Here is a 54,865-nt window from a genome sequence, read left to right as displayed (position 1 = left end):
GGAAGCTGCTGGTCGCGCTCACAGGATTAGGTCACGTAGTTCGTCCGGCAGGCCGCCGGGTTGTTTGATTGCCATGAGATCAGCCTCGGAAATCGCGTTCCAGGCATCCTCATCCCACAGTTGAAATTTGTTCAGTTGGCCAACCAGCATTGCCCGCTTGTCCAGCCCGGCGTGCTCACGCAGGCGCGGCGGAACGAGAAAACGACCTGCGCTATCAAGCTCCAGGTCCACGGCATTGCCGATCAGCAGACGTTGCAGGCGACGAGTTTCCTCGCGCAGGGAAGGCAACTCTCGCAGCTTGGCTTCGATGAGCTCCCATTCAGGCAGGGGATAGACAGTCAAACAGGCGTCGACAGCGTCGATGGTCACGATGAGCTGCCCAGCGCAACGCGTCATGAGCTCATCACGATACCGGCTTGGCATCGCGAGTCGCCCCTTTGCGTCGAGACTGATGGCGTTGGCTCCGCGAAACACGGCTGCGCTCCCCCTTTGATTGGCTTTCCTTGCCAGTAAGTCCCACTTCTACCCACTTCGCTCCACTTCCGCACACTATAGAAATGCGCCAGCCCCACCGTCAAGGCAGGAAAAAGGGGAAAATTCCTTACAGGACGGCAATTTAGCGAGGGATTGGCGGGGTTTTGGAAGGTTTCGCAGGGACAAAGGCAGAGCAAAATCCAGTACTTACAGCGAACTGAACTTCAAACTTAAAGTGAATTGTTAAGAGTAAGATCTTTTCGGTATTTCGACGGCAGGGAAGAGAACGCTGCGCAGCTAAAGCGGAGGGAAAGAAGTAGAGAGTCGATCTGTAAGCCGGGTTCTGTCGAGGACAGTCATTCATCTACGGCTGCCATCACTGACAGCCTTTAGCAACCTACCCGAATCCGACGCGGGCCGCGCCATGGATTCCTATTTGGTCTTGCTCCGAGTGGGGTTTGCCTAGCCACGAACTGTTACCAGTCGTGCGGTGCGCTCTTACCGCACCTTTTCACCCTTACCGGCGCTTACGCGCTTAGGCGGTTATTTTCTGTGGCACTTTCCGTAGGCTTGCGCCTCCCAGGCGTTACCTGGCACTCCGCCCTATGGAGCCCGGACTTTCCTCCCTCTCATAATCGACGAACGAAATGAGACAGCGACTGTCCGATCGACTCTCTGCCGCCAAGGTTAACGGCAGGCGGCCGGAAGAACAAGCTCAGGAATCGCCCTGCCGCTCCAGAGCCGCCTGGTAGAGCAGATTCTTGCGTACGCCAGTGATCTCCGCCGCCAGGGCAGCGGCACGTTTGAGGGGCAACTCCCCCAGCAGCAGGTCGAGCACCCGCAGCGCCTCCGCGCTCAGGGCGCCCTCGCCTTCCGGGGCCTGCCAGCCACCCACCAGCACGACGCATTCGCCTCGCTGCTGATTGGAGTCCGCGGCGACCCAGCCGCACAACTCGCCCAACGGCGCGCCCTTCAAGGTCTCGAAGGTCTTGGTCAATTCTCGGGCCAGCACCGCAAGGCGATCGCCGCCGAACACCTCGCGCATATCCTCCAGGGATTCCAGCAGACGGTGCGGCGCTTCGTAGAAGATCAAGGTGCGCGGCTCTTCCTTTATCTGCTCCAGACGGCCACGGCGAGCATTGGCCTTGGCCGGCAGGAAACCCTCGAATATGAAGCGATCCGACGGCAGGCCGGCGGCCGACAGCGCCGCGACCAGCGCACAGGCGCCGGGAACCGGAACCACGGAAACCCCGGCCGCGCGCGCCTGGCGCACGAGATGGAAACCCGGATCGGAAATCAGCGGTGTGCCGGCGTCGGAAATCAGCGCCACATCGTCGCCCGCCTGCAAGCGCGCCAGGAAGCGCCCGCCCTGGTCGCGCTCGTTGTGCTCGTGACAGGCCGCCAGCGGCGTCTCGATGCCGAAGTGCTGCAGCAGGCGGATCGAGTGCCGGGTGTCTTCGGCGGCGATCAGCGCCACCTCGCGCAGCACCCGCAGGGCCCTGGCGCTGATGTCGTCCAGGTTGCCGATGGGCGTCGCCACCACGTAGAGGGTGCCGGGAGCGCTGCCGGAGGCGGAAGAAAGGGTCACTGGGCACCTCGGAAAGGACTGAAAGCGCGCATTGTATCCCTATTCACAGGACCGACATCGCGCCCCACCCGGGCCTTGGGTACAATCGCGTCTTTCTTTCAACGAGTATCGGGACCGATAAATGATCGCTTGCCTGCGTCCGCTCTCCGCCCTCTGCCTCGCCGGCCTGCTGGTTGCCTGCGCCAGCTCGCCCTCGTCCAGCCTCGGCGAACTGCCCCGCACCCCTGAGGCCAGCATCGAGCAGTTGCTGCAGCAGGCCAGCGAAGCCGAGCCGGAGGAAGCGGTCCTGCTGCGCCTGTCCGCCGCCGACCTCGCCTACCAGCAGCAGGACATTGGCCGCTCGGCACGCATCCTGGAGCAGATCCCGCTGGAAGGCCTGAAGCCCGCCCAGCAGATATTCGCCAGCACCCTGGCCGCCGAGCTGGCCATGGCCCGCAACCAGCCCAAGAGCGCCCTCAAGGCCCTGAGCCATCCGAGCCTGGAGCGCCTGGCCGAACTGCCGGTGGAGCAGCAGGTACGCACCCAGCTGGTCCGCGCTCGCGCCCTGGAGGCCGACGGCCAGAACCTCGCCGCTGCCCGCGAGCGCGTGTTCATCGCCCCGCTGCTGAGCGGAAACGCGGCCAACGCCAACCACGAAGCCATCTGGGGCCTGGTCTCCAGCCTGCCGCTGGAGCAACTGCAAGGCGGTGGCGACAACGACCTGGCCGGCTGGCTCGAGCTGGCCCGCCTGACCAAGACCTCCTCCACCCTGGAACAACAGCAGGCCGCCATCGACGACTGGCGCGCCCGGAATCCCGACCACCCCGCGGCCAAGCAGCTGCCGGAGCCCCTGACCAAGCTGAAGGAGATCGCCGGCCAGCCGCTGACCAAGATCGCCCTGCTGCTGCCCCAGGAAGGCCAGCTCGCTTCGGTGTCCCGCGCCCTGCGCGACGGCTTCCTGGCCGCCCACTACCAGGCCAAGCAATCCGGCCAGCCACAACCGGCCATTGCCCTCTACGACAGCTCGAAACTGACCTCCATCGACGAGTTCTACCGCCAGGCCCAGGCCGACGGCGTGCAACTGGTGGTCGGCCCGCTGGAGAAGCCGCTGGTGAAGCAGCTCAGCACCCGCGAGCAGCTGCCCATCACCACCCTGGCCCTGAATTACAGCGACGCCGGCCAGGAAGCCCCGGCGCAGCTCTTCCAGTTCGGCCTCGCCGCCGAGGACGAAGCCCGCGAGGTCGCTCGGCGCGCCTGGGCCGACGGCATGCGCAGCGCCGTTGCCCTGGTCCCTCGCGGCGAATGGGGTGACCGCGTGCTGAGCGCCTTCCAGCAGAGCTGGCAGGCCGCTGGCGGCCGCCTGATCGCCGCCGAACACGTCGACCAGCCGGTAGCCCTGGCCCAGCAGATCGCCGACCTGTTCCAGCTGCGCCAGAGCGAAGCCCGCGCCAAGCGCCTGCAAGGCACCCTGGGCGTGCCGGTGGCCGCACAGCCAGCACGCCGCCAGGACGTCGACTTCATCTTCCTTGCGGCAACGCCGCAGCAGGCCCAGCAGATCAAGCCGACCCTGGCCTTCCAGTACGCGGGCGACGTGCCGGTCTACTCCACTTCGCACCTCTATGCCGCAGGCAACGACCAGACCCAGTACCAGGACCTGAACGGCATCCGCTTCTGCGAGACCCCCTGGCTGCTGAATGGCGACGATCCGCTGCGCCAGCAGGTGGGCAGCCAATGGCCGCAGGCCGGCGGCAGCCTGGGCCGGCTCTACGCCATGGGCGCCGACGCCTACCGCCTGGCACCGCGCCTGGCGCAGCTGAAGGCCCTACCGGACACCCAGGTGGACGGTCTGTCCGGCCGCCTCAGCCTCAATCCCGCCCGCCGCATCGAGCGCCAGCTGCCCTGGGCCGAGTTCCGCGATGGCCAGGTACAGCGACTGAAAGACAGCGACTCTTGAGTGACGCCCGCAGCCGCGGGCAGGCGGCGGAAGCCCTTGCCCGCGCTCATCTCGAAGCAAATGGACTGCGCCTGCTGTCGCAGAACTGGCTGTGCCGGCGCGGCGAGCTCGATCTGGTCATGCTCGACGGCGATACAGTAGTATTCGCCGAAGTCCGCTATCGGCGTCATGCCGGTTGGGGCGGCGCCCTCGAGAGCGTCGATGCCCGCAAGCGCGAAAAACTGGCTTACGCCGCCCAGCAGTTCCTCCAGCAGGAATCCCGCTGGGCAAGATACCCTTGTCGATTTGATGTGATTGCCGTCGAAGCAATGGACGGCGATTCGCCCCCGCGACTGACCTGGCTGAAGAACGCCTTCGACACCTGATCGGTCGCCCCACTGAAGGTCTTACCCGATGGACATGCAACCCCGTATCCGCCAACTCTTCCAGGCCAGCATCGACACCAAGCTGCAGGCCATGGAACTGCTGGCCCCGCACATCGAGCACGGCAGCATGGTGATGGTCCACGCGCTGCTCAATGAGGGCAAGATCCTGTCCTGCGGCAACGGCGGCTCGGCCGGCGACGCCCAGCACTTCTCCTCGGAGCTGCTCAACCGCTTCGAGCGCGAGCGCCCGAGCCTGCCCGCCGTGGCGCTGACCACCGACAGCTCGACCATCACCTCCATTGCCAACGACTACAGCTACAACGAAGTCTTTTCCAAGCAGATCCGCGCGCTCGGCCAGCCGGGCGACGTGCTCCTGGCGATTTCCACCAGCGGCAACTCGGCCAACGTGATCCAGGCCATCCAGGCCGCCCACGACCGCGAAATGGTGGTGGTGGCCCTGACCGGCCGCGACGGCGGCGGCATGGCCTCGCTGCTGCTGCCCGAGGACGTGGAGATCCGTGTTCCGTCCAAGGTCACGGCGCGCATCCAGGAAGTGCACCTGCTGACCATCCATTGCCTCTGCGACCTGATCGACCGCCAACTGTTTGGGAGTGAAGAATGATCCGTTCCCCTCTGATCCTCGCCGGCCTGGCCCTCTGCCTCGCACTGTCCGGGTGCGGTGGCCGCACCGTCGGCAAGACCATCGACGACCAGTCCCTGCCATCCAAGGTGCGCGCCAAGGTCGAAGGCGCCAGCCCTGACCTGAAAACCAACTCGCACGTCGTGGTCGCCAGCTATAACGGCGTGGTCCTGCTCGCCGGCCAGACGCCGCGCACCGACCTCAAGGAACTCGCCGGCAAGGCCGCCCAGTCCGCCCAGGGCGTACGCCGCGTACACAACGAATTGCAGGTTCTGCCGCCCTCCTCCACCCTGGCGCGACTGAACGACAGCACCATCACCACCAAGATCACCACCCAGCTGCTGGCCGACGAAAAGGTTCCCAGCTCGCAGATCAAGGTGGTAACCGAGAACGGCATCGTCTACCTGCTGGGCCTGATCACCCGCCAGGAGGCCGCCCTGGCCACCAGCATCGTCCAGAACGTCTCGGGCGTGCAGAGGATCGTGCGGCTCTTCGAGTACACCAACTGACCGATCCGACAGGCACAAAAAAGGCGATCCACTGGATCGCCTTTTTTGTTACTTGACCACCTTCAGGCTGGGCCTGCCGCTGGGACGCGAGGGGTCGCCTCCCGAACTCGGCGGCTCGCCACCGGACGGGCCGTCGCCCTCGGGGCCAGGCTCGTCGTCCGACAATGGCGGCTCAAGATCGAAGACCATGCCCTGGCCATTCTCCCGGGCATAGATGGCCATGACCGCCGCCGACGGGATGTAGAGGCTGTGAGCCACACCACCGAAGCGTCCTTCGAAGCTCACGGCCTCGTTGTCCATGTGCAGGTGGCGCACGGCGCTGGGCGATACATTGAGCACGATCTGGCCGTCATTGGCATAGCCCGTCGGCACCTGCACACCCGCATGCTCGGCATTGACCAACAGGTGGGGCGTGCAGTCGTTGTCGACTATCCACTCGTAGAGAGCACGAACCAGGTAGGGGCGACTGGAGTTCATCTTGGTCTCCTCAGCGCATGTCGCGTTCGACGTCGGACAGGCTGGCTCGGAAGGAATCCCGAACGAAGGCCCGCTCCATATAGTCCAGAAGGGGCTTGGCCGGCCGCGGCAGCTCGATGCCCAACAGGGGAAGGCGCCAGAGTATCGGCAACAGGCAGCAGTCCACCAGACTGAAATCTTCGCTCAGAAAGTAGGGCTTGTCCGCAAACAACGGCGATACGCCGGTCAGGCTCTCGCGCAGCTCCTTGCGCGCCAGGGCCTTGTCGGCGTCCTTGCTGCGAGGATCGAGGATACGATCCACCAGCGAACACCAGTCGCGCTGCACGCGGTGAATGAGCAGGCGGCTGTTGGCGCGAGCCACCGGATAGACCGGCAGTAATGGCGGATGGGGGTAGCGCTCTTCGAGATACTCCATCACCACGGTCGACTCATAGAGCGCCAGATCACGGTCCACCAGGGTCGGCACGCTGCCGTAGGGATTGACCTCGGCCAGCTTGGGCGGGCAGCGTCCGGGCTCGACATTGATGATTTCGGCAGCGACACCTTTCTCGGCGAGCACGATGCGTACGCGATGGGAATAGTGGTCGGCAGGGTCGGAATAACAGGCCAGCCTGTTGGTGACGGCCATTGCGCCCTCCTCACTCGGGATTATTCAGGGGCAAAAAGACGCGCGCGCCCACTAAGGGCGCGCGCTTCGTACTACGGTGCAGCAGTGTATCAGTGCACGTCCTTCCAGTACTCACGCTTGAGCAGGTAGGCGAACACGAAGAAGAACGCCAGGTACAGCAGGACGTAGGTACCGACGCGCTGGCTTTCCAGCTTGACCGGGTTGGCGGAGTAAGCGAGGAAGGTCACCAGGTTCTGGACCTTCTCGTCGAACTCGGCTTCGGTCAGCTTGCCGGTCTTCGGCACCACGGTGAGCTGGTCGCACGCTTCATGAGTCAGCGGAGCGCCGGTCAGCGGATCGAACTGCTTCTTGCCGTCTTCCACCACCTGAACCTGCTTGCAACCTACGACCTGACGGCCTTGCAGGCTGACCAGGACGTTCGGCATGCCGACGTTCGGGAAGACCTTGTTGTTCACGCCCCACGGACGTGCAGGATCTTCGTAGAACGAGCGCAGGTAGCTGTACAGCCAGTCGGTGCCGCGCACGCGGGCCACCAAGGTCAGGTCGGGCGGAGCCGCACCGAACCAGACCTTGGCGTCCTGGGGCTGCATGCCGATCTTCATGTGGTCGCCGATCTTGGCGCCAGTGAGGACCAGGTTTTCCAGCATCAGTTCTTCGGGAATGCCCAGATCCTTGGCCACGCGCTCGTAGCGCTGGAACTTGGCACTGTGGCAGCCCATGCAGTAGTTCGCGAAGGTACGCGCGCCGTCCTGCATGGCAGCCTTGTCGGTCAGATCGATGTCGACCTTGTCCAGATGCACTTCACCACCGCTCGCGAAGGAAAGAGCCGGCAGCGCAGCAAATACAAATGCAGCAAATAGCTTTTTCATTAGCCCGTCACCCTTTCCGGAACCGGTTTGGTTTTTTCCATCCTGGTGTAGAACGGCATCAGGATGAAGTACGCGAAGTACAGGGTGGTGCACACCTGCGACAGCAACGTACGGCCCGGGGTCGGCGCCAGAACACCCAGCACGCCGAGGATGACGAAGGACACGCAGAACACCAGCAGCCAGATCTTGCTCAGCCAGCCCTTGTAGCGCATCGATTTCACCGGGCTGCGGTCCAGCCACGGCAGCACGAACAGTACAGCGATGGCAGCGCCCATGGCGATTACGCCGAGCAGCTTGTCCGGTACCGCACGGAGAATCGCGTAGAAGGGGGTGAAGTACCACACCGGCGCGATGTGCTCAGGGGTCTTGAACGGGTTGGCCTGTTCGAAGTTCGGCTTCTCGAGGAAGTAACCGCCCATTTCCGGGAAGAAGAACACCACGAAGCAGAACACGAAGAGGAATACCACTACGCCGACGATGTCTTTCACGGAGTAGTAGGGATGGAACGCGATGCCGTCCAGCGGAATGCCGTTCTCGTCCTTCTTCTTCTTGATGTCCACGCCGTCCGGGTTGTTCGAACCCACCTCGTGCAGCGCCAGGATGTGCAGCACGACCAGGCCGAGCAGGACGATCGGCAGGGCGATCACGTGCAGGGCGAAGAAGCGGTTCAGGGTGATGCCGGAGATCAGGTAGTCACCACGGATCCACTGGGTGAGGTCATCGCCCACCACCGGGATGGCACCGAACAGCGAGATGATCACCTGGGCACCCCAGTAGGACATCTGGCCCCAGGGCAGCAGGTAGCCCATGAAGGCCTCGGCCATCAGGGCGAGGTAGATCAGCATGCCGAAGATCCACACCAGCTCGCGCGGCTTCTGGTAGGAACCGTAGAGCAGGCCGCGGAACATGTGCAGGTAGACGACGATGAAGAACGCCGAAGCACCGGTGGAGTGCAGGTAGCGGATGATCCAGCCGTACTCCACGTCGCGCATGATGTATTCAACGGACGCGAAGGCTTCCTCGGCGGAGGGAGTGAAACTCATGGTCAGCCAGATACCGGTGAGGATCTGGTTGACCAATACCAGCAGTGCCAGCGAACCGAAGAAGTAGAAGAAGTTGAAGTTCTTCGGGGCGTAGTACTTGCTCAGATGGTCTTCCCACATCTTGGTCGCGGGGAAGCGCGCATCGACCCATTCCATGAACTTGCTCATCAGGCCTTCTCCTGGTCCACACCGACGATGATGACGTCATCCGTCTCGTACGAATACGGCGGCACCGGCAGGTTGATCGGCGCGGGTTGCGCCTTGTAGACACGGCCGGCGAGGTCGTAGCGGGAACCATGGCAGGGGCAGAAGTAGCCACCGACCCACTCGGCACCCAGGTCAGCCGGGGCGACTTCCGGGCGGAAGGACGGCGAGCAGCCCAGGTGGGTGCAGATACCGACCAGGACGAGGATTTCCGGCTTGATCGAACGGCTGACCGGATCCACGTAGGTCGGCTGCACGGAAACCTTGGACTCCGGGTCGGCCATGCGGTCGTGGATCTTCGGGAGATTCGCAAGGATCTCCTCGGTACGACGCACGATGAACACCGGCTGACCGCGCCATTCGGCGATGATCTGCTGGCCGGCCTCGACCTTGCTTATATTCACCTTGACCGGTGCACCCGCGGCCTTGGCCTTGGCACTGGGCAGCCATGACCCCACGAACGGGACCGCAGCCCCCACCGCTCCCGCCGCACCGACCACGGACGTGGCCGCTACGAGGAAGCGACGCCGGCCTGCATTCACGCCGTCATTGCTCATTCAGTCGTCTCCCATCAGCTTTTGTGGCCTGTTGTTCAGGCCTCTACTAAGTAAAAAATCGAGCCGCGCAAAAAATTCGCCAAATGGTAAAGAAAACCCCCTTTGCTGACAAGGTAATAGCCGGATACAAATTGGCCGAAAGCCTTGAATGACGGGGGATCCGGGCGTGCGACAAGCTGTCGCAGGGCATAACTTTCAGCGCATAAAAAAACGCCCAGCTCCGAAGAAACTGGGCGTTTTTTGCAAGCGTCGAATTAACGCTTGGAGTACTGCGGACGCTTACGCGCTTTACGCAGACCGACTTTCTTACGCTCAACTTCGCGGGCGTCGCGAGTGACGTAGCCGGCCTTGCGCAGCGGGCTGCGCAGGGTCTCGTCGTACTCGATCAGGGCGCGGGTGATACCGTGACGGATAGCACCAGCTTGACCGCTCACACCACCGCCAACGACGGTGACGTAGATGTCGAACTTCTCGACGGTCTGGGTCAGCTCCAGCGGCTGACGCACGACCATGCGAGCGGTTTCGCGACCGAAGAAGGTATCCAGGGTGCGATTGTTGATGGAAATCTTGCCAGTGCCCGGACGCAGGAAGACGCGAGCGGTAGCAGTCTTACGACGGCCAGTGCCGTAGTTTTGAGTCGCCGACATAATGAACTATCCCGTTAAATCTTCAGTTCTTGGGGCTGCTGAGCGGTGTGCGGGTGAACAGCACCCTTGTACACCTTCAGCTTGCGATACATGTCGCGGCCCAGCGGGTTCTTCGGCAGCATGCCTTTGACCGCGGTCTCGATCACGCGCTCGGGGGCCTTGGCAATCAGCTTCTCGAAGTTGATTTCCTTGATGCCACCCGGGAAACCGGAGTGCGAGTAGTACATCTTGTCGGTGGTCTTGGCACCAGTAACACGTACCTGCTCGGCATTGATCACGACGATGTAGTCGCCGGTGTCAACGTGAGGGGTGTATTCCGGCTTGTGCTTGCCACGCAGACGGCTGGCAATTTCGGTGGCCAGACGACCCAGGGTCTGACCTGCAGCGTCGACGACGTACCAGTCGCGCTTAACAGTTTCCGGTTTTGCAGTAAAAGTCTTCATTCGCTATAGCCTCAGGGGCCGCCCTGAAAATAAGACGGCGGATCTTACTGAATAGTGCTCGCCCTGGCAAGACCAAGGCAGCCGGAAACAGACGCTATCGGGGGCTCGGGTCAGCGCGTCCGCTACGGCAAAGGTTCTTTCGGCAGGCTAGGCATCCCCGCCTTCCTCCTCCGCGAGCTAGGCATCCCCGCGAAGAAAGCCGCGGAATTATGCCGATTGCAGGAAAAATTTCAACCTGATTTCATGCATCCTTTCACTTGAACCAAGGAGGCAGCGATGGAATACCGCCAATTGGGCCGCACCGACCTCAAGGTCAGCCGCCTTTGCCTGGGCACCATGACCTGGGGCGAGCAGAACACCGAGGCCCAGGCGTTCGCCCAGATCGAGCGCGCCAAGGCCTACGGGATCAACTTCATGGACGCGGCGGAGATGTATCCCGTACCGCCGAGGGCGGAGACCTACGGCGCCACCGAGAGCATCATCGGCAACTGGTTCGCCAAGCGCGGCGATCGCGCCGACTGGATCCTCGCGAGCAAGGTGGCCGGGCCCGGCAACGGCATCAGCCATATCCGCGGCGGCGCCCTCAAGCACAATCGCCAGCACATCACCGCCGCCCTGGACGCCAGCCTCGAACGCCTGCAGACGGACTGGATCGACCTCTACCAGTTGCACTGGCCCGAGCGCAGCACCAACTTCTTCGGCCAACTCGGCTACCAGCACCAGGAGCAGGACTTCACCCCGCTGCGGGAAACCCTCGAAGTCCTCGGCGAGCAGGTCAAGGCTGGGAAGATCCGCCATATTGGACTGTCCAACGAAACCCCCTGGGGCACCATGAAGTTCCTCCAGCTCGCCGAGCAGCTCGGCCTGCCCCGCGCCGTATCGATCCAGAATCCCTATAACCTGCTCAACCGCACCTTCGAAGTGGGCCTGGCCGAAGTGGCGATCCGCGAGCAATGCGGTCTGCTGGCCTATTCGCCCATGGCCTTCGGCATGCTCTCCGGCAAGTACGAGAACGGCGCGCGCCCGGCCAACGCGCGGATCACCCTGTTCAGCCGCTTCACGCGCTATACCAACCCGCAGTCCCAGGCGGCCTGCTCGCGCTACGTGCAACTGGCACGGGAGCACGGCCTGGACCCGGCACAGATGGCCCTGGCCTTCGTCACGGCGCAACCCTTCGTGACCAGCAACATCATCGGCGCCACCTCCCTGGAGCAGCTGGAGGCGAACCTGCGCAGCACCGAGCTGAAGCTTTCCGAAGAGGTGCTGGAAGGCATAGCCGCCATTCACAAGGACCAGCCGAACCCGGCACCCTGAGAACGAAGAAGCCCGGCCAATGCCGGGCTTCTTCCATTCATCGCGGGCTCAGACCAAGGAGCGGGCGATGATCTCCTTCATGATCTCGTTGGTGCCGGCATAGATCCGCTGCACCCGCGCATCCGCCCAGGCGCGAGCCACCGCGTACTCCCACATGAAGCCGTAGCCGCCGTGCAGCTGCACGCACTCGTCGAGCACCTTGCATTGCAGATCGGTGCCCCAGTACTTGAGCATCGCCGCAGTGGGCACATCCAGCTTGCCTTGCAGATGCAGCTCCAGGCAGCGGTCGACGAAGACGCGGCCGACCTGGATCTCGGTGGCCATCTCCGCCAGCTTGAAGCGGGTGTTCTGGAACTCGGAGATGGACTTGCCGAACGCCTTGCGCTCGCGGGTGTAGTCCAGGGTCCAGTTCAACGCCGCCTCGGCCGAGGCCAGGGCGCCGACGCCCACCGTCAGGCGCTCCTGGGGCAGTTCCTGCATCAGGTAGGCGAAGCCCTTGCCCGCCTGGCCCAGCAGGTTTTCCCTTGGAACGCGCACGTCCTGGAAGAACAGCTCGGCGGTGTCCTGGGCCTTCATCCCCACCTTCTCCAGGCGCTTGCCCTTGGCGAATCCGGGCGTGTCCGCCTCCACCAGGAACAGGCTGGTGCCCTTGGCGCCGGCCTTGGGATCGGTCTTGGCCACCACTATCACCAGGTCGGCCAGGAAACCGTTGGTGATGAAGGTCTTGGAGCCGTTGATGACGTACTCGTCGCCATCCAGCACTGCGGTGGTCTTCACCCCCTGCAGGTCCGAGCCGGCCCCGGGCTCGGTCATGGCGATGGCGGTCACCAGTTCACCACTGACCAGCCTGGGCAGGTACCTCTGCTTCTGGGCCTCGGAGCCGTAATGGAGGATGTAGGGCGCGACGATGTCGGAGTGCAGCGAGAAACCGATTCCGGTCAGACCGAGGCGGCCGATCTCTTCGATCACCACGGCGCTGTAGAGGAAGTCCGCGCCCATGCCGCCGTACTCCTCGGGAATGTGCGAACAGAGCATGCCGGCCTCGCCGGCCTTGTTCCACAGCGTGCGGTCGATATGGCCGTCCTTCTCCCACTGCTGGTGATACGGCACCGCCTCCTGCTCGAGGAACTTGCGCACACTGTCGCGAAACAGTTCGTGGTCGGAGCTGAACAGGGTTCTCGGGATCATGGCATCACCTTGAATGACACTTGGGTCGTGTGGGTTCGGAGGCAACCGACTCTAGGCCAGTCCCCTCTTCGGCCATACTGGACACTTAGGACAAAAAATAAGACGATCCAGCCGTTGAATGACCGCTTTCCCCTAATAAGAACAAACTCATGAGCAATGTGCAGTCCTCCAACCTTCGACAGGTGAGCATCCTTGCCATCGAAGGTGTCTTTGCCTCCACCTTGATGCAAGCCAAGGATTTCTTCCACATGGCCAGCCTGCGCTTCGGCAAGTTGCAGGGCAAAGGCCTCACGCCGGCCTTCCAGATCCGCCTGGTGAGCCCGGACGGCCTGCCGGTGGAAAGCTTCAGCGACGTGCGGATCCCCGTCGACGGCCCGCTGGATGACGCCCAGATCATCATACTCCCGACCTTCTGGGGCGACTTCGACACCCTGCGCGCCCGCTACCCACAGGTCTGCGACTGGCTGCGCGAACGCCACGCCGCCGGCAGCGTCATCTGCGGCGAGGCCAGCGGGGTGTTCTGGATGGCCCAGGCCGGCCTGCTGGACGGCAAGGAGGCGACCACCTACTGGCGCTTCTTCAGCGAGTTCGCCGAGCGCTTCCCCAGGGTGCTGCTGAACCAGGACAAGCACCTGTCGGATGCCGACAACCTCTATTGCGCCGGCGGCGTCACCTCGGCCTGCGACCTCTACATCTACCTGATCGAGCGCTTCTGCGGTGCCGGCATCGCCCAGGCGGTATCCCGCGACATCCTCTACGAGGTGCAACGCAGCTACACCCCGGGCCGCATCGGCTTCGGCGGACAGAAGCTGCACCACGACATGACCATCCTGCAGATCCAGCAATGGCTGGAAGAGCACTTCGCTGACAAGTTCCGCTTCGAGGATGTGGCGCGCGAGCACGGCATGAGCATCCGCAACTTCATGCGCCGTTTCCAGGCCGCCACCGGCGACAAGCCACTGCACTACCTGCAGCGGTTACGCATCGAAACGGCCAAGGGCCTGCTCTCCGCCACCCGCAAGAGCATCAAGACCATCAGTTACGAAGTGGGTTACGACGACGCCAGCTTCTTCGCCCGCCTGTTTCGTCAGCACACCCAGCTCTCCCCCAACCAGTACCGCCGCCAGTACCAGCAGAAGGGTGAGTGACGCGGCCATCCCAAGGATAGGTTGGCCCCCGCCCGCACCGCCCTATGATCGGCCCATGCCCGAACGGGACGCCCCGAGCCCACGCCAGCCCCGGCGTGGACGGACGACAACAAGAAAAGGTCCATCGCCATGCGCCGCTACCTGCTTGCCCTGCTGGCCGCCTGCAGCCTTACCGCTGTGGCGGACGACAACTGGAAACCCTTCCCCTACGACCAGGCCGCCTATGACTATTCCGGCGACAAGCTGCGCGAGGCCTGGCCACGCCTGACCCGCGGTTTCGGCCCCGACTACCCCTATCCGGACGCAGACTGGGTGGTGACCATGGCCACGAAATATCCCAAGGCCCTGGAACTGACCGTGACCAGCAACACCGGCTTCACCGGCAAGCCGGAAGAAGCCGAGGCCTACGCGACCAAGCTGCAGGATGTCTGGCGCCTGATGTTCCGCGGCGACTTCGCCGAGGCCAAGAAGCAGGGGCTGGCCCTGGGCGTCGGCGGGCAGGTCCCGGCGATGTTCGCCCAGGTGGTCTATGCCCTGTTCCTCGTGCCGGACCAGACAGAGAAGCACCGCTTGCTGGAAGAGGTGATCCGCTACACCGACGAGGCCGGTGACCTGGTAAAGGCCGACGTCGCCGCCCAGTTCGGCCGCGCCTACGCCAAGGCCCGCCTGGGCGAGGAGCTGCCGGTACCGGTGGTGCTGAAGCGCGGCTACACCAGCCAGATTCCCGAGGAACTGGACGCCCTGCTGGCCAAGCAGCCGCAACAACCCTTCGCCCTCGCCCTCTACGGCGGCTATGAGGCCGGCGTGATCCGCCGGGTCGGCAAGCTGGTGGGCAAGATGACCTACGGGGTCAGCCCGGACAAGATGGAGCAGTTCTTCGCCCGCTCCTTCAAGGCCACCAGCGACCTGCCCATCGGCCACTACGAGTATGCCAACGCGCTGGAATACGTGTACGGCGAGGACGAAGAGGCCAAGGTGCTGGAGCACCTAAGGAAGGCGGTATCGATCAAGCCGGTCAACGCCATGGAAGCCCTGGAAGTCGCCCACGCGCAAAAGCTGCTGAAACAGCAGGAGCAGAAGCTGGCGCAGAACTGAATGCGCCCGCCGGGAACAAAAAAGGCTGCCCTCGGGCAGCCTTTTTCTTGTGTGGCTCTCAGGGCTTGTGAGGCCTGGAGAGGAACTCGTGGGACTGCATTTCCAGCAACCGGCTCAGGGTGCGCTGGAACTCGAAGTTCAGCCGGCCGCCGCTGTAGAGGTCCTTCAGCTCCACCTCGGCGGAGATGATCAGCTTGACGTTGCGGTCGTAGAACTCGTCCACCAGGTTGATGAAGCGCCGCGCCATGTCGTCCTTGGCCACGTTCATCTGCTCGACGTTGGCGAGGATCACGGCGTGGAAGATCTTGCCCAGCTCGATGTAGTCGTTCTGGCTGCGCGGGCCGTCGCAGAGTTCGCGGAACTCGAACCAGGCGACGTCCTCGCAGACGCGCACGGCGCGGATCTCGCGGTTCTCGATCATGAGGACCTCGTTCTCCTGGGACATGGTGCAGTCCGGCAACAGGCTCTTGAAGCTCCTGCTCAGGCTGGCCTCGGCCTCGGCGTCCAACGGATGGTGGAACAGCTCCGCCTGCTCCAGGGCGCGCAGGCGGTAGTCGACGCCGCTGTCGACGTTGACGATCTCGGTGTGCTCCTTCAGCAGGGCAATGGCCGGCAGGAAGCGCGCGCGCTGCAGGCCGTCCTTGTAGAGGCCATCGGGAACGATGTTGGAGGTCGCCACCAGGCTGACGCCGTTCTTGAACAGCTCCTCCAGGAGCGTGGCCAGGATCATGGCGTCGGTGATGTCGGAGACGAAAAATTCGTCGAAACAGATCACCCGGGCTTCATCGGCGAACCGCTTGCCGATGATGGTCAGCGGGTTCTTCTCGCCCTTGAGGGTCTTCATCTCCTCGTGGACGCGCTTCATGAAGCGGTGGAAGTGGGTACGCATCTTCTGCTTGAAGGGCAGCGCGTCGTAGAAGGTATCCACCAGGTAGGTCTTGCCGCGGCCGACACCGCCCCAGAAGTACAGGCCCTTGACCGGGCCCTGACGCTTCTTGCCGAAGAGGCTGCCGAGCAGCCCGGGCTTGCCGCGGTCGTCGGCGATCAGGTCGTCGTACAGGCGCTGCAAATGGCGAACGGCAGTTTCCTGCGCGGCATCGTGGAAGAAGTCCGGCCGCTTCAGATCGGCCTGGTAGCGCTCTAGGGGGGTCATGATCGATAGCAAGGCAACGAAAAACGGGGCAGGTACTTTAGAGCCTGCCCCGTGGATTGGCAATTGGCCGGCAACGCCGGCCGCTGGAAAGACAGTTATTCCTGGGGCGCGAGGGCCGCGTACAGGCGCTGGATGGCCGCATCGCGAGCGGAAGCGTCGGCGAAGGCCGGGCTGGTCGCCACCTGTTCGTCATCCAGCCAGAGGCCGAAGGTCTCGCCCTCCACCCGCAGGTCCAGCTCGTCGCCGGATTGCAGGCGCTTGCTGACCTGCCCCGCCGTCTTGCCGTCGGCAAAGGCACTGGACAGCAGCAGCTGCTCGCCATCGGCGTCCAGCAGGCGGAAGCGGAAGCTGCCGTCGTCTTCGCGGAAGCTGACGAAGCGGGCGCTCTTGGCCGCCTTCTTCGCCTTGGCCTCGCCGGAGCCCTGGGCGCTGGTACGGAAGGAGCGCAGGCCCACGGCCTCGCGCAGCTCGTTGAGGAAGGGGGTGGCGATCCTGCGGGCCTTGGCGGCGCCGGCGAGGAGGATGTCCTCCAGGTCGGCCGGACGCTCGATCAGCGCGTGGTATTTCTCGCGGGCCTCGCCCAGCTCGTTGTCGAGCAGCTGGAACAGGCGCTGCTTGGCCTCGCCCCAGGCCAGGCCGGCCAGCAGTTCGGCGCGGAACTCGGCAAGCTGCGCCGGGGTGGCAAAAGCCTGGTAGAGGGTGAACAGGTGGGCGCTGTCCGGGTCCTTCGGCTCGCCGGGCGCTCGCGAGTCGGTGACGATCCGGGCGATGGCGTCCTTCAGCTGCTTGGCGCTGCCGAACAGCGGGATGGTGTTGTCGTAGCTCTTGGACATCTTGCGGCCGTCGAGGCCGGGCAAGGTGGCCACTTCTTCCTCGATCACCGCTTCCGGCAGGGTGAAGAACTCGCGGCCGGCGCCGAACAAATGGTTGAAGCGCTGGCCGATGTCGCGGGCCATTTCCACGTGCTGGATCTGGTCGCGACCGACCGGCACCTTGTGCGCGTTGAACATCAGGATGTCCGCGGCCATCAGCACCGGGTAGCTGTACAGGCCCATGGTGACACCGGCGTCCGGGTCTTCGCCGTTCTCCAGGTTTTTGTCCACCGACGCCTTGTAGGCGTGGGCACGGTTGAGCAGGCCCTTCGCGCTGACGCAGGTCAGCAGCCAGGTCAGCTCGGGGATTTCGGGGATGTCGGACTGGCGGTAGAAGGTCGCCTTGTCGGTATCCAGGCCGCAAGCGAGCCAGGTGGCGGCGATTTCCAGGCGCGAACGCTGGATTCGGGCCGGATCGTCGCACTTGATCAGCGCGTGGTAGTCGGCCAGGAAGTAGAAGGAGTCGACGTCGCTGGCGCGGCTGGCAACGATGGCCGGGCGAATGGCGCCCGCGTAGTTGCCGAGGTGCGGCGTGCCGGTGGTGGTGATGCCGGTGAGGATACGAGTGGTCATGGTGTTCGCTTGTCGGACTTCGTTCGGAATCAGAGACGCGGCAAGACCAGGTCCTTGAGATCGGTCAGCTTGCCGTGGAAGAAGTGCCCGCATTCTGCCACTTTCAGCAGCTCATGGGGGCGCGCGAGGCCGGCGGACCAGTCGTACACCGCCTGCGGGGGCACGACTTCGTCGGCGTCGGGCTGGATCACCGCCAGTTCGCCGCCCTCGGGCAACGGATTGTCCGCGGTCATGCGCGTCACTGCCGGCGCGACCATGAACAGCCGCGGAACCGGAACGCCCTGGCGCTCCAGGCGGCCGGCCAGGCTGGCGGCGACGAAACCGCCGAAGGAAAAGCCGAACAGGGTCAGCGGCAGCTCCGGGCGCTGGGCACGGAACCAGTGGGCCACGGCTTCGGCGTCGTCCACCTCGCCCATGCCCATGTCATGGCTGCCGGCGCTGGCGCCGACGCCGCGGTAGTTGAAGCGCAGGGTGCTGTAGCCGGCGTCGCGGGCGGTGCGTTGCAGGGTGGAGACCACCTTGTTGAGCATGGTGCCGCCTTGCACCGGATTGGGATGGCAGATCAGCGCCAGGCCCTTGGCCTCGGGCAGATCGAGATGCAGCGCCTCGATCTGGCCGCAGGGGCCATCGAGCAGAAGAGGGTTTTCGCGGATCAACAAGGGAAACTCCGTGACCCCGTGACGGGTCGACTCGTCTTGGATTAGCACAATAGGGCTTGCGTCGCGGTATACAGCGCGGATTCGAGCCGTTAACGTAAAGCAAAGCCGCTTATAGAGGAAGGACTCGTGGAACAGTCGCTCACCGTCTGGTTGTTACCAGCCTTCGCCCTGCTCGCCGGTATCGGCATCGGATTCCTGATCGCCCGCCTGGTGCCCAATGCCGCCCCGACACGGACGCAGCGCCAGCTGGATGACTTGCAGGAACGTTTCGATACTTACCAGAGCGAGGTGGTCACTCACTTCAACACCACCGCCAACCTGGTCAAGAAGCTCACCCAGAGCTACCAGGAAGTGCAGGAGCACCTCTCCGAAGGCGCCAGCCGCCTGGCCCTCGACGAACTGACCCGCCAGCGCCTGCTGGCCGCCCTGCACGCTGACGAAGCCGCCAGCCCCCGCGAGCGCCTGACTCCGCCGAAGAGCAACGAAGCGCCCAAGGACTACGCCCCCAAGGCTCCGGACGCGCCCGGCACCCTGGACGAGACCTTCGGCCTCAAAGGCAAGTACTGAAGCCTTCGCGGCCGGCCCGGGCAACCGGGCCGGCCGAATCCAGGCCAATAAAAAGCCCCGCGAATGCGGGGCTTTTTATTGCCTTGCCGTTTAGATCGCGCCGCGGTTGCGGAGCAGGTCAAGCACCTGCTTGACGCCCTCTTCCACCGGGATGGACTGGGTGTCGATCACCAGGTCGGCATCCAGCGGGATGTCGAAGGGGAAGGACTCGCCGGGAATGTTGTCCTGGCCGGCAGCGTAGAGACCTTGCGGGTCACGCTCGCGGCAGGCCTGCGGCGATGCCTGGACATAGACGGTGATCAGGCGCTCGGCGCCGATCAGCGCCCTGGCCTGCTCACGACCTTCGGCATCCGGCGCGACGAAGGCGGCCAGGGTGACCAGGCCGGCTTCGTTGAACTGGCGCGCGACGTGGGCGGCACGACGCCAGTTCTCGGTGCGACCGGCTCGGTCCTGCGGCAGGCCCTTGTTCAGGTCATGGCGCAGGTTCTGGCCATCCAGCACGTAAACGGCGCGGCCCATGTCGAACAGCTTGCGCTCCACGGCATAGGCCAGAGTGCTCTTGCCGGCGCCGGAAAGGCCGCTGAACAGCACGGTAGCCGGCTGCTGGCCGAAGCGCGCAGCACGCTCTTCAGGCGATACGTGGGCCTGACGGCCGTGGTGGCCATCGACGTTACGCCCGGCCTTCGGGTCGGCGATGATCATGCCGGCGCCGACGGTGCCATTGGTCAGGCGGTCGATGACGATGAAGGCGCCGGTGGTGCGGTTCTGCTCATAACCGTCGAGGGCGATGGGCGCATCCAGGCTGACCTTGACCTTGGCGATCTCGTTCAGCTCCAGGCTGCTGCCAGCGGTTTCCTCGAGGGTGTTCACATCCACCTTGTGGGTGATGCTCGGGATCGAACCCGGCACATAGCTGGTGGCGCGCTTGATATCGTACTTCTTGCCCGGGAGCATCGGCTCTTCGGACATCCACACCAACATGGCATCGAAGCTGTCGGTGATCTGCGGACTGTTGTCGGCATGCACCAGCATGTCGCCACGGGAGACGTCGATCTCGTCTTCCAGGGTCAGGGTAACGGCCTGGCCCGGGCCGGCCTGCTCCAGTTCGCCCTCGAAGGTGACGATGGACTTGACCCGGCTACCCTTGCCCGACGGCAGGGCCACCACGTCGTCGCCCTTGCGCACGATGCCGCTGGCCAGGGTGCCGGCGAAACCGCGGAAGTTGAGGTTCGGGCGGTTAACGTACTGCACCGGGAAGCGCATGTCGGAGACGTTGCGGTCGCCGGCGATTTCCACGGTCTCGAGGATCTCCATCAGCGACTGGCCGGAGTACCAGGGCGAACGCTCGCTCTTGTTGACCACGTTGTCGCCCTTCAGCGCCGACATCGGCACGAAGTGGATCGACGTGGGATTGAGCTTGATGCGTTCGGCGAACTGCAGGTAGTCGGCCTTGATCGCCTCGAAGACGCCCTGGTCGAAGTCCTTCAAGTCCATCTTGTTGACGGCGACGACGATGTGCTTGATGCCCAGCAAGGAGGCGATGTAGCTGTGGCGGCGGGTCTGGGTCTGCACGCCGTAGCGGGCATCGACGAGGATGATCGCCAGGTCGCAGGTCGAGGCCCCGGTGGCCATGTTGCGGGTGTACTGCTCATGGCCGGGGGTGTCGGCGATGATGAACTTGCGCTTGGCGGTGCTGAAGTAGCGGTACGCCACATCGATGGTGATGCCCTGCTCGCGCTCGGCCTGCAGGCCATCGACCAGCAGCGCCAGGTCGACGTCGTCACCGGTGGTACCGACTTTCTTGGAATCGCGGGTGATGGCTTCCAGATGGTCTTCGTAGATCATCTTGGAGTCGTGCAGCAGGCGCCCGATCAGGGTGCTCTTGCCGTCATCGACGTTGCCGCAGGTGAGGAAGCGCAGCAGTTCCTTGCGTTCGTGCTGGGCCAGGTACGCGAGGATGTCCTCGCTGATCAGATCGGATTGGTGGCTCATGATGCGGAATCCTTAGAAATAGCCCTGGCGTTTCTTCTCTTCCATCGACCCGGCGGCGTCGTGGTCGATGACCCGCCCCTGGCGTTCGGAAGTACGGGTCAGGAGCATTTCCTGGATGATTTCCGGCAACGTGGTCGCCGTGGACTCCACCGCGCCGGTCAGCGGGTAGCAACCGAGGGTGCGGAAACGCACCATGCGCTTCTCGATGCGTGCTTTCTCTTCGTCGGAGAGGTGCTCGAGGATGCGCTCGTCGTCGATCATGATCAGCGTGCCGTTCTTCTCGATGACCTCGCGCTCGGCAGCGAAGTACAGCGGGACGATCGGGATCTGTTCCAGATAGATGTATTGCCAAATATCCAGCTCGGTCCAGTTGGACAGCGGGAAGACGCGGATCGACTCGCCCTTCTTCACCTTGCCGTTGTAGACGTTCCACAGTTCCGGACGCTGGTTCTTCGGGTCCCAGCGGTGCTTGCTGTCACGGAAGGAGTAGACGCGCTCCTTGGCGCGGGACTTCTCCTCGTCGCGACGGGCGCCACCGAAGGCCGCATCGAAGCCGTACTTGTCGAGCGCCTGCTTGAGGCCCTCGGTCTTCATCACGTCGGTGTGCTTCGCGCTGCCATGGGTGAAGGGGTTGATGCCCTGGGCGACGCCTTCCGGGTTGACGTGGGTGATCAGGTCCAGGCCCATCTCGGCGACCATCTTGTCGCGGAAGCTGTACATCTCCTGGAACTTCCACCGGGTATCGACGTGCATGACCGGGAACGGCAGCTTGCCGGGGAAGAACGCCTTGCGCGCCAGGTGCAGCATGACGGCGGAGTCTTTACCGATGGAGTAGAGCATCACCGGGTTGTCGAATTCGGCGGCCACTTCACGAATGATGTGGATGCTCTCCGCCTCCAGCTGTTTCAGGTGCGTCAGTTTATCGAGCATGGCTACTCACGAAGGTCTTTCTGATACGACGGCCGGCGGGCCGTGGACGAAGCGGCACTCTAACACAGCCCCTCATTCTATTGAGGAGCGCTGTTAGAACGAAACGATCTACTGATATGCCGCCGGGATAGATGCCTGCAGGCCCCGTCTCACACGGGATTCGGGCAGTCGATGAAGAGGTGTTCCAGGGCGAAACGGCGGGCCAGGTAGTCGCCCAGTGCCTGAATTCCGTAGCGCTCGGTGGCGTGATGGCCAGCGGCGATGAAGCTGATGCCGTTTTCCCGCGCGCTGTGGAAGGTCTGCTCGGAGGCCTCTCCCGTCAGGTAGAGGTCGACGCCCGCGGCGATGGCGTTATCGATGTAGCCCTGGCCACCGCCGGTGCACCAGCCGATCCGGCGGATCATGCCCTCGCCGTCCACCAGCAAGGGCTCGCGACCGAGCACCTCGCGCACGCGGCGGGCGAAGTCGCCGGCGGTCATGGGCTCGGCCAGCGAGCCGACCAGGCCGACGGTACGCGGGTTGTCCGGCTCCAGCGGGCCCTCCACCGTGATATCCAGCTGGCGCGCCAGCTGCACGTTGTTGCCCACCTCGGGATGCACGTCCAGCGGCAGGTGGTAGGCCAGCAGGCTGATGTCGTTGGCCAGCAGAGTCTTCAGGCGACGCTGCTTCATGCCCACCACACGGGGATCCTCGCCCTTCCAGAAGTAGCCGTGGTGCACGATGATGACGTCCGCTTCGGCCTCCACCGCGGCATCCAGCAGGGCCTGGCTGGCAGTGACGCCGCTGACGATCCGGCTGACCTGGGGCCGTCCTTCGACCTGCAGACCGTTGGGGCAGTAGTCCTGGATGCGCGAGGCATTCAGGTAGGCGTCCGCCTCCTCCACCAGAGTGTTCAGGGCAATGGCCATGGCTTTCCTCACAAGCTGTTGCGGGCGACTCGTTTTTAGCCGGCGCCCTCGTATAATGGCGCCACCTTAAGGGGCACCTCCGTCCCTAGCAACCCTCAGGATTCTCCCTCGATGCTCAAGGCCCTGCGATTCTTCGGCTGGCCCCTGATTGTCGGCGTGCTCGCGGCACTGCTGATCATCCAGCACTCCCCGGAATGGGTCGGCCTGCCACGCCAGGAAGTGCATCTGCAGGAAGCGCCCAAGTTCAACTTCACCCGCCAGGGTCCAGACTCCTATGCCGATGCCGTGACCAACGCGTCGCCGGCGGTGGCCAACCTCTACACCACCAAGATGGTCAGCAAGCCGGCCCACCCCCTGTTCGAGGACCCGCAGTTCCGCCGCTTCTTCGGCGACAACCTGCCACGCCAGCGACGTATGGAGTCCAGCCTGGGTTCGGCGGTGATCATGAGCCCGGAAGGCTACCTGCTGACCAACAACCACGTGACCGCGGGCGCCGACCAGATAGTGGTAGCCCTCAAGGACGGCCGCGAAACCCTCGCGCGCCTGGTGGGCAGCGACCCGGAAACCGATCTCGCGGTGCTCAAGATCGACCTCAAGGACCTGCCTCCCATCACCCTCGGCCGCTCCGACAACATCCGCATCGGCGATGTCGCCCTGGCCATCGGCAACCCCTTCGGCGTCGGCCAGACCGTGACCATGGGCATCATCAGCGCCACCGGCCGCAACCAGCTCGGCCTGAACACTTATGAAGACTTCATCCAGACCGACGCGGCGATCAACCCCGGCAACTCCGGCGGCGCGCTGGTGGACGCCAGCGGCAACCTGATCGGCATCAACACCGCGATCTTCTCCAAGTCCGGCGGATCCCAGGGCATCGGCTTCGCCATCCCCACCAAGCTGGCGCTGGAGGTGATGAAGGCGATCATCGAGCACGGTTCGGTGATTCGCGGCTGGCTCGGCATAGAAGTACAGCCGCTGACCCCGGAGCTGGCCGAATCCTTCGGCCTCGAAGGGCGTCCCGGCATCGTGGTCGCCGGCATCTACCGCGACAGCCCGGCCCAGCGCGCCTCGCTACAGCCCGGCGACATCATCCTCAGCATCGACGGCGAACCGGCCGGCGATGGCCGCCGCTCGATGAACCAGGTAGCGCGTACCCGTCCGGGCGAGAAGGTCAACATCCAGGTGATGCGCAACGGCAAGGAGCTGGAACTGGCCGCCGAAGTCGGCGTCCGCCCACCGCCCAGCGGCAACGGCGGCAACTGACCTCCAATAACGGCGCCTCCTGGCGCCGTTATTCATTCACCTCCTGCAAATCGATCCCGCGAGGCGCTGGACAGGAATCATTCTCGCTCTACATAATGTTATGTTATTACATTATTGAAATAAGATTCCTCGATGAAACCCACCCATTTGGCCCCCTTCACCGGCCTGGTCCTGAGCTTCCTGGGCGACGCCACAGCCGCCGATACCGCCCTTCCCCTCCTGCTGGACGATATCCAGATCGACAGCCGCCTCCAGGAAAACGCCGATGGCCCGGTGCAGGGCTATCGCGCCAATCGCTCGGCCAGCGCCACCCGCACCGATACCGATATCCGCGACATACCCCAGGCCATCAGCGTGGTCCCGGCGCAGGTGCTCGACGATCTCGACGCCACCCGTCTGGACCGTGCCCTGGATTTCGCCGGCGGCGTATCGCGGCAGAACAACTTCGGCGGCCTCACCTTCCTCTCCTACAGCATCCGCGGCTTCACCACCGGCGAGCTGTACAAGAACGGCTTCGCCATCAACCGCGGCAGCTACAGCTCACCCGACGCCTCGGGCATCGAGCGCATCGAGGTGCTCAAGGGACCAGCGGCCAGTCTCTATGGGCGCGGCGATCCCGGCGGCACGGTGAACATCGTCAGCAAGAAGCCCCAGCCAGATTCCTTCTCGCGGCTCAAGGCCAGTGCCGGCAGTTGGGACCGCTACCGCACCAGCCTGGACCTCAACTCGCCCCTGGACGATGAAGGCCGGCTACTGTCGAGGATCAACCTGGCCGCGGAGGACAACGGTAGCTTCCGCGACCATGCAGGCAACCAGCGTCTGGTGGTCAGCCCCTCACTGACCTGGCAGTTGGACGCAGACACCCGCCTGCTGCTGGAAACCGAGTTCGTCCGTAACGACTCGGTGTTCGACCGCGGCATACCAGCTGTGGATAACCAACTCGGTTCGGTAAAGCGCTCCACCTTCCTCGGCGAACCGAACGACGGCGACATCCGCAACCGGAACCAGCTGCTCCAGACCAGCCTGGAACACCACCTGAACGACGTCTGGAAACTGCGGTTGGCCAACCACTACGCCCAAGGCCACCTCCAGGGCGACGCCTCGGAAACCTCGCGCCTGATCGGCAGCCAGGTCAGCCGCTTCTTCCGCCAACGCGACTTCGAGTGGAACGACAGCATCACCCAACTTGAGCTGCATGGCCTTTTCGACCTCGGCGGCTGGCAGCACCAGCCCCTCGTCGGACTGGAATACGAGAACTACCGCAACAGCCAGAAATACCCGCAGAGCCTCGCCTCCCTGGACTACGGTCTGGACATCTACAACCCGGTGTACGGCAAGCCCAAGCCGGCCCTGGTCAACCCCAACGACTTCTTCGAACAGGTGGAAAGCCACGCGCTGAACCTACAGGACCAGATCGACTTCGGCGGAGGCTGGAAGGGCCTGCTCGGCGCCCGTTTCGATCACTTCGAGCAGACCGCCCTGAACCGCGCCACCGCCGTACGCAACCGCCAGGACAAGGACAGCCTCGCGTTGCGCGCTGGCCTGCTCTATCAGCTCACGCCGGAAATCGGCTTCTTCGCCAACGCCTCTACCTCGGTCAAGCCCAACGCCATCAGTAGCCAGGGCACCGTATTCGAGCCGGAGCAAGGCCTGGGCAGGGAGGCGGGTCTCAAGCTCGACCTGCTGGACGGCCGTCTGGGCGCCACTGTCGCCATCTTCCACATCGACAAGGAAAACGTGCTCACTGCCGACCCGAACAACCCCGGGCAGAACATCGCCACGGGACGTGCCCGCAGCCAGGGCCTGGACCTGCAGTTCAGCGGCCAGATCAGCGAGGCGCTGCGGGTAATAGGCGCCTACGCCTACATCGATGCCGAGGTCACCAGGGACAACGTCCTCCCCGAGGGCAGCCGCCTGCTCGGCATCGCCAGGCACAGCGGCAGCCTGATGGCCGTCTACGAGTTCCAGGATGGCCGGCTGCGCGGCTCGGATTTCGGCGCTGCCTTCAACTACGTCGGCGACCGATCCGGGCAAGCCGGCAGCCAGTTCGAGCTGCCCGCCTACGCCACCCTCGACCTGCTCGCCCACTACAAGGCCAGCGAGCGCGTCAGCCTCGGCCTGAACCTCCACAACCTGTTCGACCGCAAGTACTACGAACGCTCCTACAACAGCGTCTGGGTCATGCCAGGCGACCCCCGCAACCTCAGTCTCAGCCTCACCGTCGACCTCTGAAAAGGAACCCTCATGCGATTCGACAAACGCTTCCTCGCCACGCCCCTCCTCGCCGCCCTGTTCATTGGCAACGTCCAGGCCCACGGTCTGTGGACCGAACAGCGGCGCGGCAATATCGAAATGATCTACGGCCACGGCGCCGAAGACGATGCCTTCAAGGCGGAGAAGGTCAGTGGCGCCTGGGCCGCCGATGCCCAGGGCCGGATGATCCCGGTCACCATCGAGCGCCTGGCCGACCATGCCCGCCTGAAGCCACTGAAGGCCCCGGCCACCCTGGCCGTGGCCCTGGACAATGGCCCCTGGTCACAGACCGCGGACAAAGCCTGGATCAACCAGGGCCAGCAACAGGTGCCGAATGCCGTCGCCTCCATCCATACCTGGAAGTACAGCCTGGCCTTCTACCAGCCCGGCGCCCAGTTGCCTGAGCTCAAGCGCCTGCGGCTGGCGATAGTACCCGAGGCCGATCCGCTCGAAGTCGGACCGGGCAAGCCCCTGTCGGTACGGGTACTGCTGGATGGCAAGCCCGCGGCAGGCGTCGAACTGATCGGCGACTACCGTGGCGAGCCCGACGCCGTCAGCGCCAAAACCGATGCCGAAGGCCGCGCCAAGATCATGGTGCGCAATGCAGGACTCAATATCATCGCCGCCCAGGTCATCCTGGATACCAAGGATGATCCCCAGGTGAAGCAGCACGGGCTGTTCAGCTCACTGACCTTCCTCGGCGCGCCGCACCACGAGTAGGCGCCCAAGAAAAAAGCCGAGGCGGAAGTCCGCGCTCGGCTTTCCCGTTACACCTGAGCGGTAATCAGAGCTTGCCCAGGGCCTCCACCAGCGCCTGGTTCTGTTCCGGCGCACCTATGGTGATGCGCAGGAACTGGGCGATCCGCTCCTGTTTGAAGTGCCGCACGATCACGCCCTGCTCGCGCAGGCCGGCAGCAATGCCCGCCGCGTCCTTCTGCGGGTGGCGGGCGAAGATGAAGTTGGCAGCCGAGGGCAGTACCTCGAAGCCCAACTTGCCCAGCTCGGCCACCAGTTGCTCACGACTGTCGATCACCTTGCGGCAGGTTTCATCGAAGTAGGCCCTGTCCTCGAAAGCGACCGCCGCGCCGGCAATGGCCATGCGATCCAGCGGATAGGAGTTGAAGCTGTTCTTGATCCGCTCCAGCGCCTCGATCAGGTCCGGATGGCCCACCGCCAGGCCGACCCGCAGGCCCGCCAGGGAGCGGGACTTGGACAGCGTCTGGGTGACCAGCAGGTTGGGGTAGCGATCCACCAGGCCGATGGCGGTCTGGCCGCCGAAGTCGATGTAGGCCTCGTCCACCACCACCACCGAGTCCGGGTTGGCCTGGAGCAGCTGCTCCACGGCCTCCAGCGCCAACAGGCAGCCGGTGGGCGCATTGGGGTTGGGGAAGATGATGCCGCCGTTCGGACGCGCGTAATCCTCGACACGGATCTGGAACTGTTCGTCCAGCGGCACCGCCTCGAAGGGGATGCCATAAAGCCCGCAGTAGACCGGATAGAAGCTGTAGGTCACGTCGGGGAACAGCAGGGGCTTGCCATGCTGGAACAGGCCATAGAACGCGTGTGCCAGCACCTCGTCCGAGCCGTTGCCGACGAATACCTGGCCCGGCTGCACGCCGTAGTAGTCAGCCACCGCATGCTTCAGGCGGTCGCTGTTCGGGTCCGGGTAGAGGCGCAGGTTGTCGCCGACTTCCGCCTGCATTGCCGCCACCGCCTTAGGCGACGGGCCATAGGGGTTCTCGTTGGTGTTCAGCTTCACCAGGTTGGCGATCTTCGGCTGCTCGCCCGGCACGTAGGGCACCAGGTCCTTGACGAAGGGACTCCAGAACTTGCTCATGTTCACTCCCCCTTGATTCGGAATTCGGCACTGCGTGCGTGGGCGGTCAGGGATTCGCCACGAGCCAGCACGGATGCGGTCTTGCCCAGCTCGGACGCACCATCGGCCGAGCAGAAAATGATCGAAGAACGCTTCTGGAAGTCGTACACGCCCAGGGGCGACGAGAAGCGCGCGGTGCCGGAGGTGGGCAGCACGTGGTTCGGGCCGGCGCAGTAGTCGCCCAGGGCCTCGGCGGTGTAGCGGCCCATGAAGATGGCGCCGGCGTGGCGGATCTGCGGCAGCCAGGCCTGCGGATCGCCTACCGACAGCTCCAGGTGTTCGGGCGCGATGCGGTTCGCCACCTGGCAGGCCTGGGCCTGGTCGGCAACGAGGATCAGCGCGCCGCGATTCTGCAGCGAGGTGCGGATGATGGCCTCGCGCTCCATGGTCGGCAGCAGCTTGTCGATGCTGACGGCCACCTTGTCGAGGAAGGCCGCATCGGGACTGACCAGGATCGCCTGGGCATCCTCGTCGTGCTCGGCCTGGGAGAACAGGTCCATGGCGATCCAGTCCGGATCGGTCTGGCCGTCGCAGACCACCAGGATTTCCGAGGGGCCGGCGATCATGTCGATGCCCACCTGGCCGAACACGTGGCGCTTGGCAGTGGCGACATAGATGTTGCCGGGGCCGACGATCTTGTCCACCTGGGGCACGCTCTCCGTGCCGTAGGCCAACGCCGCCACGGCCTGGGCGCCGCCGATGGTGAAGACTCGGTCCACGCCGGCCACGCAGGCGGCGGCCAGGACGATCTCGTTGATCTCGCCACGCGGAGTCGGCACCACCATCACCACTTCAGCGACGCCGGCGACCTTGGCGGGAATCGCGTTCATCAGTACGGACGAGGGATAGGACGCCTTGCCGCCCGGCACGTACAAGCCGGCACGATCCAGCGGGGTGACCTGCTGGCCCAGCACCGTGCCATCGGCCTCGGTGTAGGTCCAGGAGTCCTGTTTCTGCTTCTCGTGATAGCTGCGCACGCGGGCCGCGGCGGTTTCCAGGGCCTGGCGCTGCTCGGCGGTGATACGGGTCAGCGCCAGTTCCAGGCGCTCGCGCGGCAGGATCAGCTCGCCCATGGAGGTGGCCTGGACGCCGTCGAAGCGCTGGGTGAACTCCACCACCGCTGCATCGCCACGCTCGCGCACGGCCTTGATGATGTCGAGTACGCGCTGGTTGACCGCTTCGTCGGACACGCTTTCCCAGCTCAGCAGATGATCCAGGTGTCGGGCGAAGTCCGGATCAGCGGCATTGAGTCGGCGAATAGCGATGGGAGCGGTCATAGCGGGCCTCATGAATGGCAAATGCTCGGGCGCCGCTAGAGTAGCAAGCCCACCGTGCGGGCACCCGAGAATAGTGGCTATGACACGGATAGGCGCGTGCGGCGCAGGGCCGCACTCAAGGTGTCAGCTTGGGTGTCGGGATTCGACCGCGTTGCGCAGGATCTCGATCAGCGCCTGGATGCGTGCGTGCTGCATCTTCATGGACGCCTTGTTGACGATCAGCCGCGAACTGATGGTGGCGATCAGTTCCTGGGGCTCCAGGCCGTTGGCACGCAGGGTGTTGCCGGTATCGACGACGTCGATGATCTTGTCAGCCAGCCCCACCAGCGGCGCCAGCTCCATGGAGCCGTAGAGCTTGATCACGTCAACCTGGCGGCCCTGCTCGGCGTAGTAGCGCTTGGCGACGTTGACGAACTTGGTGGCCACCCGCAGGCGCCCCTTGGGCTCGGGTGCGCCGATGGCGCCGGCGGTCATCAGCTTGCATTTGGCGATCTGCAGATCCAGGGGCTCGTACAGCCCCTGGCCGCCATACTCCATCAGCACGTCCTTGCCGGCGACACCGAGGTCGGCCGCGCCATGCTCGACATAGGTCGGCACATCGGTGGCACGAACGATGAGCAGGCGCACATCCTCCTGGGTGGTGGGGATGATCAGCTTGCGGCTCTTGTCCGGATTCTCGGTCGGTACGATGCCGGCTTCGGCGAGCAACGGCAGGGTGTCGTCGAGAATGCGGCCCTTGGACAGCGCGATGGTGAGCATGGAACTGGATTTCCTTGGCTACGGCCCGTTCAGGGCCTGATGCACGGTCGATCCCGGCCGGCCCTGTTCGGGCCGGCCGGAAATGCGACCTAACCCGGCACGCGGCGGATCTTGGCGCCGAGCAGCTGCAGTTTTTCCTCGATGCACTCGTAACCACGATCGATGTGGTAGATGCGGTCGATCAGGGTGTCGCCCTCGGCCACCAGGCCGGCGATCACCAGGCTGGCGGAGGCCCGCAGGTCGGTTGCCATGACCGGTGCGCCCTTGAGCTTCGGTACGCCGGTGACGATGGCGGTGTTGCCCTCGACCAGGATCTGCGCGCCCATGCGGTTCATTTCGTAGACGTGCATGAAGCGGTTCTCGAACACGGTCTCGATCACCGCACCGGTGCCTTCGGCCACGGCGTTCATGGAGATGAACTGGGCCTGCATGTCGGTGGGGAACGCCGGATAGGGAGCGGTACGGATGTTGACCGCCTTCGGACGGTTGCCCTTCATGTCCAGCTCGATCCAGTTGTTGCCGGTATTGATATGGGCACCGGCCTCTTCCAGCTTCTGCAGCACGGCTTCGAGGATGGTCGGATCGGTGTCCTTGAGCTTGACGCGGCCACCGGTGGCGGCAGCGGCTACCAAGTAGGTGCCGGTCTCGATACGGTCGGGCATCACGTTGTAACGCGCGCCGCCCAGGCGTTTGACGCCATCGATGGTGATGGTATCGGTGCCGGCGCCCTGGATCTGCGCGCCCATGGCGATCAGGCAGTTGGCCAGGTCCACCACTTCCGGCTCGCGGGCGGCGTTCTGCAGCACGCTCCGGCCGTTGGCCAGGGCCGCGGCCATCATGATGTTCTCGGTACCGGTCACGCTGACGGTATCGAAGAAGAAGTTGGCGCCACGCAAGCCACCGGCCGGAGCCTTGGCCTTGATGTAGCCACCTTCGACGTCGATCTTCGCACCCATGGCTTCGAGGCCGCGGATGTGCAGGTCGACCGGACGCGAACCGATGGCGCAGCCGCCGGGCAGGGCCACTTCGGCTTCACCGAAACGGGCCACCATGGGGCCGAGCACCAGGATGGACGCGCGCATGGTCTTGACCAGCTCGTAAGGCGCCACCAGGGTCTTGATGCTGCCGGCGTCGACTTCGACCGCCAGCTTCTCGTCGATCACCGGCTGCACGCCCATGCGACCGAAGAGTTCGATCATGGTGGTGATGTCGTGCAGGTGCGGCAGGTTGGCCACCGTGACCGGGGTGTCGGCCAGCAGGGTGGCGGCCAGGATCGGCAGCGCGGAGTTCTTGGCGCCGGAAATGCGGATCTCGCCATCGAGGCGTTGACCGCCGGTAATAATCAGTTTGTCCATAGTTCTCTCGGCAGCGGAGCTCAGGAGCGCTCGGCCCAGGCGGCCCGGCTGAAGAATTTCATGGTGACGGCATGGATGCTGCCATCGGCGATCCAGGGGTTCAGGTGGGCGTAAACCTGCTGCTGACGCTTCACCGGGCTCAGGCCGGCCAGTTCATCGCTGATCAGGTTCAACTGGAAGTTGCAGCCTTCACCTTCAACTTCCACCTGCGTACCTGGCAGTTTCGCCTCCAGGAGGCTTTTCACTTCTACGGCCTGCATGCTCAACCTCAATCGGCGCCCAACGCGCGCGGGTCGGCCATGATACAAAAAAGCCCTCCGCCTGCGAACCCCGCGCACGCGGGGCCTGACGGAGGGCCGCTGGACCGGCTCAGGCCTCGGTGGGCAGTAGCTCGGTCAATCCGGAAACCTCGGCGATCTGCCGCATATCCTCGGGCAATCCGCGAAACACCACTGCCTTGCCGGCGGCCTCGGCGTCACGCATGAAGGCCAGCAGCAGGGCGATACCGACACTGCTGGTCTTCTCCACCGCCGAGCAGTCCAGCACCAGCCTGGCGCCGTTGCTCGCGCGGATCATCTGCCCACCCGTCTCGCGCAGTTGCGGGCCGGTGCTGTGGTCGAGTACACCGACCAGGCGCAGCTCGCTTGACGCGGCCTGTTCGATGCGGGCGTCACTCATTACCGGTTGCCTGCTTGGCTTCCTCGGATTGCTTGGCCTTGGCCACCACGTCCGCCCAACCGTTGATGGTCTTGTCCAGGTCGTTGCCGTTCTTCTGCATGGCATCGGCGAACTGGTCGCGGAACAGCTTGCCGATATTGATGCCATTGATGATCACGTTACGCAGCATCCACTGCCCGTTGACGTTCACCATGGTGTAGGAAACCGGGTAGATGGTGCCGCTGCGACCGGTAACTTCCATGCCCACGCTGGTGCGCTCGGGGTCTTCCTGCTTGGCGGGCAGCACACGGATGTTCTGATTGTCGTACTCCAGCAGCGCGTTGCCGTAGAACTGGATCAGGCTGCGCTTGAAGTTCTCCTGGAAACGGGTCATCTGCTCGGGCGTGGCCTTGCGCGAGTACTTCACCGTCATGATGCTGCGCGAGATACCGTCGGCGTCCACCACCGGTCCAAGGATGCGATTCAGGGAGTCGTAGAAGGCGCTCGGGTCGCTGCGGTACTGCTCCTTGTTGGTCTTGAGGTCGGACAGCAACTGGTCGGTGGTCTTCTGGATGATTTCGTGCGCGCTCGGTGCAGCAGTGGCCAGCAGAGGCAGGGCTGCCAGCAGCACCAGCAGGCCGTTACGCAGGGCATTGAACATGTTTCGGATCCTCATTTGCTCTCTTTGTTGACCGTATTCAGCAGGAACTTGCCGATCAGGTCTTCCAATACCAGGGCCGACTGGGTGTCACGAATGGTCCCGCCATCCTTGAGCAGCTCCTCGTCGCCACCGACACTGATGCCGATGTACTTCTCACCCAGCAGACCGGCCGTGAGGATGGAAGCGGTGGAGTCCGCGGGCAGGTTGTCCACGCGCTGCTCGACTTCCATGGTGACCCGCCCGGTGTAGCTGTCACGGTCCAGATCGATGGCGGTCACCTTGCCGATGGTGACGCCGGCCATGGTTACCTTTGCTCTGACAGTCAAACCGGCAATATTGTCGAAATGCGCGTAAAGCTTGTAGGTATCGTCACTGGCGCCATAGGACAGGCCGCTGACCCGCAGGGCCAGGAGCAGCAAGGCCAACATACCGGCCAGGAGGAACAGGCCGACACCAATTTCCAAGGTGCGGATTTGCATCAGAAATCTCCAAACATCAAAGCGGTCAGGATGAAGTCCAGCCCCAGCACGGCCAGCGAGGCATAGACCACGGTTTTAGTCGTTGCGCGGCTGATCCCTTCCGAGGTCGGCTCGCAGTCATAGCCCTGGAACACGGCGATCCAGGTCACCACGAAGGCAAACACGACGCTCTTGATCACGCCGTTCAGCACATCCTCGGTGAATTCAACACTGTTCTGCATGTTGGACCAGAAGGAGCCCTCATAGACTCCCAGCCAGTCCACGGCCACCATGGCACCGCCCCAGATGCCCACCACGCTGAAGATGATCGCCAGCAGCGGCATGGAAATGAAGCCCGCCCAGAGGCGCGGCGCGATGATGTACTTGAGCGGGTCGACGCCGATCATCTCCAGGCTGGAAAGCTGTTCGGTGGACTTCATGTTGCCGATCTCGGCGGTCAGGGCAGAGCCCGCGCGACCGGCGAAGAGCAGGCCGGTCACCACCGGCCCCAGCTCGCGCAGCAGGGTCAGGGCGACCATCTGCCCAACCGCTTGCTCGGAGCCGTAGTCCACCAGGATGTTGTAGCCCTGCAGGGCCAGCACCATGCCGATGAAGACGCCGGAAACGATGATGATCGCCAACGACAGCACGCCGACGGAGTAGAGTTGCTTGACCAACAGGTGGAAGCCCTGACCCACACCGGTGCGGCCAAACAGGGCATGCATCAGGAACAGGGTGGAGCGCCCCAGCGCTTCCACCACGTCCAGACCGGAACGCCCGAGCAGGCGAATCCGCTCGAGCAGAGACTTCTTGCGCATCAGCGCCCCCCCAGCAGGTCTTTGCGGTAATCCGGCGCCGGGAAATGGAAGGGTACCGGGCCATCCGGTATACCTTTCATGAACTGGCGGATACGCGGGTTATCGGATTCCATCAGCTCTGCCGGGGTACCCTGCCCCAGCACCTCGCCATCGCCCACCACATAGATGTAGTCGGCAATGCTCGCGGTCTCGGCCAGGTCATGGGAAACCACGATGCTGGTGATGCCCAGCGCATCGTTGAGCAGGCGGATCAGTCGCACCAGCACGCCCATGGCGATGGGGTCCTGGCCGACGAACGGCTCGTCATACATCAGTATCTGCGGATCCAGGGCGATGGCGCGAGCCAGCGCCACGCGGCGCTTCATGCCGCCGGAGAGTTCGTCCGGCATCAGCTCGACGGCGCCGCGCAGGCCAACGGCCTGGAGCTTCATCAGCACGATGTCGCGGATCATCTCCTCGGGCAGCCTTGTATGCACGCGCAATGGGAAGGCGACGTTCTCGAACACATCCAGGTCGGTGAACAGCGCCCCGCTCTGGAACAGCACGCCGAACTGCTTGCGCATGTCGAACAGGTCGGCGCGCGACAGCTTCGGCAGGTTCTGGCCATTGACCCAGACTTCGCCGCTGGAAGGCTTGAGCTGGGCGGCGATCAGGCGCAACAACGTGGTCTTGCCGCAGCCGGAAGGTCCCATGATGCCGGTGACCTTGCCGCGCGGGATACGGATATCGACATCTTGGAAAATGCTGCGCGTGCCGCGCTTGAAGGTAACCCCCTTCAACTCCACGGCATAGGCGTTTTCGGCGCTCATCTAGACTCCTTGCGATACAGCCTCCCTTGAAGACGACGCACCCCAATGCCAGGACACCCCGCCCAGGACGGGCCGAACAAGGCGCGAACTATATCACCGCGACAGCACGCCTCCCAAGGCCGCACCAGACGTCGTTCAGCTTTGCGACAGCTTCCACGGCATTGGCACGTGAGCTAAATCACCTTTATCGCTATAATCGCTGCCTTTTCCTTCGGCAACTGCACGCCCTCCATGAGCCAATCCAGCGATCTGATCAAGTCCGCACAACGCACCATCCAACTCGAACGCGAAGCGATCGACGCGCTAATGCCGCGCATCGACGCCGAATTCGTTCGCGCCTGCGAACTGATTCTGGCCTGCGAGGGGCGCGTGGTGGTGGTGGGGATGGGCAAGTCAGGGCATGTCGGCAAGAAGATCGCAGCCACCCTGGCCAGCACCGGTACCCCCTCCTTCTTCGTTCACCCGGCGGAAGCCAGCCATGGCGACATGGGCATGATCACCGGCGTGGATGTGGTCCTGGCCCTGTCCAACTCAGGCTCGACCGCCGAGATCGTCACCCTGCTGCCACTGATCAAGCGCCTGGGCCTCCCCCTGATCAGCCTCACCGGCAATCCGGACTCCCCCCTGGCCAAGGCCGCATCCGCCAACCTGGACGCCCGCGTCGCCCAGGAAGCCTGCCCGCTGAACCTCGCCCCGACCTCGTCCACCACCGCATCCCTGGTGCTGGGCGACGCCCTGGCCATCGCACTGCTGGAAGCCCGCGGCTTCACCGCCGAAGACTTCGCCTTCTCCCATCCGGGCGGCGCCCTCGGCCGGCGCCTGCTGCTCAAGGTGGAAAACATCATGCACGGCGGTGACAGCCTGCCCTTCGTCGCCCGCGGCACGCCACTGCGCGAGGCGCTGCTGGAAATGACCCGCAAGGGCCTGGGCATGACCGCAGTGCTGGAAACGGACGGCCGGCTCGCCGGCATCTTCACCGACGGCGACCTGCGCCGCACCCTGGACAAAGGCATAGACGTGCGCCACGCCTGCATCGATGACGTCATGACGATCCACGGCAAGACGGTGCGCCCGGAAATGCTCGCCGCCGAAGCCCTGAAAATCATGGACGACCACAAGATCAACGTCCTGGTGGTGGTCGACCAAGCCGACCGCCCCGTCGGCGCCCTGCATATCCACGACCTGACCCGCGCTGGAGTGATCTGATGAGCAACGAACTCCTGAGCCGCGCCAAGGCCGTCCGCCTCGCGGTCTTCGACGTCGATGGCGTGCTGACCGACGGCCGCCTCTACTTCCTGCCCGACGGCGGTGAATTCAAGACTTTCAACACCCTCGACGGCCAAGGCATCAAGATGCTGATGAATGCCGGCGTGCGTACCGCCATCATCAGCGGCCGCAAGTCCGCGGTGGTCGAGCGCCGCGCGCAGAACCTCGGCATCCAGCACCTGTTCCAGGGCCGCGAGGACAAACTGGTGGTGCTCGACGGCCTGCTCGCCGAACTCGGCCTGACCCACGACCAGGTCGCCTACCTCGGCGACGACCTGCCCGACCTGCCGGTGATCCGCCGCGTCGGCCTGGGCATGGCGGTCGCGAATGCCGACGCCTTCGTTCGCCAGCACGCCCATGGCGTCACCCAGGCGCGCGGCGGCGAGGGTGCGGCCCGCGAGTTCTGCGAGCTGATCCTGCGCGCCCAGGACAGCCTGGAAGCGGCCCAAGCCGCGTATCTCTGAGGCCACCATGTCGAAGAATTTCCGCCTGGCGCTAACCCTGACCCCGATCGCCGCGCTGCTCATCGCCCTCGGCTACTGGAATATTCGTCCGGAGAGCTTCATGGAACGGACGCCGGCCGCGGGCAGCGACAACGCCATCGACTTCTACGTGGAAAATGGCAAGAGCACCCAGTTCCAGCCCGACGGCAAGCTCCACTACGAAATGACCGCAAAGCGCCTCGAACATATCAAGGCCACTGATGTCACAATGCTGACCAATCCCGACCTGCTGCTGCACCGTGGCACCGCCTTCCCTTGGCATGTGCAGAGCGAGCGCGGCGAGGTCGCCCCCGAAGGCAAGCAGGTCGAACTGATCGACAAGGTCAGGGTCGCCCGCACCGACGCCAAGGGTCGCCCGACAATCCTGACAACCAGCCGACTGACCGTGTTCCCCGATGAGGAATATGCGCAGACCCAGCAAGCCGTTAGAATCGAGGCGGCCAATGGGGTGACTACGGCGCAAGGAATGAAAGCGTACTTGAATGACAGCAGGATGCTCCTGCAGTCCAACGTAAGAGGCCAGCATGAGGTTCGTTAATACCCTCCCCCTGTTGCTCAGCCTGGGCGTCGCACTGGGAAGTGCCACCGCCTGGGCACTGCCTACGGACCGCGAACAACCGATTCGCGTCCAGGCCGACAGCGCCGAGCTCGATGACAAGCAAGGCGTCGCGGTGTACCGCGGCAACGTGGTGATCACCCAGGGCACCCTGAAGATCACCGGCGACACCGTCACCATCACCCAGGACGCCAACGGCGACATCGAGGTCTTCACCTCGGTCGGCAAGCCCGCTTACTACGAGCAGCAGCCGGCTGTGGACAAGCAGATCGTCAAGGCCTACGGCCTGACCATCCAATACTTTGCCGCCAACGAGCGCATCATCCTGCTCGACCAGGCCAAGGTGGTCCAGGAAGGCAATACCTTCGAAGGCGAAAAGATCGTCTACGACACCCAGCGCCAGATCGTCAATGCGGGCCGCGCTACCGGCGCCAATGTCAGCACCCCGCGCCCGCGGATCGACATGGTCATCCAGCCGAAGAAGAAAGAGCAGAAAGCACAGTAATGGCGACCCTCAAAGCCCAGCACCTGGCCAAGAGCTACAAGAGCCGTCAGGTGGTCCGCGACGTCAGCCTGTCCATCGACAGCGGACAGATCGTCGGCCTTCTCGGCCCCAACGGCGCGGGCAAGACCACCTGCTTCTACATGATCGTCGGCCTGGTCAAGGCCGACCAGGGCCGCGTCCTGATCGACCAGCAGGACGTCACCCACCAGCCCATGCACGGCCGCGCCCGTGCCGGCATCGGCTACCTGCCGCAGGAAGCCTCGATCTTCCGCAAGCTGAGCGTGGCGGACAACATCATGGCGATCCTCGAGACCCGCAAGGACCTCGATCGCGCCGGACGCCGCAAGGAGCTGGAAAGCCTGCTGCAGGAATTCCACATCAGCCACATCCGCGACAGCCTCGGCATGAGCCTGTCGGGCGGCGAGCGCCGTCGCGTCGAAATCGCCCGCGCCCTGGCCACCTCGCCCAAATTCATCCTGCTGGACGAACCGTTCGCCGGCGTGGACCCGATCTCCGTGGGCGACATCAAGCAGATCATCCATCATCTCAAGGCCAAGGGGATCGGCGTGCTGATCACCGACCATAACGTCCGCGAGACCCTGGATATCTGCGAGACCGCCTACATTGTCAGTGAAGGCCAACTGATCGCCGAAGGCGATGCGGAGGCCATCCTGGCCAACCAACTGGTGAAGGACGTCTACCTGGGCCACGAGTTCCGCTTGTAGCCTCCCGCGAGGTCTCCTACAAGATGGGTTGCGAGAACTAGGAAAATCCTTCAAGGTCAGGCATATAATTTGCTTCCTGGTGGCGCTCCGGCGCCCTGTAGTGGATGGCGCGAGAGCGCCGGCGAATAAGGTGCTAAGCCCCCTGCCATGAAACCATCGCTAGTCCTCAAGATGGGCCAGCAGCTGACGATGACCCCGCAGCTGCAACAGGCCATCCGCCTACTCCAACTGTCCACCCTGGATCTGCAGCAGGAGATCCAGGAGGCCCTGGAGTCCAATCCCATGCTCGAACGACAGGAGGATGGCGACGATTTCGACAATACCGATCCGATGGCCGAGGGAGACCAGCTGCCCAACACCGGCAGCCAGGAATCGACCTTCCAGGATTCCAGCGTCGAGACCAATGCCGAAGCCCTGGAAGATGGCGAATGGCACGAACGCATCCCCAGTGAACTGCCCGTCGACACCGCCTGGGAAGACGTCTACCAGACCAGCGCCAGCAGCCTGCCGAGCAACGATGACGACGAGTGGGACTTCACCTCGCGCACCTCGGTCGGCGAGAGCCTGCAGAGCCACCTGCTCTGGCAGCTCAACCTGGCCCCCATGTCCGATACCGACCGACTGATCGCCGTCACCCTGATCGACTGCATCAACAACGACGGCTACCTCGAGGAATCGCTGGCGGAAGTCGTCGAATCCTTCGATCCCGAACTCGGCATCGAGCTGGATGAGGTCGAGGTGGTGTTGCACCGTATCCAGCAGTTCGAGCCCGCCGGCATCGGCGCCCGCGACCTGCGCGAATGCCTGATCCTGCAGCTGCGCCAGCTGCCCGCCGACACCCCCTGGCTGAGTGAGGCCCTGCGCCTGGCCGGCGACTACCTGGACCTGCTCGGCAGCCGCGACTACAGCCAGCTGATGCGGCGGATGAAGGTCAAGGAAGACGAACTGCGCCAGATCATCGAACTGATCCAGGCCCTGAACCCACGCCCCGGCTCGCAGATCGAAGCCAGCGAGCCTGAGTACGTGGTGCCGGACGTCATAGTGCGCAAGCACAACGAACGCTGGCTGGTGGAGCTGAACCAGGAAGCCGTGCCGCGCCTGAGGGTCAACCCGCATTACGCCGGCTTCGTCCGCCGTGCCGACTCCAGCGCCGACAACACCTTCATGCGCAATCAGCTCCAGGAAGCGCGCTGGTTCATCAAGAGCCTGCAGAGCCGCAATGAAACCCTGATGAAGGTGGCCACTCAGATAGTCGAGCACCAGCGCGGCTTCCTGGAGTACGGCGATGAGGCGATGAAACCCCTGGTCCTGCACGACATCGCCGAAGCCGTGGGCATGCACGAATCCACCATCTCGCGCGTGACCACCCAGAAATACATGCACACGCCCCGCGGGATCTACGAGCTGAAGTACTTCTTCTCCAGCCACGTCAGCACCTCGGAAGGCGGCGAATGCTCCTCTACCGCGATCCGCGCCATCCTCAAAAAACTGGTCGCAGCGGAAAATCCGAAAAAGCCGTTGAGTGACAGCAAGATCGCTGGTTTACTGGAGGCACAGGGCATTCAAGTGGCCCGTCGCACAGTAGCCAAGTATCGTGAATCCCTTGGGATAGCGCCTTCCAGCGAACGAAAGCGACTGATGTGACGCGGATATTGACCCACGCCAAAAAGTGTTCCGGTGACAGGCCCGTTAGCCTGTCTCTTATACACGGGCAATAAGGAGAAAGCGGTATGCAAGTCAACATCAGTGGACATCAACTGGATGTGACCGACGCCCTGCGCAACTACGTTGTCGAGAAGTTCGACCGTCTGGAGCGCCATTTCGACCGAATCACCAACGTACAGGTGATAATGAACGTCGAAAAACTCAAACAGAAAATCGAAGCCACTTTGCACATCGCCGGCGGCGAAGTCGTAGCCAACGCGGAGCATGAAGACATGTACGCAGCCATCGACCTGCTCACCGACAAGCTCGATCGCCAGTTGATCAAGCACAAGGAAAAGCAATTGAACCGCCAGCAGGGTGCGACTGCCCGCTGATCCCCTCCCCATGATTCGACTCGAGCAAATCCTGACCCCCGGCCGTTCCCTGGTGAACGTGCCGGGGGGCAGCAAAAAACGCGTTCTGGAACAGATTGCCAAGCTGGTCGCCCGCGACCTTCCCGACCTCGACAACCAGGATATCTTCGAAAGCCTGGTCTCCCGGGAGAAGCTGGGCTCCACTGGTTTCGGCAACGGCATCGCCATTCCCCACTGTCGCCTCACCGGCTGCAACTCGCCGATCAGCGCTGTGCTGCGGCTGGACGCACCGGTCGATTTCGACGCCATCGATGGGGCCCCCGTGGACCTGCTGTTCGTCCTCCTGGTCCCGGAAGCCGCCACCGATGAGCACCTTGAACTGCTCCGGCAGATCGCCAGCATGCTCGACCGCAGCGATGTGCGTGAGCGCTTGCATAAGGCTCCCGACAGCACCAGCCTGTACCAGGTGGTCGTGGACGTTCAGAGCGGACGCTAGGGCCTCGCCATGCGCCTGATTATCGTCAGCGGCCGCTCCGGGTCGGGCAAGAGTACCGCCCTCGATGTTCTCGAGGACCACGGTTACTATTGCATCGATAACCTGCCCGCCACCCTGCTTCCCGAGCTGGCCGAACGGGCCTTGCTGCATACCGAGCTGCTGGAACCCCAGGTCGCCGTGTCCATCGACGCGCGCAACCTGCCCAGCCAGCTGTTGCGCTTCCCCGAACTGCTGGATGAAGCCCGCGGCCGCCATATCAAGTGCGATGTGCTCTACCTCGACGCCGAGCACGACACGCTGCTCAAGCGTTTTTCCGAGACGCGCCGACGCCACCCGCTGACCAATGACAACCGCTCCCTGGCCGAAGCCATCAAGGACGAGGAGCTGTTGCTGGCGCCCATTGCCGATCTTGCCGACCTGAAGATCGACACCACGCACCTCAACCTTTACCAGCTGCGTGACACCATCAAGCTGCGCCTGCTGAACCAGCCGGAGCCCGGCACCGCCTTCCTGGTCGAATCCTTCGGCTTCAAGCGCGGCATGCCTGTGGATGCCGATCTGGTGTTCGATGTGCGCTGCCTGCCCAATCCCTACTGGAAGCCCGATCTGCGTGACCATTCCGGTCTGGAGCCGGCCGTCGCCGAGTACCTGGCCGGACAACCCGACGTCGAGGAGATGTATCAGGATATCCTCGGTTACCTGAACAAATGGCTGCCGCGATTCGCCGCCAGCAACCGCGCCTATGTCACTATCGCCATCGGCTGCACCGGCGGGCACCACCGTTCGGTATACCTTGCCGAACGCCTGGGGGCGGCACTGAAACCCAGCTTGAAGAATGTCCAGGTTCGCCACCGCGACCTCAGTTAGAAGGATTGGAACGCGATGCCTGCCTGCGAGATCACCATCATCAACAAGCTCGGCCTGCACGCCCGGGCAGCGGCGAAATTCGTCGGCGTCGCCGGGCGTTTCCCTTGCCAGATCCGGGTGGGGCGATCCCCTGAAAGCCTGGTGGACGGCAAGAGCATCATGGCCGTGATGATGCTGGCCGCTGGCAAGGGCACGCCCATCCACCTGCACACCGAAGGCGATCAGGACGACGATGCCCTCAATGCCCTGATCGAGCTGATCAACAATAGATTTGACGAGGGAGAGTAAATCTCCCCCTGAGAATCGCTAGAGGCCGCAGCCAGCTTAGGCCTCTGCCAATTCATCTGTATCCACCCTGCTTTCACTTTTCGGCACTACGTCCACAAAGTGTCCACGCCCCTCAGCAAGAGGGTTGAGATTGACCACTTCAGCCAGGTGCCTAGGACTGAAGTGGGCATAGCGCATGGTCATGGTCAGGTTTGAATGACCCAGGACTCGCTGAAGAGTGAGGATATCGCCGCCGTTCATCATGTAGTGACTGGCAAAGGTGTGGCGCAGCACGTGGGTCAGCTGCCCTTTCGGCAATCCCAACTCCAGGTCCGCAATCGCAAGCTCGAACGCTTTGTAGGTCGCAGAATAGGACAAGCGCCAAGGCAGGTTCTGCTCGAGCATGGTCTGAAGATCAGCAGAGATCGGCACGGCTCTGTTTCTGGCCGACTTGGTACGAACGAAGTGCAGTCTCCCATCCCTCACCAAGCCCGGCTGCAGCGCCATAGCCTCGGACCAGCGTGCCCCGGTAGCAACCTTCCTACACTTGGGAGATTGAGGACGAAGCCTTGGAATAGTAGCCGGCTGCGGTTTCCCGGATCCTCTCGCACAAAAGGGCGCCAGAAGGCGCCCTTTCCTTTATTTGGCGGATCAGCCCGCCGCCAGTTCTCGCAACGCCGCAGTGGCTAGAAAACCAGAGCGGGAGGCGTATCGGTGGTCACGCTTCACGCGCTCATCGATGCGATGCAGCAGGTTCTCCGGCAAGGTGGCATTGAAGCGCACAGCCTTACCCAAGTAGGGTGTTACGTCGAAATCCACGACCGCCCAAACCCCACCCGCGAAGTCAGAGTTCCCCATGTGGAAATCCACTTCTTGCGCCTGAGGCAACTCTTCTCCATCAGCGACCAGCCCCTCGAAATGCAGTGCCAGGGCCTCTTGGACGTTTTCCAGCGCTTCCGAAACGGTGGTACCGGCGGAGAAGCAGCCAGGCACATCGGGCACGGTTACCCCGTAGTCCGAATCAGCGTCTTTGTGCAATACGACTGGAAATTTCATGTTCGACTCCTAGGAAAGGATTGAACCGGCAACTGGCCGATTCTGGTGGAACCACCGACCTCACTTGAGGCCGGCTTGTTTCAATATGCTATGTACGGTTCCCACTGGTAGATCACTCTTGGGGTGGGGAACCGTGACCCTCCCCTTCTTTGTCGGGTGCTTGAACTGGTGATGGCTACCCTTCACCTCTACTTCGTACCACCCATCCGCCTCTATCAGTTCGATCACCTCTCTACTTCGCATCACCGCCCTCCCTTCGGCCTGTCCATGGTGTGTATGGTACACACCAATAACACTTCTGCCTACACACCATACACACCAAGGAAGGCCGCTCGGAAAATCCGCTCCGACCAGAAAATCTCCGACAGAAACGGACTTATCCCCCTCCCGCCGGCGGGCCTCGCATAGAAAGCTGCGTGAAATCCCGCAGGAGATGAAACCAGGGCGTGGAGATGCGCCATTGCTGGGCCTTGGCCGGCCAGGGAGCGCTTCACGTTGTGAAAGGATTTGAGATGGAGTGCAAAGCCAGGTGGTCATGAGTGTCCACATTGCGTCCACACCCAGGAGGAACACTTACCTACATGCACGGAAAATATCTCGTAAAACCCCAATTTCCTGGCATTTTTCAGAGAAGCCGCGGCTTCCGAAGCGGTCAACGATAGATTTGACGAAGGCGAATGATTCCGGGCCGCCCCAGGGCCTGATATCAGGCCAGCGCGGTATCCAGCACCATCATCAGGCAGCCCCTGCCGCCAGCCCTAGGCTCGCAGCTGTCATCCGGCGGAAACAAAAACGCGCCCGAATGGGCGCGTTTGCAGGCCGGGCGAAGGCTGGCTCAGCTGCCGGCGACCGTCATCTTCTCGATCAAAACCGAGCCGGTACGGATGTTGCCGCGCAGCTCCAGGTCGCTGCCGACCGCGAGTATCTGGCGGAACATGTCCTTGAGGTTGCCGGCGATGGTCACTTCCTGCACCGGGAACTGGATCTCGCCATTCTCCACCCAGTAGCCGGCGGCACCGCGGGAGTAGTCGCCGGTGACCATGTTCAGCCCCTGCCCCATCAGCTCGGTCACCAGCAGGCCGCGACCCATGCGCCGCAGCAGCGCCCCCTGGTCTTCCTGGCCGTGGCTGACGAAGAGGTTGTGCACGCCGCCTGCGTTGGCGGTGCTGGGCAGGCCCAGCTTGCGTCCGGAATAGGTGCCGAGGATGTAGGACACCAGCTCGCCCTTCTCCACGAACGGTTTGGCATAGGTGGCCAGGCCGTCGTTGTCGAAGGTGGCGCTGGCCATGGCGCGCGGGATGTGCGGCCGCTCGTCGATGGACAGCCACTCGGGGAACAGCCGCTGGCCAAGTGCGCCTTCAAGGAAGGATGACTTGCGGTAGAGGTTGCCGCCGGAAATGGCCGAAAGGAAGCTGCCGAACAGGCCTGTAGCCAGTTCGGCGGCGAACAGCACCGGCACTTCGCAGGTGGGTACCGGCCGGGCACCCAGGCGTGCGGCCGTGCGTTCGGCGGCGCGCCGGCCGATGCTTACAGGGTCTGCCAGCTGGCTGCCAATGCGGCTGACGTCATACCAGTAGTCCCGCTGCATCTGCCCCTGGGCCTCGGCGATCATCACGCAGCTCAGGCTGTGCCGGGTGCTGGCGTAGCCGCCGACGAAGCCATGACTGTTGCCATAGACCCGGCAACCCTGGTGGGTGTTGAGGGTGGTGCCGTCCGCCTTGCTGACGCGCTTGTCGGCCTCGAAGGCCGCCGTTTCGCAGATCAGCGCCTGCTCCACGGCCTGCTCGGGGGTGATGGACCAGGGGTGGTAAAGGTCGAGGTCCGGCAGGTCGCGGGCCATCAGCGCCGCATCGGCCAGACCGGCGCAGTCGTCCTCGGAGGCATGCTTGGCGATGGCGAGGGCCGCCGCCACTGTCTCGCGAATGGCGTCTTCGCCGCTCGCCGAAGTGCTGGCCGAGCCCTTGCGCTGCCCGGCGTAGAGGGTGATGCCGAACCCCTGGTCACGGTTGAATTCGACTGTTTCCACCTCGCCCTGGCGAACGGTGGTGGACAATCCCTGCTCCACTGAAACAGCCACCTCACAGGCGCTTGCGCCCTGGCGCCGGGCTTCGGCGAGGATGCGCTCGACCCGCGCCTGCAGTTCCGGCAATGCTTCCGGGCCGACCACTTCTACTTCACTCATAGCCACTCCAGTTCAGAAAATCCGAGACGCGGCGGACGCATTGGGCGCCTCGCCGCACGTACCGCCCTCTGGCGGCGCCAGCCGGGCCGGACAAGGCGGCCCCGACTGGTTATCATGGCGGCGTTTCCCATTGGACCACCCCCATGTCTGAATTCCTCGACGACGACTTCTCCGGAGAGAAGAGCAAATCCCAGATCAAGCGCGAACTGCATGCCCTGCAGGACCTCGGCGAGCGCCTGACCACCCTCAAGCCCGACGTGCTGGCCAAGCTGCCGCTGACCGACGCCCTGCAACGGGCCCTGGCGGAGGCCCCGAAACACAAGGCGCACATTGCCCGCAAACGGCACCTCCAGTACATCGGCAAGCTCATGCGCGAGCAGGATATCGAGGCCATCATCGGCCTGGTCGACCAGCTCGACAGCTCCACCCGCGAGTACAACGAGCGCTTCCACGCCCTGGAGCGCTGGCGCGACCGCCTGATCGAGGGCGGCGACGCTGCCCTGGAGAGCTTTGTCGTCGAATACCCGGATACCGACCGCCAGCACCTGCGCGGCCTGATCCGTCATGCCCAGCACGAGGCGGCCCACAACAAACCGCCGGCCGCCGCGCGCAAGGTGTTCAAGTACATCCGCGACCTGGACGAAGCCAAGCGCGGCTTGCGCTGATCCTTCCGGGGGCCGTCATCAGGCCCCCGTCCCGCCTACCGTGATCGCATCGATCTTCAGTGTCGGCTGGCCCACGCCCACCGGCACCGACTGTCCGTCCTTGCCGCAGGTCCCGACGCCGCTGTCCAGTGCCAGGTCGTTGCCGACCATGGATACCCGGCTCATGGCCTCGGGACCGTTGCCGATCAGCGTGGCGCCTTTCACCGGCGTGGTGATCTTGCCGTTCTCGATCAGGTAGGCCTCGCTGGTGGAGAAGACGAACTTGCCGCTGGTGATATCCACCTGGCCACCGCCCAGGTTGGCGCAGTAGAGGCCGCGCTCCACCGAGGCGATGATCTCCTGCGGGTCGCTCTTGCCGGCCAGCATGTAGGTGTTGGTCATGCGCGGCATCGGCAGGTGGGCGTAGGACTCGCGACGTCCGTTGCCGGTACGGGCGACGCCCATCAGGCGAGCGTTGAGCTTGTCCTGCATGTAGCCCTTGAGTATGCCGTTCTCGATCAGCGTGGTGCAGCGGGTCGGCGTGCCTTCGTCATCGATGCTGAGGGAGCCGCGGCGATAGGCCAGGGTGCCGTCGTCGACGATGGTGCAGAGACTGGATGCGACCTTCTCGCCCATGCGGCCGCTGTAGGCCGAGCTGCCCTTGCGGTTGAAGTCGCCTTCCAGGCCATGACCCACCGCCTCGTGCAGCAGCACGCCGGACCAGCCCGCGCCCATCACCACCGGCAGGGTTCCGGCCGGTGCCGGCACCGCTTCCAGGTTCACCAGGGCCTGGCGCAGGGCTTCGCGGGCATAGCCCATGGCGCGGTCTTCCTGCAGGAAATAGCGATAGTCGGTGCGCCCGCCGCCGCCATGGCCGCCGCGTTCGCGCCGGCCGTTCTGCTCGACGATCACACTGACGTTGAAGCGCACCAGCGGGCGGATATCGGCACCCAGACTGCCGTCGCTGGCGGCGATCAGGATGCGTTCCCAGACCCCGGCCATGCTCACGGTGACCTGTTTGATGCGCGGGTCCAGGGCACGGGTCGCGGAGTCGACGCTCTTCAGCAGCTCCACCTTCTCGGCGCGGCTGATCACATCCAGCGGGCTGCTGGAATCGTACAACCGGGTCACCTGCGGGCTGGCGAAGGCCTGCACTCGCCCTTCCTGCCCGGCCCGGGAAATGGAGCGCGCGGCACGCGCCGCCTGGCGCAGGGCATCGGCGGTGATGGCATTGCTGTAGGCGAAGCCGGTCTTCTCGCCGGACTGGGCGCGCACGCCCACACCCTGGTCGAGGTGGAAGCTGCCTTCCTTGACGATGCCGTCCTCCAGCACCCAGGACTCGGAAATCTGCCCCTGGAAGTACAGGTCGGCGGCATCTATGCCGGGACCGGCGAGTTCGCCGAGGATCGCCGGCAACTGCTCGATGCTGAGGTCGCCGGGCGCCAGCAGGTGCTCGCTGACGGTTAACAAGAGGTCGCTCATAACTTCTCCGTACGCGCCGGCCCGGGAGTGGCCGGCGTCAAGAATCGTCTGTGGGTGCTCACCGGCATGCGTTGGCGGATGGCCGCCTGCTCCCTGGCATCACGACTGGCCAGCAGCACGGCCTCACCTTGGGCCTGCTCGGCCAGCACCCGGCCCCAGGGATCGACTATCGCCGAATGCCCGAAGGTCTCGCGCGGCCCCGGATGAATACCGCCCTGTCCGGCCGCCAGCAGGTAGCACTGGGTTTCGATGGCCCGCGCGCGCACCAACACCTGCCAGTGCGCGGCGCCGGTGACGGCGGTGAAGGCCGAAGGCGCGCTGATCAGTTCGGCGCCGGCTTCGCGCAGGGCGCCGTAGAGTTCGGGGAAACGCAGGTCGTAGCAGACGGTCAGGCCGAGCCGGCCCACCGGGGTATCGGCCACCACCACCCGGGCGCCGTGGGCATAGTCGTCGGACTCGCGATAACGGCCGCGGTTGTCGGCCACATCGACGTCGAACAGGTGGATCTTGTCGTAGCGCGCCACCCGCTCGCCCTGCTCATCGATCAGCAACGAGCAGGCATTGGGTTTCCCCTGCGGCCGGTCGTCGGGCGGCAGCGGCAGGGTGCCGGCCACTATCCACAGTTTCAGGTCGCGCGCCGCCTGGCGCAGCCAAGGCAGGATGGGTCCCTGGCCGTCGGCCTCGGCGCGGCCCTGGCTGGCCAGGTCGCGGCGGCCGATGGCGGCGAAGTTTTCCGGCAGCACCGCGAGAAGAGCGCCGCCTTCGGCGGCCTGCTCCAGCAGGCGCCGGGCACTGGCGAGGTTGGCCAGGACATCGTCCTGGCTGACCATCTGAATCACGGCAAGGGACATCTGAATCTCCGCGCTAGGCATGGAATGCATGCTAACCCAAGCAGCGCTTGCTCGCTTCAACGAGGCTTTTCAAAAGGCTTTTCGAAGGTGATCTTCGGGCTCTTCCAGGAGCCCTGGACCTTGTATTGCACGCTGGCGAACCGCGCCACCTTGTCACCCAACAGCTTGTCGACGACGAACAGCGCGCCGCCGATGGCCGGCGCGCCGACGATCAGCGCCGCCAGCGGCAGGTTGTTGGTCACCGGCAGGGTCACCAGCAACTTGGCGTCGATACGGTCGGCGGCCAGGTCCAGGGTGCCGTCCAGCTCCAGGCCGCTGGAAGGCCCTTCGAGCTTGATCGGTTCGCGGGTTACGAAACGGCCCTCGCTGCCCACCAGCAGGCCTTTGACCCGGTCATAGGCCAGCCCCTTGTCGAGCAGGTCGGAGAAGTCCAGGCGTATTCGCCGGCCGATGGAGTTGAAGTTGAGCAGGCCGAACACCCGCAGGGCCTGGGCGCCGCCCTCCACCTCGACGAACTGGCCCTTGTGCAAGCTGGCGTCCAGTGAGCCGGAGTAGCGCTTGAGGCTGACCCAGGCCGGCGAGCCCGGCCAGCGCCCGTCGACGTCCATGCGGAAGCGCTCGCTGGTGGCCGAAGGCGCAAAGTTCCAGGCCTTGAGCACATCCGCCAGGTTCTTGCCTTCCAGCCGGCCCTTGTACCAGGAGCTGCTATTCCCGGCCTCACCTTCCCAGCCGGCCCTCCCGCCGACCTTCAACCCCCTGAGGTTGAGGTCCAAATCACTGAAGACCACACCCTTGGCGTCGGGCCGGGCCTTGAAAGACCAGGCGCCCAGGGGCGATTCGCCCAACACCACCTGATCGATGCGCACATCCAGCGCCGGTACCTGGCGCGGGTCGACTGCGGCCAGCGGGTCGGGCTTGGCGTCGGCTTCAGCCTCGTTTTCCGGTGGTTCGGGCAGGCGAATCTGTTTCATATGGATGACGATGGGCACACCCTTGGCATCCGCCATCACAACACTGCCCTGGAGCAGGGCGCTATCCAGGCCGAGATTCCAGCCGCTGGCCGAACGCTCCAGGTTCGCCTTGAGGTTCTCCAGGCTCAGGCCAAAGCCCTTGAAACGCCCGATTTCCAGGTTGGCGCTGCGCAGCAGCCGGGCCTTCTCGACACCCTCCTTGGGCAGGTACTGCCTGGCCAGTTCCATCCAGGGCGCGGTATCCAGTTCTTCGACTCGACCTCGCACGCGCAGGCCCTTGGCGCCCGGCAGGCTGGCCGCACCGCCCCCCAGCACCAGATCGCCACGCGCCTCATCCAGCTTGCCCACCGGGGCCGCAAGGGCCAGGCTGGCCAGCTTGTCATAGACCAGCCAGTAACGCCGTTCTTCGCCATCCAGGGTCATGCGCCAGCTGGTGTCGCGGGATTCGTCGGCCGTCTTGCCGTAAGGCGCCGGCAGGTCGACGGCCAGGCCCTTGAGGTTGGAATCGATGCTCAGTTGGCTGTCCTTGCCATCCAGGCTCAGGTTCAGGCTGTAGGGCAGAGCACCCGAGGCCGGCAATGGCTGGGTGACCCCGAGCCATGCGGTAAGGTCCTTCAGGGTGATGCTGCCGTTGGCCAGGATCCGCGAGCGGGCCTTGCCATCGCGGCCCTCGGCCTGTGCCCTGGCCCGCACTTCTCGGCCGAAGACCTGGCCGCGGATGTCCTGGGAGCTGAGGCCGCTGGCGGTGTCGTAGCGGAAGGCACCCTTGAGCCGGGTCAAGGTCAGCTCCGGACGGGCGATCTTCAGCTGGGCATCGGCCGTGCGCAGATCCACCACCACCTGGGGCGGGTGGCCCTTCTCCAGGGGAACGTCCAGCTTCAGGCTGCCGTCCAGCGGACCCTGGCCCTGCCAGCCGGCGAAGATGGGGCCGGTGCCTATCGGTGCTTCCTGGAGGATCTTCAGCCCATCCGGGAAACTGCTGGCCAGCTTGGCGTCCAGCAGCAGGTGCGGCACCTGGCCGGGCTCCACATGGGGCACCTCGGCCTCGGCATCGCTCACCCGGGTGTCGAGGATCCGCCCGGCCGGCACCTTGACTCGCACGCCGGTATCCTCGATGAACACATCGCCACGGGCCTCGCGCAGCTCGGGCCAACCCGGCTGGAAGGCCAGCCTGGCGTCATGCACCTTGAAGAACAGGCTGAGGGAACGTGCCTCCGGGTCGGCTCCCTTGGCCAGGGAGCCCTGGTACTGGAAGTAGCCCTCATCCACCGCGCCGCCCTTGATCGCTTCCTTCAGCCACTTGGCCAGGGCCGGGTTGAGCCCGGGCGAGCGGGTCGGCAGGTACTTCTCGGTGTAGCGGGCGTCGCCGTCGCTCAGGCCGACGCGCAGGTCCATGTAGTCCTCGGCCTCGGGAGCCCGCATCAGGCGGATCAGCATGTCGCCAGCGATGTTGCCTTCCTCCCCCACCAGGCGCATGTAGGGGCTGGCCAGGGTGAAGGCGGTGTCATCCAGGCTCCAGGTCAGCCGCGCGCGGGCTTCGCGGTAGTGCCAGGGCTTCGGAAAGAGCTGATCCAGGTGCAGAACGAAGTCATTGGCGTCCAGGCGCAATTCGCCCTGCTGCAGATCGCCCGCCAGGCTGCCGCTGGCATTCTCCACGGCGGGCGCACCGCGGTAGGCATTGAACCCCACGCCGGCCAGGTTGCTGCTGAACTGCAGTCGCTTGGCACCTTCCTGCTGCGGCCGGTAATTCAGGCTCAGGTTGCGCAGGGCGCCACGGGGCCTGAGCCCGGCGACCAGTTCCGCGGCCTGCTCGGGCAGGGGCACCAGGGCATTCACTACCGGCAGCAGCGGCGCCACGTCCAGTCGATCCGCGTTGAGCCGCCACTCCTGCTTCTCCCCAGACTTGTAATCGAGGCGGATGTGGGCTTCGCCCCAGCGTTCCTTGCCGATGTTCAACGCCAGGGAGTCCAGCAGGACCTGGAAACCTTCCTTGGTGCGGGTGAAGTAGGCGTTCAGGCCCAGGTTGCCCAAGGCTACCGGTTTGCGCTCGGCATAGGCGCCGCTGACCTCGGGCGCATGCAGCCGGGCCACGGCCCGCTGCAGGCTGCCCTTGGCCCATTCCAGCCAGGCCTCGCCGCCGGCCTGCAGGCGTTGCAGGCGCCATTCGCGGGTCAGGTTGGCCGGCAGCCAGCGCGCCCAGTCGCTCTGCGGCAGGCTGAGGTAGAGTTCGGCCTCGCTTTGCAGCCAGGCATCAGTGTCCATCCGGGTTCGCAGGCGCATGGCCAGTGGTTGACCATCGGGCAGGCTGAGGCGGCCATCGAGGCGCTGGCGACTGGCGCCGGCCTTCAGGCTGAGGCTGATCTGGGTGAGGCTGGCCGGCGCCTGCCCATGGGGCTCGAGGGTGAGCTGGCTGTTGAGGACCGAGACCAGGCCGATCTGCCGCAGCAGGTCGCGAACCTGTCGCGGGCCGGGCAGCGGTTTGTCCGGACTCGCCGCGAAGCCTCGCAGATGCCACTTGCCGGCCTCGTCCTGGCGCAGGCTGAGCTGGACGCCCTCCAGCTCCAGGCGGTCGATGCGCGGCTGGCGCGCCATCAGGCTGCCAAGCACGTCGGGTATCACCCGGACCTGTCCCAGGCGCAGGGCGCTGTCGCCCTCCCCCAGCCGCACATCGTGGGCGATCAGCAGCGGCGCCAGGCCATGCCAGCGGCCTTCCAGGCTGCCGACCTTCAAGGGCTGGCCCAGCGCGGCGGAGGCACGGGTCTCGGCTTCGAGGCGATACTCGGCCACCAGCGGCACCAGCTCGCGTCCCAGGCTGACGTAGAGCGCCGCCAGCACCAGGCACAGGGCGCAGAGCGCCAGCAGCCAGCGCAGGGCGCGCATCAAGCCACGAGCCAAGGCTTCCACTCAGCTCAGCGCCTCAGAGCAGGACCACATCGTACTGTTCCTGGGAGTACATGGTTTCCACCTGGAACTTGATGGGACGACCGATGAACGCCTCGAGATCGGCGACGTTCCCCGACTCTTCATCCAGAAGGCGGTCCACCACCTTCTGATCGGCCAGTACCAGGTAACCTTCGGCCTGGTAGGCGCGGGCCTCGCGCAGGATCTCGCGGAAGATCTCGTAGCAGATGGTCTCCGCGGTCTTCAGCAGGCCACGCCCCTGGCAACAGGAACAGGGCTCGCAGAGCACCTGGATCAGGCTTTCGCGGGTGCGCTTGCGGGTCATCTGCACCAGGCCGAGTTCGGTGATGCCGATGATATTGGTCTTGGCGTGATCGCGCTCCAGCTGCTTTTCCAGGGTCCGCAGCACCTGGCGCTGGTGTTCTTCATCTTCCATGTCGATGAAGTCGATGATGATGATCCCGCCCAGGTTGCGCAGGCGCAGCTGGCGGGCGATGGCGGTGGCGGCCTCGAGGTTGGTCTTGAAGATGGTCTCTTCGAGGGTACGGTGGCCGACGAAGGCGCCGGTGTTGACATCGATGGTGGTCATCGCCTCGGTGGGGTCGATGATCAGGTAGCCGCCGGACTTGAGCAGCACCTTGCGCTCCAGGGCCTTCTGGATTTCGTCCTCGACGCCGTAGAGGTCGAAGATCGGCCGCTCGCCGGGATAGTGCTCCAGGCGGTCGGCGATTTCCGGCATCAGTTCGTCGACGAACTGGGTGACCTTCTGGAAGGTTTCCCGGGAATCGATGCGGATTTTCTCGATGCGCGGATTGACCAGGTCGCGCAGGGTGCGCAGGGCCAGGCTGAGGTCTTCGTAGATGACCGACGGCGCGGGGGCGGTTTGCATCTGCGCGGAAATCTGCTCCCACAGGCGGCGCAGGTAGCGGATGTCCGCGAGGATCTCGTCGGCGCGGGCGCCATCGGCGGCGGTACGCAGGATGAAGCCGCCGGCCTCCTCGATGCCCTCGGTGGCAATGCAGTCGGCCACCACCTGCTTGAGGCGGTCGCGCTCGGCTTCGTCCTCGATCTTCAGGGAAATGCCCACATGGCTGGTGCGCGGCATGTACACCAGGTAACGCGAAGGAATCGACAGCTGGGTGGTCAGGCGCGCCCCCTTGCTGCCGATGGGGTCCTTGGTGACCTGCACCACCAGGGCCTGGCCTTCGTGCACCAGGGCGCTGATGCTCTCCACCGCACTGCCTTCTCGGGTACTGATTTCCGAGGCGTGGATGAACGCCGCGCGGTCCAGGCCGATGTCAACGAAGGCTGCCTGCATGCCCGGCAGCACCCGCACCACCTTGCCCTTGTAGATGTTGCCGACTATGCCGCGGCGCTGCGTGCGCTCGACATGTACCTCTTGCAGCACACCGTTCTCGACTACCGCCACGCGCGATTCCATCGGCGTGATATTGATCAGAATCTCTTCGCTCATGCCGTTGACCTATCCCAGGTGCTGCCAACAAGGAATGCCGAACCCGGCGAGCATCTCCGCCGTTTCCAGCAGCGGCAATCCCACTACCGCTGAATAACTGCCCTGCACGTGACTGACGAATACCGCGCCCAGCCCCTGGATAGCGTAGCTGCCCGCCTTGTCGGCGGGCTCGCCGCTGGCCCAGTAGGCTTCACGTTCGGCAGGGGGAATGGCGCGGAAGCGCACCCGGCTGCTGACCACCCGTGCCTCGCAGCGCGAAGCATCGGCCAGGGCGACGGCGGTGAGCACCTCATGCTCGCGGCCGGAAAGCAGTGCCAAAGTGGCCATGGCGTCCGCGCGGTCGGCCGGCTTGCCGAGGATGCGGCCATCCAGCACCACGGCGGTATCGGCGCCCAGCACGCAGGCGCCGTAGGGCTGCTCCAGGCTCGCGAGGCCGGCCAGGGCCTTCTCCCGGGCCAGGCGTTCGACATAGGCGGACGCAGCCTCGCCGGGCAAAGCGTTTTCATCGATGGAGGCGATCAGGGTGACATGGGGGACGCCGATCTGCGCCAGCAATTCGCGCCGGCGCGGCGACCCCGAAGCCAGGTACAGCGTGGCCATGCGGACTTCTCCCTGTCGAAGACAGAGGCTTGCGACATGGCCGCAAGCCGATCAATTGACGTTGAGGCGGCGACTCGTACCGCGCAGGGCGGCGTATACCCAAGGCCAGAGCAGCGCGCTGACCAGTGCGGGCAGCAGGAAGACCAGGGTCGGGGGACGATTACCGGTAAGGGCATTGAGCCACAGCTGTACCAGCTGGGCCAGGCCGAAAACCACGAGCAACACGAGGCACTGCTGCCACATGGGGAACATGCGCAGACGCTGGTGCAGGGTCAGCACCAGGAAGGTGATCAAGGCGAGGATCAGGGCGTTCTGCCCGAGCAGCGTGCCGTAGAGCACATCCTCCGCGAGGCCCAGCAACCAGGCGGTGGTCATGCCGACGCGGTGCGGCAGGGCGAGGGTCCAGTAGGTGAGGAACAGCGCCAGCCAGAGCGGCCGGCCTATCTCCATGAAGCTGGGCAACGGCCCGACGCTGAGCACCAGGGCCAGGATCAGGCTGAACCAGATGACCCAGCCATTGTTGGAACGCTGGCCGACCA

The 54,865-nt window shown here is 64.3% G+C and carries 59 protein-coding genes and 1 other RNA gene (1 of these 60 cut by a window edge); 22 read left to right on the top strand and 38 right to left on the bottom strand.

The annotated features are described in order from the left end of the window. The 4 genes from rsmH to rsmI all read right to left on the bottom strand — a co-directional run. Window positions 1-22 carry the beginning of a 16S rRNA (cytosine(1402)-N(4))-methyltransferase RsmH gene (gene rsmH, locus E8F11_RS21225; protein WP_280290849.1) on the bottom strand. 926 nt of this gene lie to the left of the window's left edge, so 22 of the gene's 948 nt are visible here — the first part of the coding sequence; it begins with the start codon at window positions 20-22; the stop codon falls past the left edge of the window. Then, window positions 19-474, bottom strand: a complete 456-nt coding sequence (mraZ, locus tag E8F11_RS21220) for a division/cell wall cluster transcriptional repressor MraZ (protein WP_280290848.1) — start codon at window positions 472-474, stop codon at window positions 19-21. Before mraZ ends, rsmH begins: the two co-directional genes overlap by 4 nt. Window positions 475-790: 316 nt before the next feature. Then, an RNA gene (rnpB, locus tag E8F11_RS21215) (RNase P RNA component class A) lies at window positions 791-1,149 on the bottom strand. Window positions 1,150-1,189: 40 nt separating this feature from the next. Continuing rightward, window positions 1,190-2,062 carry a 16S rRNA (cytidine(1402)-2'-O)-methyltransferase gene (gene rsmI, locus E8F11_RS21210; protein ID WP_280290847.1) on the bottom strand — a complete coding sequence of 291 codons (873 nt, stop codon included), beginning with the start codon at window positions 2,060-2,062 and terminating at the stop codon, window positions 1,190-1,192. A gap of 121 nt (window positions 2,063-2,183) precedes the next feature. On the opposite strand from rsmI, the gene E8F11_RS21205 reads away from it, so the two are divergent. From E8F11_RS21205 to E8F11_RS21190, 4 genes are read left to right on the top strand one after another with little or no spacing between them, the layout of a single operon-like run. Further along, on the top strand, window positions 2,184-3,995 hold the full coding sequence (locus E8F11_RS21205) for a penicillin-binding protein activator (RefSeq protein WP_280290846.1): 1,812 nt from the start codon (window positions 2,184-2,186) through the stop codon (window positions 3,993-3,995). Then, a complete protein-coding gene (locus E8F11_RS21200; protein WP_280290845.1) occupies window positions 3,992-4,360 on the top strand; it encodes a YraN family protein in 369 nt (122 codons plus the stop codon). Before E8F11_RS21205 ends, E8F11_RS21200 begins: the two co-directional genes overlap by 4 nt. A gap of 28 nt (window positions 4,361-4,388) precedes the next feature. Next, a complete protein-coding gene (locus tag E8F11_RS21195) occupies window positions 4,389-4,982 on the top strand; it encodes a phosphoheptose isomerase (RefSeq protein WP_280290844.1) in 594 nt (197 codons plus the stop codon). Continuing rightward, complete coding sequence (locus tag E8F11_RS21190) at window positions 4,979-5,509, top strand: BON domain-containing protein (protein ID WP_280290843.1); 531 nt, start codon at window positions 4,979-4,981, stop codon at window positions 5,507-5,509. The genes E8F11_RS21195 and E8F11_RS21190 overlap by 4 nt, the downstream gene beginning before the upstream one ends. Before the next feature lie 48 nt (window positions 5,510-5,557). On the opposite strand, the gene E8F11_RS21185 is transcribed toward E8F11_RS21190, so the two are convergent. The 7 genes from E8F11_RS21185 to rplM all read right to left on the bottom strand — a co-directional run bounded on the left by E8F11_RS21185 (window position 5,558) and on the right by rplM (window position 10,377). Continuing rightward, a complete protein-coding gene (locus E8F11_RS21185; protein ID WP_280290841.1) occupies window positions 5,558-5,986 on the bottom strand; it encodes a ClpXP protease specificity-enhancing factor in 429 nt (142 codons plus the stop codon). A gap of 10 nt (window positions 5,987-5,996) precedes the next feature. Further along, on the bottom strand, window positions 5,997-6,614 hold the full coding sequence (locus E8F11_RS21180) for a glutathione S-transferase N-terminal domain-containing protein (protein ID WP_280290839.1): 618 nt from the start codon (window positions 6,612-6,614) through the stop codon (window positions 5,997-5,999). An 89-nt stretch (window positions 6,615-6,703) separates the two neighbouring features. Next, entirely contained in the window at window positions 6,704-7,483 is a 780-nt protein-coding gene (locus tag E8F11_RS21175; protein ID WP_280290838.1) for a cytochrome c1, read from the bottom strand. Then, the gene (locus E8F11_RS21170) at window positions 7,483-8,694 is read right to left on the bottom strand and encodes a cytochrome bc complex cytochrome b subunit (protein ID WP_280290837.1); all 1,212 of its coding nucleotides are present in this window, start codon (window positions 8,692-8,694) and stop codon (window positions 7,483-7,485) included. The genes E8F11_RS21175 and E8F11_RS21170 overlap by 1 nt, the downstream gene beginning before the upstream one ends. Then, entirely contained in the window at window positions 8,694-9,287 is a 594-nt protein-coding gene (gene petA / locus E8F11_RS21165; RefSeq protein WP_280290836.1) for a ubiquinol-cytochrome c reductase iron-sulfur subunit, read from the bottom strand. Before petA ends, E8F11_RS21170 begins: the two co-directional genes overlap by 1 nt. A 254-nt stretch (window positions 9,288-9,541) precedes the next feature. Beyond that, window positions 9,542-9,934: a 30S ribosomal protein S9 gene (rpsI, locus tag E8F11_RS21160; protein ID WP_280290835.1), complete on the bottom strand. Its 393-nt coding sequence runs from the start codon at window positions 9,932-9,934 to the stop codon at window positions 9,542-9,544. Between the two features lie 14 nt (window positions 9,935-9,948). Continuing rightward, complete coding sequence (rplM, locus tag E8F11_RS21155) at window positions 9,949-10,377, bottom strand: 50S ribosomal protein L13 (RefSeq protein WP_016490991.1); 429 nt, start codon at window positions 10,375-10,377, stop codon at window positions 9,949-9,951. A 276-nt stretch (window positions 10,378-10,653) separates the two neighbouring features. Between rplM and E8F11_RS21150 the strand changes: the two genes are divergently transcribed. Beyond that, window positions 10,654-11,691, top strand: a complete 1,038-nt coding sequence (locus E8F11_RS21150; protein WP_280290834.1) for an NADP(H)-dependent aldo-keto reductase — start codon at window positions 10,654-10,656, stop codon at window positions 11,689-11,691. Window positions 11,692-11,739: 48 nt separating this feature from the next. Here E8F11_RS21150 and E8F11_RS21145 read toward each other — a convergent pair whose 3' ends face one another. Then, window positions 11,740-12,879, bottom strand: coding sequence for an acyl-CoA dehydrogenase family protein (locus E8F11_RS21145; protein WP_280290833.1), 1,140 nt, complete (start codon window positions 12,877-12,879; stop codon window positions 11,740-11,742). A 248-nt stretch (window positions 12,880-13,127) separates the two neighbouring features. On the opposite strand from E8F11_RS21145, the gene E8F11_RS21140 reads away from it, so the two are divergent. Both E8F11_RS21140 and E8F11_RS21135 read left to right on the top strand, forming a co-directional pair. Further along, window positions 13,128-14,027 carry a GlxA family transcriptional regulator gene (locus E8F11_RS21140; protein WP_280290901.1) on the top strand — a complete coding sequence of 300 codons (900 nt, stop codon included), beginning with the start codon at window positions 13,128-13,130 and terminating at the stop codon, window positions 14,025-14,027. A 129-nt stretch (window positions 14,028-14,156) separates the two neighbouring features. Next, complete coding sequence (locus E8F11_RS21135; RefSeq protein ID WP_280290832.1) at window positions 14,157-15,122, top strand: hypothetical protein; 966 nt, start codon at window positions 14,157-14,159, stop codon at window positions 15,120-15,122. 58 nt (window positions 15,123-15,180) lie between these two features. On the opposite strand, the gene zapE is transcribed toward E8F11_RS21135, so the two are convergent. From zapE to E8F11_RS21120, 3 genes are all read right to left on the bottom strand, one after another. Continuing rightward, on the bottom strand, window positions 15,181-16,275 hold the full coding sequence (gene zapE, locus E8F11_RS21130; RefSeq protein WP_280290831.1) for a cell division protein ZapE: 1,095 nt from the start codon (window positions 16,273-16,275) through the stop codon (window positions 15,181-15,183). Window positions 16,276-16,370: 95 nt separating this feature from the next. Beyond that, entirely contained in the window at window positions 16,371-17,720 is a 1,350-nt protein-coding gene (locus tag E8F11_RS21125; protein WP_280290830.1) for a tryptophan--tRNA ligase, read from the bottom strand. A 29-nt stretch (window positions 17,721-17,749) separates the two neighbouring features. Further along, complete coding sequence (locus E8F11_RS21120) at window positions 17,750-18,379, bottom strand: alpha/beta fold hydrolase (protein ID WP_280290829.1); 630 nt, start codon at window positions 18,377-18,379, stop codon at window positions 17,750-17,752. A gap of 126 nt (window positions 18,380-18,505) precedes the next feature. On the opposite strand from E8F11_RS21120, the gene E8F11_RS21115 reads away from it, so the two are divergent. Then, window positions 18,506-18,946 carry a DUF1043 family protein gene (locus tag E8F11_RS21115; protein WP_280290828.1) on the top strand — a complete coding sequence of 147 codons (441 nt, stop codon included), beginning with the start codon at window positions 18,506-18,508 and terminating at the stop codon, window positions 18,944-18,946. A gap of 90 nt (window positions 18,947-19,036) precedes the next feature. Here the strand turns inward: E8F11_RS21115 and cysN are convergent, their stop codons facing one another. The 3 genes from cysN to E8F11_RS21100 form a co-directional block, all read right to left on the bottom strand. After that, window positions 19,037-20,938 (bottom strand): sulfate adenylyltransferase subunit CysN, encoded by a 1,902-nt coding sequence (gene cysN / locus E8F11_RS21110; protein ID WP_280290827.1) that lies wholly within the window; start codon window positions 20,936-20,938, stop codon window positions 19,037-19,039. 12 nt (window positions 20,939-20,950) lie between these two features. Further along, on the bottom strand, window positions 20,951-21,868 hold the full coding sequence (cysD, locus tag E8F11_RS21105) for a sulfate adenylyltransferase subunit CysD (RefSeq protein WP_069082310.1): 918 nt from the start codon (window positions 21,866-21,868) through the stop codon (window positions 20,951-20,953). Between the two features lie 149 nt (window positions 21,869-22,017). After that, window positions 22,018-22,776: a Nif3-like dinuclear metal center hexameric protein gene (locus E8F11_RS21100; RefSeq protein WP_280290826.1), complete on the bottom strand. Its 759-nt coding sequence runs from the start codon at window positions 22,774-22,776 to the stop codon at window positions 22,018-22,020. A gap of 111 nt (window positions 22,777-22,887) precedes the next feature. Here E8F11_RS21100 and algW point away from each other — a divergent pair, with 111 nt between their 5' ends. The 3 genes from algW to E8F11_RS21085 all read left to right on the top strand — a co-directional run bounded on the left by algW (window position 22,888) and on the right by E8F11_RS21085 (window position 27,012). After that, on the top strand, window positions 22,888-24,039 hold the full coding sequence (gene algW / locus E8F11_RS21095; RefSeq protein WP_280290825.1) for a Do family serine endopeptidase AlgW: 1,152 nt from the start codon (window positions 22,888-22,890) through the stop codon (window positions 24,037-24,039). 219 nt (window positions 24,040-24,258) lie between these two features. Further along, window positions 24,259-26,271: a TonB-dependent siderophore receptor gene (locus E8F11_RS21090; protein ID WP_280290900.1), complete on the top strand. Its 2,013-nt coding sequence runs from the start codon at window positions 24,259-24,261 to the stop codon at window positions 26,269-26,271. Window positions 26,272-26,283: 12 nt separating this feature from the next. Further along, window positions 26,284-27,012: a DUF4198 domain-containing protein gene (locus E8F11_RS21085; RefSeq protein WP_280290824.1), complete on the top strand. Its 729-nt coding sequence runs from the start codon at window positions 26,284-26,286 to the stop codon at window positions 27,010-27,012. A gap of 64 nt (window positions 27,013-27,076) precedes the next feature. Here E8F11_RS21085 and hisC read toward each other — a convergent pair whose 3' ends face one another. The 10 genes from hisC to E8F11_RS21035 all read right to left on the bottom strand — a co-directional run bounded on the left by hisC (window position 27,077) and on the right by E8F11_RS21035 (window position 34,962). Then, window positions 27,077-28,129, bottom strand: a complete 1,053-nt coding sequence (gene hisC, locus E8F11_RS21080) for a histidinol-phosphate transaminase (RefSeq protein ID WP_280290823.1) — start codon at window positions 28,127-28,129, stop codon at window positions 27,077-27,079. 2 nt (window positions 28,130-28,131) lie between these two features. Continuing rightward, complete coding sequence (hisD, locus tag E8F11_RS21075; RefSeq protein ID WP_280290822.1) at window positions 28,132-29,445, bottom strand: histidinol dehydrogenase; 1,314 nt, start codon at window positions 29,443-29,445, stop codon at window positions 28,132-28,134. Window positions 29,446-29,568: 123 nt separating this feature from the next. Beyond that, entirely contained in the window at window positions 29,569-30,204 is a 636-nt protein-coding gene (hisG, locus tag E8F11_RS21070; protein ID WP_280290821.1) for an ATP phosphoribosyltransferase, read from the bottom strand. Between the two features lie 89 nt (window positions 30,205-30,293). Then, window positions 30,294-31,559 carry a UDP-N-acetylglucosamine 1-carboxyvinyltransferase gene (gene murA, locus E8F11_RS21065; RefSeq protein WP_280290820.1) on the bottom strand — a complete coding sequence of 422 codons (1,266 nt, stop codon included), beginning with the start codon at window positions 31,557-31,559 and terminating at the stop codon, window positions 30,294-30,296. A gap of 20 nt (window positions 31,560-31,579) precedes the next feature. After that, window positions 31,580-31,819, bottom strand: a complete 240-nt coding sequence (locus E8F11_RS21060; RefSeq protein WP_028628485.1) for a BolA family protein — start codon at window positions 31,817-31,819, stop codon at window positions 31,580-31,582. Between the two features lie 109 nt (window positions 31,820-31,928). Next, entirely contained in the window at window positions 31,929-32,237 is a 309-nt protein-coding gene (locus tag E8F11_RS21055; protein ID WP_280290819.1) for an STAS domain-containing protein, read from the bottom strand. Continuing rightward, on the bottom strand, window positions 32,230-32,877 hold the full coding sequence (locus E8F11_RS21050) for an ABC transporter substrate-binding protein (protein ID WP_280290818.1): 648 nt from the start codon (window positions 32,875-32,877) through the stop codon (window positions 32,230-32,232). Before E8F11_RS21050 ends, E8F11_RS21055 begins: the two co-directional genes overlap by 8 nt. A gap of 11 nt (window positions 32,878-32,888) precedes the next feature. Then, window positions 32,889-33,356 (bottom strand): outer membrane lipid asymmetry maintenance protein MlaD, encoded by a 468-nt coding sequence (gene mlaD / locus E8F11_RS21045; protein ID WP_280290817.1) that lies wholly within the window; start codon window positions 33,354-33,356, stop codon window positions 32,889-32,891. Next, on the bottom strand, window positions 33,356-34,153 hold the full coding sequence (gene mlaE / locus E8F11_RS21040; RefSeq protein WP_280290816.1) for a lipid asymmetry maintenance ABC transporter permease subunit MlaE: 798 nt from the start codon (window positions 34,151-34,153) through the stop codon (window positions 33,356-33,358). The genes mlaD and mlaE overlap by 1 nt, the downstream gene beginning before the upstream one ends. Beyond that, the gene (locus tag E8F11_RS21035; RefSeq protein ID WP_280290815.1) at window positions 34,153-34,962 is read right to left on the bottom strand and encodes an ABC transporter ATP-binding protein; all 810 of its coding nucleotides are present in this window, start codon (window positions 34,960-34,962) and stop codon (window positions 34,153-34,155) included. The genes mlaE and E8F11_RS21035 overlap by 1 nt, the downstream gene beginning before the upstream one ends. Before the next feature lie 231 nt (window positions 34,963-35,193). Between E8F11_RS21035 and E8F11_RS21030 the strand changes: the two genes are divergently transcribed. From E8F11_RS21030 to E8F11_RS20985, 10 genes are all read left to right on the top strand, one after another. Next, window positions 35,194-36,168 (top strand): KpsF/GutQ family sugar-phosphate isomerase, encoded by a 975-nt coding sequence (locus tag E8F11_RS21030; RefSeq protein WP_280290814.1) that lies wholly within the window; start codon window positions 35,194-35,196, stop codon window positions 36,166-36,168. Beyond that, a complete protein-coding gene (locus E8F11_RS21025; RefSeq protein ID WP_280290813.1) occupies window positions 36,168-36,692 on the top strand; it encodes an HAD family hydrolase in 525 nt (174 codons plus the stop codon). The genes E8F11_RS21030 and E8F11_RS21025 overlap by 1 nt, the downstream gene beginning before the upstream one ends. A 7-nt stretch (window positions 36,693-36,699) precedes the next feature. After that, window positions 36,700-37,269, top strand: coding sequence for an LPS export ABC transporter periplasmic protein LptC (gene lptC / locus E8F11_RS21020; RefSeq protein WP_280290812.1), 570 nt, complete (start codon window positions 36,700-36,702; stop codon window positions 37,267-37,269). After that, window positions 37,256-37,792, top strand: a complete 537-nt coding sequence (gene lptA / locus E8F11_RS21015) for a lipopolysaccharide transport periplasmic protein LptA (RefSeq protein ID WP_280290811.1) — start codon at window positions 37,256-37,258, stop codon at window positions 37,790-37,792. The genes lptC and lptA overlap by 14 nt, the downstream gene beginning before the upstream one ends. Further along, entirely contained in the window at window positions 37,792-38,517 is a 726-nt protein-coding gene (gene lptB, locus E8F11_RS21010) for an LPS export ABC transporter ATP-binding protein (protein ID WP_280290810.1), read from the top strand. The genes lptA and lptB overlap by 1 nt, the downstream gene beginning before the upstream one ends. Before the next feature lie 147 nt (window positions 38,518-38,664). Further along, entirely contained in the window at window positions 38,665-40,161 is a 1,497-nt protein-coding gene (locus E8F11_RS21005; RefSeq protein ID WP_280290809.1) for an RNA polymerase factor sigma-54, read from the top strand. An 86-nt stretch (window positions 40,162-40,247) separates the two neighbouring features. Next, window positions 40,248-40,556: a ribosome-associated translation inhibitor RaiA gene (gene raiA / locus E8F11_RS21000; protein ID WP_280290808.1), complete on the top strand. Its 309-nt coding sequence runs from the start codon at window positions 40,248-40,250 to the stop codon at window positions 40,554-40,556. 10 nt (window positions 40,557-40,566) lie between these two features. Next, window positions 40,567-41,031 (top strand): PTS IIA-like nitrogen regulatory protein PtsN, encoded by a 465-nt coding sequence (gene ptsN, locus E8F11_RS20995; protein ID WP_280290807.1) that lies wholly within the window; start codon window positions 40,567-40,569, stop codon window positions 41,029-41,031. Between the two features lie 9 nt (window positions 41,032-41,040). Further along, the gene (gene rapZ / locus E8F11_RS20990) at window positions 41,041-41,898 is read left to right on the top strand and encodes an RNase adapter RapZ (protein WP_280290806.1); all 858 of its coding nucleotides are present in this window, start codon (window positions 41,041-41,043) and stop codon (window positions 41,896-41,898) included. 15 nt (window positions 41,899-41,913) lie between these two features. Then, a complete protein-coding gene (locus tag E8F11_RS20985) occupies window positions 41,914-42,186 on the top strand; it encodes an HPr family phosphocarrier protein (RefSeq protein ID WP_280290805.1) in 273 nt (90 codons plus the stop codon). Window positions 42,187-42,222: 36 nt separating this feature from the next. Here E8F11_RS20985 and E8F11_RS20980 read toward each other — a convergent pair whose 3' ends face one another. The 4 genes from E8F11_RS20980 to pmbA form a co-directional block, all read right to left on the bottom strand. Beyond that, complete coding sequence (locus tag E8F11_RS20980; protein ID WP_280290899.1) at window positions 42,223-42,741, bottom strand: tyrosine-type recombinase/integrase; 519 nt, start codon at window positions 42,739-42,741, stop codon at window positions 42,223-42,225. A 75-nt stretch (window positions 42,742-42,816) separates the two neighbouring features. After that, a complete protein-coding gene (locus E8F11_RS20975; protein WP_280290804.1) occupies window positions 42,817-43,221 on the bottom strand; it encodes a type II toxin-antitoxin system HicB family antitoxin in 405 nt (134 codons plus the stop codon). Window positions 43,222-43,281: 60 nt separating this feature from the next. Beyond that, window positions 43,282-43,464: a type II toxin-antitoxin system HicA family toxin gene (locus E8F11_RS20970; protein WP_280290803.1), complete on the bottom strand. Its 183-nt coding sequence runs from the start codon at window positions 43,462-43,464 to the stop codon at window positions 43,282-43,284. Window positions 43,465-44,056: 592 nt separating this feature from the next. Next, on the bottom strand, window positions 44,057-45,403 hold the full coding sequence (gene pmbA / locus E8F11_RS20965; RefSeq protein ID WP_280290802.1) for a metalloprotease PmbA: 1,347 nt from the start codon (window positions 45,401-45,403) through the stop codon (window positions 44,057-44,059). 143 nt (window positions 45,404-45,546) lie between these two features. Between pmbA and yjgA the strand changes: the two genes are divergently transcribed. Next, window positions 45,547-46,068: a ribosome biogenesis factor YjgA gene (gene yjgA, locus E8F11_RS20960; RefSeq protein WP_280290801.1), complete on the top strand. Its 522-nt coding sequence runs from the start codon at window positions 45,547-45,549 to the stop codon at window positions 46,066-46,068. A gap of 18 nt (window positions 46,069-46,086) precedes the next feature. Here yjgA and tldD read toward each other — a convergent pair whose 3' ends face one another. From tldD to mreD, 6 genes are all read right to left on the bottom strand, one after another. Then, complete coding sequence (gene tldD, locus E8F11_RS20955; RefSeq protein WP_280290800.1) at window positions 46,087-47,529, bottom strand: metalloprotease TldD; 1,443 nt, start codon at window positions 47,527-47,529, stop codon at window positions 46,087-46,089. Continuing rightward, the gene (locus E8F11_RS20950) at window positions 47,526-48,380 is read right to left on the bottom strand and encodes a carbon-nitrogen hydrolase family protein (RefSeq protein WP_280290799.1); all 855 of its coding nucleotides are present in this window, start codon (window positions 48,378-48,380) and stop codon (window positions 47,526-47,528) included. Before E8F11_RS20950 ends, tldD begins: the two co-directional genes overlap by 4 nt. A 56-nt stretch (window positions 48,381-48,436) precedes the next feature. After that, a complete protein-coding gene (locus E8F11_RS20945) occupies window positions 48,437-52,231 on the bottom strand; it encodes a YhdP family protein (protein ID WP_280290798.1) in 3,795 nt (1,264 codons plus the stop codon). 37 nt (window positions 52,232-52,268) lie between these two features. After that, window positions 52,269-53,726, bottom strand: a complete 1,458-nt coding sequence (rng, locus tag E8F11_RS20940) for a ribonuclease G (protein WP_280290797.1) — start codon at window positions 53,724-53,726, stop codon at window positions 52,269-52,271. 9 nt (window positions 53,727-53,735) lie between these two features. After that, a complete protein-coding gene (locus E8F11_RS20935; RefSeq protein ID WP_280290796.1) occupies window positions 53,736-54,326 on the bottom strand; it encodes a Maf family protein in 591 nt (196 codons plus the stop codon). Between the two features lie 51 nt (window positions 54,327-54,377). After that, the coding region (mreD, locus tag E8F11_RS20930; RefSeq protein WP_280290795.1) for a rod shape-determining protein MreD at window positions 54,378-54,865 on the bottom strand (488 nt) is incomplete at its 5' end.

It is taken from the genome of Pseudomonas sp. BN417, assembly GCF_029871205.1.
GTDB lineage: Bacteria > Pseudomonadota > Gammaproteobacteria > Pseudomonadales > Pseudomonadaceae > Metapseudomonas.
Note: the sequence above shows the minus strand (reverse complement) of the source record. Positions and strands in the feature narration are given on the sequence as shown.

What these genes read in the sequence shown, in the direction of transcription:
- E8F11_RS21035 (WP_280290815.1), bottom strand. Translation starts at nt 34,962, where the DNA reads ATGAGCGCCGAAAACGCCTATGCCGTGGAGTTGAAGGGGGTTACCTTC.
- lptC (WP_280290812.1), top strand. Translation starts at nt 36,700, where the DNA reads ATGTCGAAGAATTTCCGCCTGGCGCTAACCCTGACCCCGATCGCCGCG.
- petA (WP_280290836.1), bottom strand. Translation starts at nt 9,287, where the DNA reads ATGAGCAATGACGGCGTGAATGCAGGCCGGCGTCGCTTCCTCGTAGCG.
- E8F11_RS20970 (WP_280290803.1), bottom strand. Translation starts at nt 43,464, where the DNA reads ATGCGAAGTAGAGAGGTGATCGAACTGATAGAGGCGGATGGGTGGTAC.
- hisD (WP_280290822.1), bottom strand. Translation starts at nt 29,445, where the DNA reads ATGACCGCTCCCATCGCTATTCGCCGACTCAATGCCGCTGATCCGGAC.
- rpsI (WP_280290835.1), bottom strand. Translation starts at nt 9,934, where the DNA reads ATGTCGGCGACTCAAAACTACGGCACTGGCCGTCGTAAGACTGCTACC.
- cysD (WP_069082310.1), bottom strand. Translation starts at nt 21,868, where the DNA reads ATGCTCGATAAACTGACGCACCTGAAACAGCTGGAGGCGGAGAGCATC.
- rapZ (WP_280290806.1), top strand. Translation starts at nt 41,041, where the DNA reads ATGCGCCTGATTATCGTCAGCGGCCGCTCCGGGTCGGGCAAGAGTACC.
- E8F11_RS21085 (WP_280290824.1), top strand. Translation starts at nt 26,284, where the DNA reads ATGCGATTCGACAAACGCTTCCTCGCCACGCCCCTCCTCGCCGCCCTG.
- lptB (WP_280290810.1), top strand. Translation starts at nt 37,792, where the DNA reads ATGGCGACCCTCAAAGCCCAGCACCTGGCCAAGAGCTACAAGAGCCGT.
- E8F11_RS20985 (WP_280290805.1), top strand. Translation starts at nt 41,914, where the DNA reads ATGCCTGCCTGCGAGATCACCATCATCAACAAGCTCGGCCTGCACGCC.
- E8F11_RS21100 (WP_280290826.1), bottom strand. Translation starts at nt 22,776, where the DNA reads ATGGCCATTGCCCTGAACACTCTGGTGGAGGAGGCGGACGCCTACCTG.
- mlaE (WP_280290816.1), bottom strand. Translation starts at nt 34,153, where the DNA reads ATGCGCAAGAAGTCTCTGCTCGAGCGGATTCGCCTGCTCGGGCGTTCC.
- rng (WP_280290797.1), bottom strand. Translation starts at nt 53,726, where the DNA reads ATGAGCGAAGAGATTCTGATCAATATCACGCCGATGGAATCGCGCGTG.
- rplM (WP_016490991.1), bottom strand. Translation starts at nt 10,377, where the DNA reads ATGAAGACTTTTACTGCAAAACCGGAAACTGTTAAGCGCGACTGGTAC.
- E8F11_RS21185 (WP_280290841.1), bottom strand. Translation starts at nt 5,986, where the DNA reads ATGAACTCCAGTCGCCCCTACCTGGTTCGTGCTCTCTACGAGTGGATA.
- E8F11_RS21135 (WP_280290832.1), top strand. Translation starts at nt 14,157, where the DNA reads ATGCGCCGCTACCTGCTTGCCCTGCTGGCCGCCTGCAGCCTTACCGCT.
- E8F11_RS21170 (WP_280290837.1), bottom strand. Translation starts at nt 8,694, where the DNA reads ATGAGCAAGTTCATGGAATGGGTCGATGCGCGCTTCCCCGCGACCAAG.
- E8F11_RS21150 (WP_280290834.1), top strand. Translation starts at nt 10,654, where the DNA reads ATGGAATACCGCCAATTGGGCCGCACCGACCTCAAGGTCAGCCGCCTT.
- E8F11_RS21205 (WP_280290846.1), top strand. Translation starts at nt 2,184, where the DNA reads ATGATCGCTTGCCTGCGTCCGCTCTCCGCCCTCTGCCTCGCCGGCCTG.
- E8F11_RS20935 (WP_280290796.1), bottom strand. Translation starts at nt 54,326, where the DNA reads ATGGCCACGCTGTACCTGGCTTCGGGGTCGCCGCGCCGGCGCGAATTG.
- E8F11_RS21025 (WP_280290813.1), top strand. Translation starts at nt 36,168, where the DNA reads ATGAGCAACGAACTCCTGAGCCGCGCCAAGGCCGTCCGCCTCGCGGTC.
- E8F11_RS21125 (WP_280290830.1), bottom strand. Translation starts at nt 17,720, where the DNA reads ATGACCACTCGTATCCTCACCGGCATCACCACCACCGGCACGCCGCAC.
- E8F11_RS21190 (WP_280290843.1), top strand. Translation starts at nt 4,979, where the DNA reads ATGATCCGTTCCCCTCTGATCCTCGCCGGCCTGGCCCTCTGCCTCGCA.
- mlaD (WP_280290817.1), bottom strand. Translation starts at nt 33,356, where the DNA reads ATGCAAATCCGCACCTTGGAAATTGGTGTCGGCCTGTTCCTCCTGGCC.
- tldD (WP_280290800.1), bottom strand. Translation starts at nt 47,529, where the DNA reads ATGAGCGACCTCTTGTTAACCGTCAGCGAGCACCTGCTGGCGCCCGGC.
- algW (WP_280290825.1), top strand. Translation starts at nt 22,888, where the DNA reads ATGCTCAAGGCCCTGCGATTCTTCGGCTGGCCCCTGATTGTCGGCGTG.
- E8F11_RS20945 (WP_280290798.1), bottom strand. Translation starts at nt 52,231, where the DNA reads ATGCGCGCCCTGCGCTGGCTGCTGGCGCTCTGCGCCCTGTGCCTGGTG.
- E8F11_RS21050 (WP_280290818.1), bottom strand. Translation starts at nt 32,877, where the DNA reads ATGTTCAATGCCCTGCGTAACGGCCTGCTGGTGCTGCTGGCAGCCCTG.
- E8F11_RS20950 (WP_280290799.1), bottom strand. Translation starts at nt 48,380, where the DNA reads ATGTCCCTTGCCGTGATTCAGATGGTCAGCCAGGACGATGTCCTGGCC.
- pmbA (WP_280290802.1), bottom strand. Translation starts at nt 45,403, where the DNA reads ATGAGTGAAGTAGAAGTGGTCGGCCCGGAAGCATTGCCGGAACTGCAG.
- zapE (WP_280290831.1), bottom strand. Translation starts at nt 16,275, where the DNA reads ATGACCCCCCTAGAGCGCTACCAGGCCGATCTGAAGCGGCCGGACTTC.
- hisG (WP_280290821.1), bottom strand. Translation starts at nt 30,204, where the DNA reads ATGCTCACCATCGCGCTGTCCAAGGGCCGCATTCTCGACGACACCCTG.
- murA (WP_280290820.1), bottom strand. Translation starts at nt 31,559, where the DNA reads ATGGACAAACTGATTATTACCGGCGGTCAACGCCTCGATGGCGAGATC.
- E8F11_RS21060 (WP_028628485.1), bottom strand. Translation starts at nt 31,819, where the DNA reads ATGCAGGCCGTAGAAGTGAAAAGCCTCCTGGAGGCGAAACTGCCAGGT.
- lptA (WP_280290811.1), top strand. Translation starts at nt 37,256, where the DNA reads ATGAGGTTCGTTAATACCCTCCCCCTGTTGCTCAGCCTGGGCGTCGCA.
- ptsN (WP_280290807.1), top strand. Translation starts at nt 40,567, where the DNA reads ATGATTCGACTCGAGCAAATCCTGACCCCCGGCCGTTCCCTGGTGAAC.
- E8F11_RS20975 (WP_280290804.1), bottom strand. Translation starts at nt 43,221, where the DNA reads ATGAAATTTCCAGTCGTATTGCACAAAGACGCTGATTCGGACTACGGG.
- E8F11_RS21005 (WP_280290809.1), top strand. Translation starts at nt 38,665, where the DNA reads ATGAAACCATCGCTAGTCCTCAAGATGGGCCAGCAGCTGACGATGACC.
- yjgA (WP_280290801.1), top strand. Translation starts at nt 45,547, where the DNA reads ATGTCTGAATTCCTCGACGACGACTTCTCCGGAGAGAAGAGCAAATCC.
- raiA (WP_280290808.1), top strand. Translation starts at nt 40,248, where the DNA reads ATGCAAGTCAACATCAGTGGACATCAACTGGATGTGACCGACGCCCTG.
- E8F11_RS21145 (WP_280290833.1), bottom strand. Translation starts at nt 12,879, where the DNA reads ATGATCCCGAGAACCCTGTTCAGCTCCGACCACGAACTGTTTCGCGAC.
- E8F11_RS21175 (WP_280290838.1), bottom strand. Translation starts at nt 7,483, where the DNA reads ATGAAAAAGCTATTTGCTGCATTTGTATTTGCTGCGCTGCCGGCTCTT.
- E8F11_RS21195 (WP_280290844.1), top strand. Translation starts at nt 4,389, where the DNA reads ATGGACATGCAACCCCGTATCCGCCAACTCTTCCAGGCCAGCATCGAC.
- E8F11_RS21030 (WP_280290814.1), top strand. Translation starts at nt 35,194, where the DNA reads ATGAGCCAATCCAGCGATCTGATCAAGTCCGCACAACGCACCATCCAA.
- hisC (WP_280290823.1), bottom strand. Translation starts at nt 28,129, where the DNA reads ATGAGCAAGTTCTGGAGTCCCTTCGTCAAGGACCTGGTGCCCTACGTG.
- E8F11_RS21140 (WP_280290901.1), top strand. Translation starts at nt 13,128, where the DNA reads ATGGCCAGCCTGCGCTTCGGCAAGTTGCAGGGCAAAGGCCTCACGCCG.
- E8F11_RS21180 (WP_280290839.1), bottom strand. Translation starts at nt 6,614, where the DNA reads ATGGCCGTCACCAACAGGCTGGCCTGTTATTCCGACCCTGCCGACCAC.
- E8F11_RS21055 (WP_280290819.1), bottom strand. Translation starts at nt 32,237, where the DNA reads ATGAGTGACGCCCGCATCGAACAGGCCGCGTCAAGCGAGCTGCGCCTG.
- cysN (WP_280290827.1), bottom strand. Translation starts at nt 20,938, where the DNA reads ATGAGCCACCAATCCGATCTGATCAGCGAGGACATCCTCGCGTACCTG.